The organism is Cytobacillus sp. NCCP-133, from assembly GCF_026011715.1.
Classification (GTDB): Bacteria; Bacillota; Bacilli; order Bacillales; family Cytobacillaceae; genus Cytobacillus.
On sequence record NZ_BRVM01000014.1, the window covers coordinates 1 to 57,671 of the forward strand.

General features: G+C 40.8%; 49 protein-coding genes, 4 pseudogenes and 1 riboswitch (1 of these 54 running past the window's edge). Of the genes and pseudogenes, 40 read left to right on the top strand and 13 right to left on the bottom strand.

All coding sequences use genetic code 11. The features are described 5' to 3' along the window. Positions 1-612: 612 nt before the first annotated feature. Positions 613-1,733, bottom strand: a pseudogene (locus NCCP133_RS15400) (IS3 family transposase). Between the two features lie 78 nt (positions 1,734-1,811). After that, positions 1,812-1,979, bottom strand: a pseudogene (locus NCCP133_RS15405) (IS481 family transposase); the annotation flags it as partial. 281 nt (positions 1,980-2,260) lie between these two features. On the opposite strand from NCCP133_RS15405, the gene NCCP133_RS15410 reads away from it, so the two are divergent. From NCCP133_RS15410 to NCCP133_RS15475, 14 genes and pseudogenes are all read left to right on the top strand, one after another. Next, complete coding sequence (locus NCCP133_RS15410; RefSeq protein WP_264805958.1) at positions 2,261-3,610, top strand: diaminobutyrate--2-oxoglutarate transaminase; 1,350 nt, start codon at positions 2,261-2,263, stop codon at positions 3,608-3,610. A 2-nt stretch (positions 3,611-3,612) separates the two neighbouring features. Further along, entirely contained in the window at positions 3,613-5,043 is a 1,431-nt protein-coding gene (locus NCCP133_RS15415; protein WP_264805960.1) for an MFS transporter, read from the top strand. Continuing rightward, the gene (locus tag NCCP133_RS15420) at positions 5,021-6,700 is read left to right on the top strand and encodes an IucA/IucC family protein (protein WP_264805961.1); all 1,680 of its coding nucleotides are present in this window, start codon (positions 5,021-5,023) and stop codon (positions 6,698-6,700) included. Before NCCP133_RS15415 ends, NCCP133_RS15420 begins: the two co-directional genes overlap by 23 nt. Next, positions 6,675-8,462 carry an IucA/IucC family protein gene (locus NCCP133_RS15425; RefSeq protein WP_264805962.1) on the top strand — a complete coding sequence of 596 codons (1,788 nt, stop codon included), beginning with the start codon at positions 6,675-6,677 and terminating at the stop codon, positions 8,460-8,462. Before NCCP133_RS15420 ends, NCCP133_RS15425 begins: the two co-directional genes overlap by 26 nt. After that, positions 8,449-9,252, top strand: a complete 804-nt coding sequence (locus NCCP133_RS15430) for an HpcH/HpaI aldolase family protein (RefSeq protein WP_264805963.1) — start codon at positions 8,449-8,451, stop codon at positions 9,250-9,252. Before NCCP133_RS15425 ends, NCCP133_RS15430 begins: the two co-directional genes overlap by 14 nt. Further along, on the top strand, positions 9,224-10,468 hold the full coding sequence (locus NCCP133_RS15435) for a type III PLP-dependent enzyme (RefSeq protein ID WP_264805964.1): 1,245 nt from the start codon (positions 9,224-9,226) through the stop codon (positions 10,466-10,468). Before NCCP133_RS15430 ends, NCCP133_RS15435 begins: the two co-directional genes overlap by 29 nt. Continuing rightward, positions 10,428-12,263 (top strand): IucA/IucC family protein, encoded by a 1,836-nt coding sequence (locus NCCP133_RS15440; RefSeq protein ID WP_264805965.1) that lies wholly within the window; start codon positions 10,428-10,430, stop codon positions 12,261-12,263. Before NCCP133_RS15435 ends, NCCP133_RS15440 begins: the two co-directional genes overlap by 41 nt. Further along, the gene (locus NCCP133_RS15445; protein WP_264805966.1) at positions 12,257-12,856 is read left to right on the top strand and encodes an RraA family protein; all 600 of its coding nucleotides are present in this window, start codon (positions 12,257-12,259) and stop codon (positions 12,854-12,856) included. Before NCCP133_RS15440 ends, NCCP133_RS15445 begins: the two co-directional genes overlap by 7 nt. Before the next feature lie 131 nt (positions 12,857-12,987). Continuing rightward, entirely contained in the window at positions 12,988-13,743 is a 756-nt protein-coding gene (locus NCCP133_RS15450; RefSeq protein ID WP_264805967.1) for an IucA/IucC family C-terminal-domain containing protein, read from the top strand. Positions 13,744-13,986: 243 nt separating this feature from the next. Beyond that, entirely contained in the window at positions 13,987-15,033 is a 1,047-nt protein-coding gene (locus NCCP133_RS15455; RefSeq protein WP_264805968.1) for an ABC transporter substrate-binding protein, read from the top strand. A gap of 89 nt (positions 15,034-15,122) precedes the next feature. Beyond that, a complete protein-coding gene (locus NCCP133_RS15460; protein WP_264805969.1) occupies positions 15,123-16,136 on the top strand; it encodes a FecCD family ABC transporter permease in 1,014 nt (337 codons plus the stop codon). Then, the gene (locus tag NCCP133_RS15465; protein WP_264805970.1) at positions 16,133-17,173 is read left to right on the top strand and encodes a FecCD family ABC transporter permease; all 1,041 of its coding nucleotides are present in this window, start codon (positions 16,133-16,135) and stop codon (positions 17,171-17,173) included. The genes NCCP133_RS15460 and NCCP133_RS15465 overlap by 4 nt, the downstream gene beginning before the upstream one ends. Before the next feature lie 14 nt (positions 17,174-17,187). Then, a complete protein-coding gene (locus tag NCCP133_RS15470) occupies positions 17,188-17,991 on the top strand; it encodes an ABC transporter ATP-binding protein (RefSeq protein ID WP_264805971.1) in 804 nt (267 codons plus the stop codon). A 550-nt stretch (positions 17,992-18,541) separates the two neighbouring features. Continuing rightward, positions 18,542-18,859: pseudogene (locus NCCP133_RS15475) on the top strand (aldo/keto reductase); the annotation flags it as partial. Positions 18,860-18,946: 87 nt separating this feature from the next. On the opposite strand, the gene NCCP133_RS15480 reads toward NCCP133_RS15475, so the two are convergent. Next, the gene (locus tag NCCP133_RS15480; protein WP_264805972.1) at positions 18,947-19,765 is read right to left on the bottom strand and encodes an IucA/IucC family protein; all 819 of its coding nucleotides are present in this window, start codon (positions 19,763-19,765) and stop codon (positions 18,947-18,949) included. A 264-nt stretch (positions 19,766-20,029) separates the two neighbouring features. On the opposite strand from NCCP133_RS15480, the pseudogene NCCP133_RS15485 reads away from it, so the two are divergent. Then, positions 20,030-20,779: pseudogene (locus NCCP133_RS15485) on the top strand (ABC transporter ATP-binding protein); the annotation flags it as partial. A gap of 113 nt (positions 20,780-20,892) precedes the next feature. Then, entirely contained in the window at positions 20,893-21,132 is a 240-nt protein-coding gene (locus NCCP133_RS15490) for a hypothetical protein (protein ID WP_264805973.1), read from the top strand. Positions 21,133-21,411: 279 nt separating this feature from the next. Here the strand turns inward: NCCP133_RS15490 and NCCP133_RS15495 are convergent, their stop codons facing one another. Continuing rightward, complete coding sequence (locus tag NCCP133_RS15495) at positions 21,412-22,248, bottom strand: TetR/AcrR family transcriptional regulator (protein ID WP_264805974.1); 837 nt, start codon at positions 22,246-22,248, stop codon at positions 21,412-21,414. Between the two features lie 94 nt (positions 22,249-22,342). Between NCCP133_RS15495 and NCCP133_RS15500 the strand changes: the two genes are divergently transcribed. Beyond that, positions 22,343-25,426 carry an efflux RND transporter permease subunit gene (locus NCCP133_RS15500; RefSeq protein ID WP_264805975.1) on the top strand — a complete coding sequence of 1,028 codons (3,084 nt, stop codon included), beginning with the start codon at positions 22,343-22,345 and terminating at the stop codon, positions 25,424-25,426. Between the two features lie 435 nt (positions 25,427-25,861). Here NCCP133_RS15500 and NCCP133_RS15505 read toward each other — a convergent pair whose 3' ends face one another. After that, positions 25,862-27,085, bottom strand: coding sequence for an MFS transporter (locus tag NCCP133_RS15505; RefSeq protein ID WP_264805976.1), 1,224 nt, complete (start codon positions 27,083-27,085; stop codon positions 25,862-25,864). A gap of 266 nt (positions 27,086-27,351) precedes the next feature. On the opposite strand from NCCP133_RS15505, the gene NCCP133_RS15510 reads away from it, so the two are divergent. After that, positions 27,352-27,486, top strand: coding sequence for a BA3454 family stress response protein (locus tag NCCP133_RS15510; protein WP_264805977.1), 135 nt, complete (start codon positions 27,352-27,354; stop codon positions 27,484-27,486). Positions 27,487-27,538: 52 nt separating this feature from the next. Here the strand turns inward: NCCP133_RS15510 and NCCP133_RS15515 are convergent, their stop codons facing one another. Together NCCP133_RS15515 and NCCP133_RS15520 are read right to left on the bottom strand one after the other, a co-directional pair. After that, on the bottom strand, positions 27,539-28,228 hold the full coding sequence (locus NCCP133_RS15515) for a hypothetical protein (protein ID WP_264805978.1): 690 nt from the start codon (positions 28,226-28,228) through the stop codon (positions 27,539-27,541). A gap of 452 nt (positions 28,229-28,680) precedes the next feature. Further along, positions 28,681-29,454 carry a general stress protein gene (locus NCCP133_RS15520; RefSeq protein ID WP_264805980.1) on the bottom strand — a complete coding sequence of 258 codons (774 nt, stop codon included), beginning with the start codon at positions 29,452-29,454 and terminating at the stop codon, positions 28,681-28,683. Positions 29,455-29,663: 209 nt separating this feature from the next. Here NCCP133_RS15520 and NCCP133_RS15525 point away from each other — a divergent pair, with 209 nt between their 5' ends. The 12 genes from NCCP133_RS15525 (at position 29,664) to NCCP133_RS15580 (ending at position 42,047) form a co-directional block, all read left to right on the top strand. Further along, a complete protein-coding gene (locus tag NCCP133_RS15525; RefSeq protein WP_264805981.1) occupies positions 29,664-30,854 on the top strand; it encodes an alanyl-tRNA editing protein in 1,191 nt (396 codons plus the stop codon). 147 nt (positions 30,855-31,001) lie between these two features. Beyond that, a complete protein-coding gene (locus NCCP133_RS15530) occupies positions 31,002-31,319 on the top strand; it encodes a DUF3870 domain-containing protein (RefSeq protein WP_264805982.1) in 318 nt (105 codons plus the stop codon). A 194-nt stretch (positions 31,320-31,513) separates the two neighbouring features. Next, the gene (locus tag NCCP133_RS15535; protein WP_264805983.1) at positions 31,514-32,338 is read left to right on the top strand and encodes a M55 family metallopeptidase; all 825 of its coding nucleotides are present in this window, start codon (positions 31,514-31,516) and stop codon (positions 32,336-32,338) included. A gap of 13 nt (positions 32,339-32,351) precedes the next feature. Next, entirely contained in the window at positions 32,352-33,284 is a 933-nt protein-coding gene (locus NCCP133_RS15540; RefSeq protein ID WP_264805985.1) for an ABC transporter permease, read from the top strand. Further along, on the top strand, positions 33,284-34,240 hold the full coding sequence (locus NCCP133_RS15545; RefSeq protein WP_264805986.1) for an ABC transporter permease: 957 nt from the start codon (positions 33,284-33,286) through the stop codon (positions 34,238-34,240). Before NCCP133_RS15540 ends, NCCP133_RS15545 begins: the two co-directional genes overlap by 1 nt. A 3-nt stretch (positions 34,241-34,243) precedes the next feature. Next, entirely contained in the window at positions 34,244-35,242 is a 999-nt protein-coding gene (locus NCCP133_RS15550; protein WP_264805987.1) for an ABC transporter ATP-binding protein, read from the top strand. Between the two features lie 104 nt (positions 35,243-35,346). Then, positions 35,347-36,975, top strand: a complete 1,629-nt coding sequence (locus tag NCCP133_RS15555; protein WP_264805988.1) for a peptide ABC transporter substrate-binding protein — start codon at positions 35,347-35,349, stop codon at positions 36,973-36,975. A gap of 235 nt (positions 36,976-37,210) precedes the next feature. Further along, positions 37,211-38,131, top strand: coding sequence for a S66 peptidase family protein (locus tag NCCP133_RS15560; protein ID WP_264805989.1), 921 nt, complete (start codon positions 37,211-37,213; stop codon positions 38,129-38,131). 13 nt (positions 38,132-38,144) lie between these two features. Continuing rightward, positions 38,145-39,251: a dipeptide epimerase gene (locus tag NCCP133_RS15565; protein ID WP_264805990.1), complete on the top strand. Its 1,107-nt coding sequence runs from the start codon at positions 38,145-38,147 to the stop codon at positions 39,249-39,251. Positions 39,252-39,316: 65 nt separating this feature from the next. After that, positions 39,317-40,246, top strand: coding sequence for a C40 family peptidase (locus NCCP133_RS15570; protein WP_264805991.1), 930 nt, complete (start codon positions 39,317-39,319; stop codon positions 40,244-40,246). Between the two features lie 3 nt (positions 40,247-40,249). Then, a complete protein-coding gene (locus NCCP133_RS15575) occupies positions 40,250-41,260 on the top strand; it encodes an ABC transporter ATP-binding protein (protein WP_264805992.1) in 1,011 nt (336 codons plus the stop codon). Position 41,261: 1 nt separating this feature from the next. Continuing rightward, positions 41,262-42,047, top strand: coding sequence for a serine hydrolase (locus NCCP133_RS15580; RefSeq protein ID WP_264805993.1), 786 nt, complete (start codon positions 41,262-41,264; stop codon positions 42,045-42,047). Between the two features lie 251 nt (positions 42,048-42,298). On the opposite strand, the gene NCCP133_RS15585 is transcribed toward NCCP133_RS15580, so the two are convergent. The 5 genes from NCCP133_RS15585 to NCCP133_RS15605 all read right to left on the bottom strand — a co-directional run bounded on the left by NCCP133_RS15585 (position 42,299) and on the right by NCCP133_RS15605 (position 45,829). Further along, positions 42,299-43,024: a YqcI/YcgG family protein gene (locus NCCP133_RS15585; protein ID WP_264805994.1), complete on the bottom strand. Its 726-nt coding sequence runs from the start codon at positions 43,022-43,024 to the stop codon at positions 42,299-42,301. Positions 43,025-43,157: 133 nt separating this feature from the next. Then, positions 43,158-43,586 (bottom strand): DUF4395 domain-containing protein, encoded by a 429-nt coding sequence (locus NCCP133_RS15590; protein WP_264805995.1) that lies wholly within the window; start codon positions 43,584-43,586, stop codon positions 43,158-43,160. A gap of 135 nt (positions 43,587-43,721) precedes the next feature. Then, the gene (locus NCCP133_RS15595; protein ID WP_264805996.1) at positions 43,722-44,357 is read right to left on the bottom strand and encodes a pyridoxamine 5'-phosphate oxidase family protein; all 636 of its coding nucleotides are present in this window, start codon (positions 44,355-44,357) and stop codon (positions 43,722-43,724) included. Between the two features lie 300 nt (positions 44,358-44,657). After that, positions 44,658-45,095, bottom strand: a complete 438-nt coding sequence (locus NCCP133_RS15600; RefSeq protein ID WP_264805997.1) for a Dps family protein — start codon at positions 45,093-45,095, stop codon at positions 44,658-44,660. Positions 45,096-45,247: 152 nt separating this feature from the next. Beyond that, the gene (locus NCCP133_RS15605) at positions 45,248-45,829 is read right to left on the bottom strand and encodes a YqaA family protein (protein WP_264805998.1); all 582 of its coding nucleotides are present in this window, start codon (positions 45,827-45,829) and stop codon (positions 45,248-45,250) included. Between the two features lie 203 nt (positions 45,830-46,032). On the opposite strand from NCCP133_RS15605, the gene NCCP133_RS15610 reads away from it, so the two are divergent. Next, entirely contained in the window at positions 46,033-46,917 is an 885-nt protein-coding gene (locus NCCP133_RS15610; protein WP_264805999.1) for a sulfite exporter TauE/SafE family protein, read from the top strand. A gap of 113 nt (positions 46,918-47,030) precedes the next feature. On the opposite strand, the gene NCCP133_RS15615 is transcribed toward NCCP133_RS15610, so the two are convergent. Next, entirely contained in the window at positions 47,031-48,215 is a 1,185-nt protein-coding gene (locus tag NCCP133_RS15615) for an FtsW/RodA/SpoVE family cell cycle protein (protein ID WP_264806000.1), read from the bottom strand. Between the two features lie 582 nt (positions 48,216-48,797). On the opposite strand from NCCP133_RS15615, the gene NCCP133_RS15620 reads away from it, so the two are divergent. From NCCP133_RS15620 to cobS, 9 genes are all read left to right on the top strand, one after another. Further along, positions 48,798-49,574, top strand: a complete 777-nt coding sequence (locus NCCP133_RS15620; RefSeq protein WP_264806002.1) for a hypothetical protein — start codon at positions 48,798-48,800, stop codon at positions 49,572-49,574. Positions 49,575-49,661: 87 nt separating this feature from the next. Continuing rightward, a riboswitch (cobalamin riboswitch) is annotated at positions 49,662-49,869 on the top strand. Positions 49,870-50,102: 233 nt separating this feature from the next. Continuing rightward, positions 50,103-51,071 carry an ABC transporter substrate-binding protein gene (locus NCCP133_RS15625; protein ID WP_264806003.1) on the top strand — a complete coding sequence of 323 codons (969 nt, stop codon included), beginning with the start codon at positions 50,103-50,105 and terminating at the stop codon, positions 51,069-51,071. Further along, positions 51,037-52,095, top strand: coding sequence for a FecCD family ABC transporter permease (locus tag NCCP133_RS15630; RefSeq protein WP_264806004.1), 1,059 nt, complete (start codon positions 51,037-51,039; stop codon positions 52,093-52,095). Before NCCP133_RS15625 ends, NCCP133_RS15630 begins: the two co-directional genes overlap by 35 nt. Before the next feature lie 2 nt (positions 52,096-52,097). Further along, positions 52,098-53,570 carry an adenosylcobinamide amidohydrolase gene (locus NCCP133_RS15635; RefSeq protein ID WP_264806005.1) on the top strand — a complete coding sequence of 491 codons (1,473 nt, stop codon included), beginning with the start codon at positions 52,098-52,100 and terminating at the stop codon, positions 53,568-53,570. Further along, entirely contained in the window at positions 53,567-54,532 is a 966-nt protein-coding gene (cbiB, locus tag NCCP133_RS15640; protein WP_264806006.1) for an adenosylcobinamide-phosphate synthase CbiB, read from the top strand. Before NCCP133_RS15635 ends, cbiB begins: the two co-directional genes overlap by 4 nt. Beyond that, positions 54,507-55,583: a threonine-phosphate decarboxylase CobD gene (gene cobD, locus NCCP133_RS15645; RefSeq protein WP_264806007.1), complete on the top strand. Its 1,077-nt coding sequence runs from the start codon at positions 54,507-54,509 to the stop codon at positions 55,581-55,583. The genes cbiB and cobD overlap by 26 nt, the downstream gene beginning before the upstream one ends. Next, positions 55,565-56,152 (top strand): bifunctional adenosylcobinamide kinase/adenosylcobinamide-phosphate guanylyltransferase, encoded by a 588-nt coding sequence (locus NCCP133_RS15650; RefSeq protein WP_264806009.1) that lies wholly within the window; start codon positions 55,565-55,567, stop codon positions 56,150-56,152. The genes cobD and NCCP133_RS15650 overlap by 19 nt, the downstream gene beginning before the upstream one ends. After that, on the top strand, positions 56,137-57,660 hold the full coding sequence (locus tag NCCP133_RS15655; RefSeq protein WP_264806010.1) for a cobyric acid synthase: 1,524 nt from the start codon (positions 56,137-56,139) through the stop codon (positions 57,658-57,660). The genes NCCP133_RS15650 and NCCP133_RS15655 overlap by 16 nt, the downstream gene beginning before the upstream one ends. After that, positions 57,647-57,671 carry the 5' end (the start) of an adenosylcobinamide-GDP ribazoletransferase gene (cobS, locus tag NCCP133_RS15660; protein ID WP_264806011.1) on the top strand. Its footprint extends 767 nt past the window's final position, so only the first 25 of its 792 coding nucleotides appear in the window; its start codon is at positions 57,647-57,649; its stop codon lies beyond the right edge, outside the window. Before NCCP133_RS15655 ends, cobS begins: the two co-directional genes overlap by 14 nt.

The window sequence follows — 57,671 nt, forward strand, 5'->3', positions numbered from 1 at the left end:
TATGTTTGATCTCTAGGAGATTATCGCATATAAAAAAGCGACAAACCATGTGGGCGTAGTTTGACGCTTACCTTTATACTATTAAAAGTAAATAACTTTATTATTAATGAACAGCAAAATCGAGTTCTTCCTTAGCAAAATAAACTGTATTCTTGGTCAAATTAAACGTTCCCTAACACGAGCGAAAATCGGAATCACCATCCGATTTTCCTCGTGTTTTTTGTTGGATGAAAAGAGAGAGGAAAAAGCCTGGCGAGAAAGAACGTGGTGTTAAAACAAAATAAAGTTTGCAGAATGAGAAAAAAGTCTGCATAAGAAGAATAAAGTTTGCATAAAGCCCCGTGAGTGTATCCGGTATATGGATATATAAACGGGGTTTTTTATGTGGATTTATGGCCGTATCTGTAAGGAATTCCCTTACGGGAAGAGTAACCCTTGAGTAAGTAGGGTGAAAGGGATGTCCCAATGTCTCTCTAAAGGTATACAGACCCGAAACTGATTTAATGAACGAATGCCCACACCATGTAACGTGTAAAATGCTTCAAGTGGTTTCTCTTATGAAAATAAATATAAATAAATAATAAGGGGTTGGTCTGGATTGTCAACACTAAACTAGACAGATTTTATAAGGTGTCCAAGTTTGTATTCAACTGGGCTTAAATAGCCTAAGGTTCCGTGAATACGAATGTGGTTGAACCAATGAACATAGTCATTGAATTCTCTCGTTAACTCTTCTAAACTTGTAAAATGCTTTCCTCTGACAAACTCGGTCTTGATGATTTTAAACGTTGCCTCAGCTACTGCATTATCATAGGGGCAGCCTTTCTTGCTTAAGGATCTCTTAATATCAAAAGTCTTCAGAGCTTCATCTATCAGCGTATTCTTAAACTCGCTTCCACGATCGGTATGAAAATATTCAATTTTCCTGAGGTCCTTTTTAATGGACGCAAAAGCCCGATAGACCAATGCTGCATCTTTGTTTGGTCCTGTACTGGACCCAATAATTTCACGGTTGAAGAGATCAACAAAGACACATGCGTAATGCCATTTTTGATTGACTCTTACATATGTTAAATCGCTTACAACTACTGTTAATTCTTCTTCCTGGTCAAACGCACGGTTTAATTCGTTCCTTTGAGCGGAATCGTTACAGCCTTTTGAATGTGGCTTAAACTGAGCGACTGTATAACTCGACACCAATCCTTGTTCATTCATAATTCGGCCAATACGGCGCCTGGAAACCTGATGCCCAAGCTTTTTTAGTTCCACCTTGATCTTTCTGGTTCCATAATTCTGACGGCTGTTTTGGAAAATTTCAATGTTCGTTGAGGTTAAATCGTCCTCAGCGGGCCTTTCTTTTGCTTCATAGTATTAGGTACTTCTTGAAATCTGCAGGACCTTGCACATTGCTGATATCGAGTATTTGTGTTGATTATTCTTGATCACAATTACTTTCGTCCTAGTATCAGCGCGGCTTGCTTTAAAATATCGTTCTCCATCATCAGCTGCTTATTTTCTTTCCGTAACCTCACCAGCTCTTGTTCTTCCGGAGACAGATTATCCTTTTCTTTGAATGATCCTGACTTCTGACTCTGGCTCACCCACTTATCCAATGAAGAAGGCGTGAGGTCATATTCACGAATAAGATCCTTTCTAGGCTTTCCGTTCTGATAGAGCTGCACAATCTGTTGTTTGAATTCCGGAGTAAATGTCCGGCGTTCTTTCTTAGTCATAGTAGTTTCTCCTCAAATGTATTATCTGTAGTCTACTTGACCTTAATTTTTCTGTTCAACTAAGTGTAGCCTATCCACACGGCGATGGTAATCCTCCTCAAGCCACCGCCAGAACCTTTCATTCAGTTCATCGAGCGACATGGCAGGTTCTGCCTGCAATAAAGGATAGAATCGTGTCTGAACCGTTTTGAAAAAGCGTTCAATTTTCCCTTTGCTTCTAGGATCGTACGGACGGGTGTGGGCCAAAAAATATCGGAATGTTTTGAATTATATACGGGCATTATAATCGACTAATTCTGGACAGGCAATACCGTCAACTTTAGATAATTCAAGGGTGTCAAAAACACCAATGTCTAATCTTGTTTGGGTGAAATTTCCTATTTTTATTTTAAAGATTGACTATGATAATCATTATCAATTATGATAAATGAGGTAATTGATACTGATATTCATTCTCAATGTTGAACTCTAATCAGTAATATCAATTACTGTAATATCCGTAATTAAATAAAAAGGAGTGTCTATTTATGATCAAATTTAAAATGGAGAACAAGTATTTAGAATTACAAAATCAAAAAGAATCGAATGCCAGATCCTATCCACGTTGTTTTCCGCTGGTAATCGAGAAAGCTGAAGGATTAATGATAACGGATGTGGAAGGAAAAGTATTTTATGATTGTTTAAGCGGTGCGGGAACATTGGCATTGGGGCATAATCACCAAGTTGTAATTGAAGCAATAGAAGGTGTGCTAAAGCGGCAAATTCCTTTACATACCCTTGATCTGGCAACTCCTTTGAAAATCGAATTTATACAAGAGATTATCTCCGTATTGCCTTTGGAGTTGAGGGACTCGACTAAAATACAGTTTTGTGGCCCAACCGGTGCCGATGGTGTCGAGGCAGCGATTAAATTAGTAAAAAATGCCACTAACGGGAAGTCCGTTTTAGCGTTTCAAGGGGGTTACCACGGTTCGACCCAAGCTACGATGTCTATGAGTGGAAATTTAAGCAAGAAACAACATTTGCAAAGTTTATTGCCGGATGTTCATTTTTTGCCCTTCCCTTATGAATACCGTTGCCCATTTGGGATAGGGGAAGGTAAGACTGCCAAAATTAGTGCGCAATATATTGAAAATTTATTAGACGATTGTGAAAGTGGCATTGCGTCCCCCTGCGGTATGATAGTTGAAACAGTACAAGGGGAAGGCGGGTCAATCCCAGCTGATATTGAATGGTTAAAAGAAATGAGGCGTATTACCGCAGAAAGAGGGATTCCTTTAATTATCGATGAAGTTCAAACAGGAATTGGGAGAACTGGAGAAATGTTTTCTTTTGAACATGCAGGGATCATTCCAGATGTGATTGTTTGTTCAAAAGCAATAGGCGGCAGTCTTCCAATGTCAGTTGTTATTTATAAAGAAGAACTGGATCAATGGAATCCAGGGGCCCATATTGGTACTTTCCGCGGCAATCTGTTGGGAATGGCTACAGGTCTGGCAACTTTAAGATATATAAAAGAAAAACATCTACTTGAAAATGTAAAAGCACGCAGCAGGCAATTATTTGAAAGGCTTAACGGTTTAAAAGAAAAATATAAGGAGATTGGCGATGTTCGTGGAAGAGGGTTGATGATAGGGGTTGAAATTGTAAATCCAAAAGAACCCAAAGATTGTCTGGGGCACTATCCACAATTTGAGGAACTGGCTAAAAAAGTTCAGGAGAGATGCTTTCATAATGGCATGATTCTTGAAGTAGGGGGACGCCACTCTGCAGTCATGCGTTTCTTGCCTCCATTGATCATTACAGAAAATGAAGCCGCTGAAGTTCTGGATATATTTGAGAAGTCTGTAGTTGAAGCTATTCAAATGATCAAATAACAATGAAAATGTTGATCAATTTGAAGAAGCATACTGTTTTATTTGCTATCCTTATTGGCGCCTTTTCTCTAGTATTAACGAATAGTGCCTTTAATATATTATTGCCGAATTTTGTTGAAATGTACAATATTTCAACGGTGTATGGCGGTTGGATTATCGCACTTTATCTGTTGGCAATGACGATAACAATGCCGTTGACCGCTTGTATTGTCGATCGCCTCGGCAGAAAAAAAACGTACATTTTGGGAATTGGGTTATATGGTGTGTTTTCCATTATAGGAGGCATATTTTCACAATATGTACAGACGATACTGATTGTGCGCTTTATGCATGGCGTCTCAGCTGGTTTAATGATCCCGTTATCGTTAGTTTTATTATTTGATATTTACAGTAAGGAAGTGCGCGGAAAAGTGACTGGTGCATGGGGAATGCTGTTAACCATTGCACCGGCTGTTGGCCCAACGTTTGGAGGCTTCATTATTCAGTTTGGAGAGATGAAGCATCTTTTCTGGATCAATGTTCCTTTCGCGCTGCTTTCCTTAATACTGTGCTACAGGCAAATCACCCCAGATACACCTGCACACAGAAAAACAATCCGCCTTCAAGGCATTGGATTAATGGTATTAGGTGTTGGCGGACTGAGTTTGGGCATTCAGATGGTTTCAAATCAGACATTTCCGGGATGGGCGGCAAGTGCATTGCTTATTTTAGGTGCAGTTATTTTAGTTCGTTTTATTCAATTGGAGGATAGACAAAAGGAACCTCTTATTCGTTTCAGACTGTTACAGAATCCGGTATACGCTGCCTCGGTTATTATGTCAGCAGTCCATGCTTCAGTTATGTTTGGTGTTATTTTTATATTGCCCTTGATGTTCCAAGAGGTGTTTGATTTATCACCTTCATTAACAGGTGTACTCTTTATTCCTACAGCCATTTGCACAAGTTTGTTTGTATGGATCGGAGGGAACTTAATTGATTCGGGCAAATCAATGCGTTTTATTGTTTATGGCATCGGCCTGATTGCCATTTCCATATTATTTTTTGCATTTATCCCAAAAGGAGTGCCATTAATTTTAATTTTCATCCTAATGGCAGGTAGAGGAATAGGTGTGGGTTTATCGAATATGCCCGTCACGACTATTGGGCTTAATTCACTCAAGGATGATGATCTGCACGAAGGTTCAACATTGTCCAATACAATCAAACGGTTGGCATCTTCTTTTTCAGTAATACTATTATCCGTTTATTACGATATCCGCTGGCATATGATCATTCAGTCCGGAGAAAGGCCGGAACTTGCAAAATGGATTGCGTTAAAAGAAGAATCCCTAATGCTAGGGGTTTGCATGCTATTAACATTACCGTTGGCTTCATTCTTAAATAGATCAAAAGTAAATGAAGGTGTTGAAAATGTCAGAAAAAAAACGATTTAACAGTCGCGATCAAGCAAATTTCCATACGTGCAAAACATTATTAAATTGTTACATTAGAGAGTTCTGCGGTGAAAACCCCAACTTATTTTCAGTCAATAAAGATGCTTATTCTATATATTTCCCAGTGAGTAACGCAATAATATCAGGGTCTCTTTCGTTCTATTCAGCACTGGGTGAACACGAATATGCCAATTATTATGTAAATGGAGTTGGAAAGCTTGATTATACTTATTTAATTGAACTGATTGTTAATGATATAAAGGGTAAGCATCCTGAAATAAAGGCAGAACGTTCGACTGATTTTTTCAATAAAGTTGGCAATAGCTTTCATAAACTGGCCTTATTTTTAGACCATTCCGTTGAACAACATAAATGGGATTATATAACGTCAGAGCAATCACTCTTGTATGGGCATCCGTTCCATCCCTTTCCAAAAAATACATTAGGGTTTACGGAAGATGAGGTTAAAAGGTTTTGTCCCGAACTCCGAACTTCTTTTCAGTTATGTTATTTAGCTGTCAGAAAAGATATTTTTCAAGAAGAATGGGTGTCAGAAGAAAAACGGGTTAAATTGCATGACAGTATTATAGAGCATGTACGAGAAGTACTAAAAGACAAATTGGATTCCTACGAAATTTTACCCATCCATCCTTGGCAATACGAGCATGTAAAAACAGTAAAAGATGTCTTGGATTATATAAATCAGGAGAAAATCATCCCGTTAGGTAGCTTTGGCCCTGTGGCATACCCAACATCTTCGGTTCGTACGGTGTATATTCCTGAAATGAATTGCAACATCAAGCTTTCGCTGAACATTCAAATCACAAATATGATGAGAACCAATAATAAAGAACAAATGCGCCGAACAATGGATGCCGCCAGATACATATTACATAGAAACGGATTCGGGGCGCAATCAAATACAAAAATAGCATATGAAACAGGGATATGTACATGTCAATTTGCAAGTGAAGATGTGACAAAATTATTTACAATTGTCTATCGCCCAATTGAATTCAATCTAGAAACAACCTATGTTCTATCCAGCTTAATAGAAATCCCAGTTAATTGTAAACATTCCCGACTTTACTCTCTGATAAAAAGTCAACATATAGAGTTAGGGGCCTGGCTCAAACAATATTTGGACATTTCATTATTACCTATAGTCCGTTTAGCAGAAGAGAAAGGCATTCATTTTGAGGCGCACTTACAAAACTCTTTACTAACAATAAGGAATGGTTTTCCGCACACCTTTATTATTAGAGATTTGGAAGGCGTAAGTGTAAATCAAGAAAAGGTTGAAGATGATGTTGATCCGACAGGTCCTCTTTTCTACAAAAAAGAAGAAGCCTGGGCACGGACATCCTATTATTTTATTGTTAACCATTTAGGATCTTTAATCCATGCAATGGCCAAAGATGCAAATGTGAAAGAAGAACATTTTTGGGCGATTGTACGTCATGTTCTTCTTCAAGAATATGAAAATAATTCAAATGAATTCATTCTTCATTTACTGACAACTGAAACGTTTGCTGCCAAAAAAAATATGATAAGTTGTCTTTGGGGAAATAGTGAGACACCGTCCTATATTCCGGTGGAAAATATATTGAAAAAATTAGGGAGTGAAACCTATGGCAACGCTAAGTTACTTGTATAAACACAAGGCATCATTGATGGAAGAAGTAAAAGAGAGGATTATGCGCCAGACGTTGGAGGCCTTATTTTTTGAAGATATTATAAAAGCAATTAAAAAGGGAACCGATTGGGTTTTTAACGGAAAAAGCGGTAAAGGAGATATCATCCAATATTCGTGTAAAGCAGTTGAGAAATGGTCATTCGGCCGAATAAAAATTGAAAAAAATTCTATTAAAAGAGAAGGAGAGAAATGCACAAATCTATATCTGTTTCTTGAAGAGGTTATACAAAATAACTTAACAGGTTCATATACTTCTCAATTTATTCATGAGCTACTAGAAACGTTAGTAAAGGATCATCAATCAAAGCAGTTCCAATTAGATCAAATACCAGAACAGGACCAACACTATGAAGCGTTGGAAAGTCATATGGTGGATGGTCACCCTTATCATCCAAGCTATAAATCAAGAATCGGTTTTTCTTTAGAAGATAATTTTGCTTATGGACCGGAATTCAATCAGGAAGTTTTAATATACTGGGTTGCAGTAAATCAACAACTAATAGATGTCAATACTTTAAAAAAGATGTCATTTGAAGAAATCATAAAACATCATATAAAAAATGAAGATAAACTCAGGTTTTTACAGGTGCTTAAAGAAAAAGGCAGCGAAGAAAAGAATTATGTTTTCTTGCCAGTACACCCTTGGCAACTGAAAAACAAAATTCAATCTCTCTTTGTTCAACAATTAATGGATAAAGATATTGTAATCTTGGGAACAGCAAACAGTACTTATAGAGCACAGCAATCGATCCGTTCTTTATCTCGTCGCGAAAAAACAGAAGCACCCTATATAAAATTCCCTTTAAGTATAACAAATACTTCCACCAGTCGTATTTTAGCCCATCATACAACTCAGAATGCCCCGTTAATAAGTGATTGGCTAAACAAAATCATAGAAGATGACTCGTTATTAAAAAAGGAAAAATTTCAGATTTTAAGAGAAGTAATGGGAATATCTTTTCGATACGATCAGCTAAATTCAATTCAATACGGTATGACTTATGGAACTCTCGGCGCTATATTCAGAGAAAACGTTTCGACATATCTTGAAGATAATGAAGAAGCTTGGCCGCTAAATGCTCTATCGCATATTCAAAAGAACGGAAAACTATTTATCCAAGCTGCGATAGATCAATATGGGGTTGAAGCTTGGAGTGAAGCGCTTATTAAAGTTGTGACAATCCCAATTATACATCTATTGTTCGCTCACGGGATCGCGCTGGAATCCCACGCCCAAAATATTATCCTGGTCATTGAAAACCAATTCCCGAAAAGAATCATTATTAAAGATTTGCATGATGGCGTTCGCTACACTCCTGATCAACTTTTAAAACCGGATTGGGCACCAAAATTAAATCCGGAGCCGGAAAGTCACAGGAAGTTTAATAGATATTCGTTCATTCAGGCCAAAGATTCAGCAGAAGTAAGAGACTATACCTATGATGCATTTTTCTTTATCTGCATGACAGAAATTTGTTTTGCTTTTGAAAAATCCGGCTTGAGTGAGAAAGATTTTTGGCGTACATGTGTAAAAACGATAGCAGCCTATCAAAATGCTCACCCTGAATTTGCAGAACGGTTTAAAATGTTTGATTTATTTTCTGAGGATGCATTGATCGAAGAAATGACTAAGCGCCGTATTTACGGTGACGGCCAGTTGTATTTCCGTAAAGCAAAAAATCCTTTGCTGCTGGCGTGGACTGAAATAAATGAAAAAAAATAAACTTAAAGAAAAGATTAAAAAAAAGCAGCCTGTTTTTGGAATGTTTGCATCTATCCCACATCCCATTATGGTTGAACTAATTGGCCATGCGGAGTTTGATTTTGTCATTATAGATTACGAACATACATCAACGAATATGGAAACAATTGAAGAAATGGTCCGTGCTGCGGAGTTAGTGGGAATTACACCGCTTGTCCGTATTTCGAAAGTCGATCGGATCGAAATCTTGAAAGTGCTTGATTGTGGAGCTCAAGGAATCGTAATACCTAGTGTTACCCAAAAGGAACAAATAGAAAAGGCAATTAACTATGCTTTCTATCATCCAATTGGTATGAGAAGTCTTAATAGCGGTAGGCCGGGACTTTTTGCAAAATATTCTTTAAGGGATTATATCTCCAAGGCAAATGAAGAGATCATGATCGTGCCAATGATTGAAAGCCTGGAAGGAATTCAGGGAAGTGAATCTATTTTATCATTGCCGCAAGTTAGCTTCGTTCTGGAAGGAGCGGCTGACCTTTCTCAATCACTTGCTGTGCCATGGGAGACAGATCATCTGGAAGTTCAAAACCATCTAGAAAAATTATATGAAGTCTCAAAGCATTGTAACGTACCTTACGCAATTGTCTCCCGACATCCTAATAACCATAGAAAGTGGTTGGAAAAAGGGGTACATATTTTTGTATTGGGGGATGAAAGAGGTACAGCATTTCGGGCATATATGGAAAAATTGAATGAATACCGAAGTTTAATTGGAGGTCAGAATGAATTCTATAAAAAAATTAATAAATGAGGTGCATAATCAGACGAAAGATCCAATATGTGCTTATATTTATGACTTGGAAGGGATTCGAAGCCATGTAAGTAATATGTTAAGCACACTGCCCAGGCAGACACATTTATTTTATGCGATTAAAGCGAATCCGGATAAGAGAATTATAGAAGTATTATTGCCATTAGTGAAAGGGTTTGAAGTAGCATCAATAGGTGAGTTGAACAAAGTAAGAGAGGTTTCCAAGACGGTTCCTGTTTTATTTGGGGGACCCGGCAAGAAAGATTACGAACTTGAAAGCGCAATGAGTGAAAATGTTTCATATCTGCATGCAGAAAGTCTTTTGGAACTGAAGAAATTAATTGTACTGGCGAAAAAAAGCAAAAAACATATTCATGTCTTATTACGGATTAATTTAAGAACAAATTCTTTACCCAAAACTAACATATCGATGGGAGGTCGACCAAGTCAGTTTGGAATGGATGAAGAGTTAATTGGGGAAGCGCTATCCATTTTAAGAGAGAAAGAAAATACCCACGTTCATTTCAAGGGTTTTCACTTCCACTCTTTATCAAATAACCTGAAAGCGGAATTGCACGTAGAAATGATTCATCATTATATTCAAAAAGTGGAACGATGGAAGCACCAATATGGATTAGATGTAAAAGTGATCAATGCCGGAGGAGGTTTTGGGGTTTCCTATAATGAAACAACTGGATTTGACTGGAATCTTTTTACCTCCTTGCTCTCCAATAGTGAAAAAGTACAAAGTCTGGGGGATACGGAATTGTTCTTTGAACCTGGCAGGTTTGTCGTTGCTGACCATGGTTATTATGCTGCGGAAGTAGTTGATATAAAAATGTCAGTCGGGCAGTGCTTCGCTGTTATAAGGGGAGGAACCCATCATAATAGATTGCCTGCATCTTGGGGGCATAATCATCCGTTTTCTGTTATGCATCTTGAAAGATGGTCTTATCCTTTTCAAAGGCCGGAAGTCAAAGATTCGAACGTTACGATTGTAGGTGAGTTGTGCACCCCAAAGGATCGACTCCATGAAAATGTCATGGTGAAAAGTTTACGGGTTGGGGATGTCATCTTGTTCAAAAAGTCAGGTGCCTATTGCTGGACGATTTCTCACCACGACTTTTTAGGTCATCCTCATCCTGAATTTTATTACATAACAGAAGGGGACTGTCATGGAAAAAGCAATGATTCAAAAACAAAGTATTACAGCTGAGCAAATCATAACTCAAGATTTAATGAATGCATTTATTGCAGAGCAATTTTTTTTGATCGATAAACAGACGACAAAAATGCTGGAAGAGGCACCAACTGGTATCCAACAACTTTATCCCGCATTTAAACAAACCTTGGTTTATATTGATAACTTATGTTTTCTGCTTGAAAAAAGCTATAGACAGGGATATCAGTGGGTATCTGGTTCTTCTATTTACAAGAAGGAGGACCAAGATTGGGTAGAGATCACTTCAACAATTGAACTTAGTGAATGCGTACTGGAATATTCGTTGTCAAAAGAAGCGTATGAACATCCCGGTGTAAAGGATTTTCTGAAAGGGTTAAAAGTATCTATAGAGCAATTAAATCTTAGCCTAAAACGGGTAGATGATTTCAAAACGATTAAGCCGAAATCAGCTTACGATTGGTTTGTAAAAGGAGAGATGATTGCATCATTACGCGATCGCCCATTTCATCCGTTATCCAAAGCTAAAATAGGTTTTACACCAATTGATTATCAACAATATATGGCTGAATTCAGGAGAAAGACAACTCTATGCTGGGTGGCAATATGTAATGATTCAGTCGTAAAAGGGGGCCCGGAAAATGGACTTGAAAGCTTTGATATTCTAAAAGACGAGGAAAAAGCGATTATTGAAAAGGAGTTAATGATCAAGGGAATTTCCAAAGATGAATATACGATTATCCCAGTTCATCCTTGGCAGCTTAACAATATAATCATCCCGAATTTTAATCAGGAATTAAAAGACAAAACAATTGTTATTCTGGATGCAAAAGTTGGTGATTTCCTAGCCACATCTTCTGTCCGCTCATTAACATCTCCCCATGAGTCAACAAAAATGCTGAAATTGCCAATTAGTGTTATGTCTTTGGGCGCTTCCAGATACTTACCAGTCGTAAAATTGTTGAACGGCATAGCTGGAGAGAAAATGTTTCGGCAAGCCTTAGCTTGTGACGAGACTCTTACTGACAGAGTATTCTTATGTGAAGAAAAAAATTGGTGGGGATATTTACCACAATCAATGGGGCTTTTTGTTGATCATCCGCGCCATTTAGCTACCCAAATAAGAGTTTATCCTCAAGAAATTATGAAAAATGGGTATAAAATAGTCCCTATGTCTTCATTGGGCGTAGATCTACAGGACCAACATTTTTTAAGTGAATTAGTAGAAAAGAATTTATCAAATAAAGATGTCGTCGATATTTACTCGGAGCTCACAGGGATGTTTTATGATATTACTATGAGGTTGTTTAAAGTCGGAATTGTACCGGAAATTCACGGCCAAAATTGTTGTGTGGTTCTAAAAAATAAAAAAATAGCGGGACTGTTATTTAGAGATCATGATTCAGTACGCCTGTATCAACCATATTTAGATAAACATCAAATTAAAGATCCTAAGTACCATATAAGACCTGGTTATTCAAACAGCTTGTACAACGAAACAGTTGAAAAATTAATTTTTTATATCCAATCCCTTGGCACACAAGTGAATTTGGCGGCAATAATGGAATCTTTATCAAAAATCTATCATATTCCAGAAGAAACATTTTGGAAAATTACAGAAATTAAATTACGAGAAGCATTACAAACAATTGACATTCCTGAGAAGGATAGAGAAGTAATCCACTATGCACTTTTCGAAAGAAAACAATGGCCAGTAAAGCTGATCATCCGTCCTTTACTTGAATCGGATGGTGTACCAGGGGCGATGCCATCTGGAAAGGGGATAGGATATAATCCATTTTATGAATTAGCAAGGGGGTCAAAATGTTAACCATTAAAGAAAGGATTCAGAGATACACAACGGATGAAATGGCGAAATTTAAAACAATAAGTACTTCCACAATAGGGCACTTTACCGACTTTGGTTTTATATCCAATTTTAAATGTACAGTGCCTGTCACAAAAGTGCATGGGGAAGTCATTACCGTAAAATTATCAAGTGGAGATGGTTACCCGCTAAATATAGCCCTTCAACATGCCAAAGAAGGGGAAATTTTAGTTATTGATACTTCTGGGAATAAAACACATGCATGCTGGGGAGAATTCAGAGCGAGAAAAGCAGTTGAAATTGGATTATCTGCCGTTATAATTGACGGGGCAGTAGCAGATGTTGAATATTTAAGGCATTGCCGGATTCCTGTATTTTATGAAACAATTTCACCAAAGACGACAAGAAATTTAAAGCTCGAGGGTGAAGTCAACACTCCGGTAAGTGTTGGAGGAGTCGTTTTTGAATCGGGTGACTATATTATCGCTGATCAAGACGGGATTTACAAATTTAACCACCTAAATTATAAAATGTTAATGGAACGTGCAATTGACAAAGAAAAAAAAGAGAAGTCAAGAAGATTGGGGATTTCTTAAAGATTAATTTGGAGCATATGTATTCCCACCAAACTTTTGGTGGGAATGTACGTATAAGGTTTTTTACTGCCGAAGTTTTAGCAGTTGCTAATTATTCATCATAATCGAAAAAATTTATTAGGATGATAAACATGAACAATACGGTGAGCAATAAACTCAGGACCTTTAATATACATTTAGAGAATGAGAAAGCAAAAGATATCGATATGTCGGAACTTTTAAATGAAAAAACATGTAGAATATTTTTACAGAGGTTGATGAAAGAGATAAAGGCACCAAATTTATCAGTCGCTGCTTCGATGTTTTCCAAAAGGTATGCCTATCTTGTGGTTGCTTCAAACTTATATAGTATGGTCGAATACAACAGTGCACTAAAATTACCCATTAAAGCATGTGCGTTGAGCAAAGAACGGGAATTATGCATTCAATCGAAAGATTGGCCCTGGGACGAAGGATCTGATTCAGTGAGGGAACAATGGCGTGAAAATGTATTACACTCTCTTTTTTCTGAGCATATTACGCCCATCTTTAATATTCTGCAAAAAACTTCCCGTCTTTCATCAGCAATTTTGTGGGAAAACGTAGCCATTCGAATCAACTCCATCTATCGGAAATTATTATCAAAAGATATGGAGATGGTTAAAATTGAGCGTTTGAACAGTGACTTTGAATTCTTAAAGGATGCACAAGGGGACCTTTTTAATTTAAAAGAAAATCCGATTAGACAATTTTTGAAGATTGGATTTGAATTTGAGCAAAATTCTTCGCGAAGAACTTGCTGTATGTATTATCAGCTGGAAGAAGACATTGAAGGAATAGGTTATTGCGGAATTTGCCCGATGAAAAGCAAACTCAAAAGAACCGGTAAATATATAGAAGAATGTTAATATTTAATTTTGAAACTCTATTGATTGAAATCCCTAAATAATTTATCATTATAAATGATAACGATTATTAATATCAATTGAGGTAAGTACTTGCCATATAAATCCCCCTTTTATATTGCATGTGCTCCATCTTTAATAAAGGGAGGAAAAGCTTATTCAGTAGGTCTTTAGATTACTAGATTAGGAATTTATAAAAACATAAAATGATAATAATTATCATTTTCAACCAAAGGAGGAAAATGTATGTCTGGAATTACATATTCATTTGAAAAAAAATACTCATTTTCATTGCTTGCAATCATTTTATCACTTGTAATGTTTCTGGCTGGGTGCGGAAGTCAATCATCAGGGGGAACTTCGAAAGATAATAAAGAGGCGGAACAAACAGAACAAAAAGAAGCAGCTGCCCCAGAATCTGAAGGTTCCCGTGAAATCACTCATGCAATGGGAACAACAACCATTAAGGGAACACCAAAAAGAATTGTAACCCTATACCAAGGAGCTACCGATGTTGCAGTTGCTTTTGGAGTGAAGCCGGTAGGTGCGGTGGAGTCCTGGGTGGAACAGCCGGTTTATGAATATCTGAGAGCCGATTTGGAAGGGGTTCAAAATGTCGGTTTGGAGACACAGCCAAACTTGGAAGAAATTGCTAAATTAAAACCTGATTTGATTATCGCTTCAAAACTGCGTCATGAAAAAATTTATGATCAATTATCTCAAATTGCCCCAACAGTCACACATGAGACGGTTTTTAAATTTAAGGAAACGGTAGATTTAATGGGGAATGCCTTAAATAAAGAAAAAGCAGCAAATAAACTTGTTTCTGATTGGGACGGCAGGGTTGCTGATTTCAAAGAAAAAATTACTGCCAAAATGGGAGATAAGTGGCCGGTTGAGGTCTCCATACTTAATTTCAGGGAAGACCACTCCCGTATTTATATTACAGGCTTCGCGGGGGACATTTTAAGTGAACTGGGATTTGAACGTCCTGAATTTCAGCAACAAGAAGCTGAAAAAGGTACTGTAGTACTAAAGCTGACAGACAAAGAAAGTATTCCCAATATGAATGCCGATGTTTTCTTTGTTTTCAATTTTGATGATACTAGCGGCGATGCTGTTAAAAAATCTTTTGAGGAATGGACGAATCATCCATTGTGGAAAGATCTTGATGCTGCGAAAAATAATCAAGTCTATATGGTAAATGAGATTTCCTGGAATAATGGTGGGGGCATCATTGCTGCCAATAACATGCTGGATGATCTTTATACGCATTTCGAGTTGGAGAAATAAATATTCAAAGATTTAGGCAGAATAGGAAGGATTTTTAATCCTCCTATTCTTGTCGTTTATAAACTAATTCATGAAAGAAGAGGGAGGAAATGACGCATCTATTTCCCTATAACTACTTAAAAATTTTAGGTTTAATTCTCGGTTTTTGTCTTTTTGCCATCTCTTTTATTTTAAGCGTTGCTTTGGGCCAGACACCAATTCCTTTTAAAACTACGATTGATGCCTTGCTGAATTTCGACCCATCTTCAACAGAACATGTAATCATAACAACGACACGAATTTCAAGAGCTGTTATTGCAACCGTAATCGGAGCAAGTCTCGCCATAGCTGGGGCATTTATGCAGGCATTAACGAGAAACCCGCTGGCTTCCCCGAGTATTTTTGGGATCAACGCCGGTGCACTGTTCTTTATCGTTTTAGCAGTTTCTTTTTTTTCAGTTTCCTCCTTGATACATCTTATGTGGATGGGTTTTTTGGGGGCGGCAGTTGCAGCAATTTTAGTGTATTTTCTTGGTTCGTTGGGACGGGATGGGTTGTCACCAATAAAAATTGTTCTGGCGGGTGCTGCCATTTCAGCCTTATTTGTATCTTTTACTCAGGGGTTACTGGTCCTTGATGAACAAAATCTGGAAGGAGTACTTTTTTGGCTGTCCGGCTCTGTTGCTGGCAGGACACTGGATATGCTGAAACCAATCTTACCTTTCATGGCAGGCGCAGGAATCTTGGCTTTCTTATTGGGGCATGCAGTTAATATTTTGTCCTCTGGAGAAGACATTGCGAAAGGTCTGGGGCAACGAACCATTTTAGTTAAAATATTAATGGCATGTGTTGTTGTCATCTTGGCTGGCGGTTCTGTTGCAGTTGGCGGTTCCATTGGTTTTATTGGTCTGATTATCCCTCATATTGTTCGTTCGTTAGTTGGTATTGACTATCGGTGGATTGTTCCCTATAGTGCATTATTTGGGGCCAGTTTATTATTGTTGGCTGATGTGGCGGCAAGGTTTGTTATTATGCCCCAAGAAATGCCTATCGGAGTGATGACCGCATTTATTGGCACCCCATTTTTTATTTATATTGCACGCAGGGGGTTTAATAAGGAATGAACAAGTATTTCTCAGTTAGGAATAAATCAGGTAAAGTATCTTTCCATTTAGAAAAAAAAATGATTGTCATGTTATTATCATTATTTTGTGTATCACTATTGTTATTTATCACGGGATTATCCGTTGGCAGTACGATGATTAACCCTATTACAGTCCTATTGCATTTACTGGGGGTGGAAAGTCCAGAACATCAATTTATCATTGAAACTCTTAGACTTCCTCGAGCGATTCTTTCTTTACTTGTCGGCATGGCACTTGGGGTATCCGGTTTAATTTTACAGGGAATCATACGGAATCCGTTGGCTTCTCCTGATATTATAGGAATAACGGGCGGGGCTTCAGCTGCGGCAGTTTTGTTTATTACATACTTTTCGGGTTCAGTCAGTATTAATTTAATCCCTTTTGTAGCCATTTTGGGGGCAGGAACCGTCTCGCTTGTCATCTATATTTTAGCCTGGAAGAAAGGGGTAACACCGATTCGGCTAGTGCTGATAGGAATAGGAATGTCAGCGGCAATGGGTGCTTTAACGACAATGATGATTGTTCTTAATCGCACTTATACTACAGGCCAAGCTTATATTTGGCTAACAGGAAGTGTTTATGGTGCAAATTGGGAAAATGTGTATTCCATGCTGCCGTGGGTGCTGATTTTTGTTCCTCTTGCTCTTCTTTTTTCGCCAGAGGTGAATGTTCAGGAACTGGGAGATCAAGTTGCCTTGGGTTTGGGATCAAGAGTTCAGCTTAACCGATTAGCTTTGCTTATTATTTCAGTGGCTTTGGCAGGTTCCGCTGTGGCATATGGCGGAGGAATCGGTTTTGTCGGTTTAATTGCGCCCCATATTGCAAGAAAACTTGTTGGCCGATCTTTTGGAGGGTTAATACCAATGTCTGCTTTAATAGGTGGATTAATCGTTATTTTAGCGGATGTGGTGGCTAGAACTGTATTTCTTCCACTTGATCTTCCGGCAGGGGTTTTTGTATCTGGAATAGGTGCACCATTTTTTATATATTTACTTTACAGAAATCGGAATATGTAAAGGAGCTAAGACTTATGAACGTGTTAGAAGCAAGGTCTCTGACCTTGAAATATGGTGAAGCAACAATAATTGATGATCTTGATTTGATAATTCCCACAGGAAAAATCACGGTATTCGTTGGAGCCAATGGTTGCGGGAAATCCACTTTATTGCGTTCACTAGCCCGTCTTATAAAACCCAAATCAGGTCAGGTGTTACTAGGGGGTGATGTTGTAGGAGATTTATCTACTAAAGAGGTGGCTAAACGTCTTGGCATTTTACCACAGGGTCCAGTTGCTCCTGAAGGTCTTACAGTTTTTCAACTTGTTAAACAAGGAAGGTATCCTTATCAAAGTTGGCTAAGACAATGGTCTTTTGAAGATGAAAAAGTGGTGGATCAAGCACTTCGGGTTACCGGAATGAAAGAATTTTCTGATAGGTCAGTTGACGCCTTATCTGGCGGACAGAGGCAAAGAGCATGGATTGCGATGACATTGGCTCAAAAGACGGATATTATTTTATTAGATGAACCCACAACCTATTTGGATATGACACATCAAGTTGAAATTTTAAACCTTTTATTTGAATTGAATGAACTGGAAAAGCGAACAGTTGTTATGGTTTTACATGATTTGAATTTGGCGTGTCGATATGCGCATCAAATTGTAGCAATTAGTAATAAAAAGGTTTATTTACAGGGGAAACCGGAGGATGTAATAACATCTGAAATGGTAAAAGATGTTTTTCAAATGGATTGCATCATTACAAAAGACCCGTTGTTTGGTACTCCTTTATGTATTCCACACGGCAAAGGCAGACGAGTTTTAGTAAAGGAGTAAAGAAGAGAAATATATTATAATTATAATATGGGTAGTTTTTTCGAACAGCGTAAATCAAAAGAGAGGTTTGCGCTATTTTAAATTTATTGTAGCCATTTCTTCTATGAGGGTCCCACCAACAAAACGCGGAAAACTGATCAACTCGAATTTGGAAGCACAATAGGCAGTAGCATTGGGCAACCTTTTTTTCGGCTACCGAAGAGACATTAATAATGTATCCTGAATTTTACAGTTTCATAGAAAGGAAGACAGCAATCTGAGAAGGTAAACCATATAATATTCATTGCTCTGTTTGACCTTTGGGACATGGATACCAATTAGCATGCCAAAAGAAATCTCAAACTCTTGTACCCGAAAGACGTTGGAAGATTTTTATTTCATAAGGTGCACAATATCCTCGGTTTGTGGGGAATAAAGCTGTTATTTATCATCGAGGGAGAATATTCATAATGATTTTTACAAAGTAGAATGGATATATCTCCCTTTTTTAAAAATTTTGTAAAAATATCAATCTCATTTAAAAATATCAATTAAGAAAGAGAGAGAAAAAATGGAATATCGGACACTTGGAAAAACAGGATTAAAGGTTTTTGAAATTGGTTTTGGTGGATGGGCAATCGGAGGGGACGCTTGGGGTTCGGTAGAAGATCAGAAGTCTATTCCAGCGATGAATCATGCCTTTAATTTAGGTGTTAATTTCTTTGATACAGCCGATGTCTATGGTGCTGGGCATAGTGAAACATTGGTAAAGCAAATTATAAAAGATAAATGAGATCAAATTATTCTTTCAACAAAAGGCGGATTAATGGATCATACCCGGAAACCGGAACCAATATATGACCGTCCTGAAAAAGTAATTCAGGCATTTTGTAATGTATCCCTCTGTCAAGACACGAAATCCAGATATTTAAGATAAACTACTTCTCCTTTCGTTTTGGTTTTTTGATCGCCTTTCTTAAATTGTGGTTAACCTGAGCTCACCACCCTGGACCGCGTTTGAGTCCGTGGTAAGTTCTCGGTCGGCGGATGGGATAAAAAATGCCTTTACGGCACCATCCGCAGGAATAAATACCTTTTCATTAATAAGGGGATCATTTGTTAAAATGTCAGTTAGAATTTTACTCATAAGTGGCCCGTTATGAATGGTTTGTTCGGATAATGTTCGAACCTCACCAGTCAAATGGACATTTGTTGTTAATTTATAATGTGGTTTAAAGCCCTTCATATCCATAGGAAATAGCGTTCTAAAAGACATTCCCGCATAGTAAAAGCATTTGTCATAAGGAATCTTAATTAGTTCCATGCTATTTATTTCCGATGAAAACATGGTTGGTACTATATTTTCTGCTTGCCAAGGGTGAACAGGAAGAATGTAATAATTTTTAGTTTTTTTCCCCAATTCTATTAATGTTTTTTCAAATGTTGTTTTCAGATCAGGTTCGTATGAAAAAAGTAACTCATTCCAATTTCTATTTAAAATACTCCTACTCGCCAACGTTTTATATAAGGCAACAAAGGAGAGTTTAACTGGGTTTTGGAATTCAGATGAATATTTATAATTTTCATAGGCTGAGAGGCCTTTCCTCATCTTTGCGCCCGGATGGCAGGGGTGACCCTCAATAACGGATTGCTCCATAATTACATAGGAATCCTGATGATTTTCTGCTGCCTCTAAAAAGGAAACAGGATTCAGTGATTTTTTAAAATCTTTATACGCATAAGCAAGTGCTAAATTAGCGGAACTGTTGGAAAGGTCGTTCTTGAACGAATCCAATGCTTCTTGACCTTGATTCCAACCCTCTTTTGATATATTTCAAGGACCTTCACAGGATGTGTAATCTCCATTTGAATCCCTTTCTCGGGTACAAGTGCAAATGGACTTGCTACTTCCACCCTTCCAGATGCAAACCTTTGAATGATAGGTACAATGATAAAAGTCCCTTGATTGTTGAAAGGAAGAATAGTAAGCTCTATGAATCTTTCGTAGACATTATACATGCTTAGGATATGAGTCCATTTCTGTTGTTAGGATTTAATAATCACCATTCCAGAAGGGAAAATAACGGTATTGATTGGCGGTAACGGGAGTGGAAAATCTACCATTCTCCGTTCGCTGGCCAGACTACTGAAGCCACAAAAAGGAACAGTATACTTGGATGGTAAAAAAATTGACCGTGAACCTACGAGGGAAGTTGCAAAAAAGCTTGCAATATTACCACAGGGTCCACAGGCACCGGAAGGTTTGACAGTTAAGGAGTTGTGTTACTATGGTCGTCATCCGCATAAAGGGCTTTTATCAAAAAATACAAAAATTGACCATGAAATGGTTGATTGGGCACTTGATGCTACCCGTATGCATGACTTTGCGGAAAGGCCACTCGACGCTTTATCAGGAGGACAACGACAAAGGGCATGGATCGCAATGGCACTCTGTCAAGGAACAGACTTACTCCTATTGGATGAGCTAACAACTTATCTTGACTTGGCCCACCAAATTGAAGTACTGCAGTTGTTAAGGGAATTAAACGGTGAATACGGCCGAACCATCTTAATGGTACTCCATGATCTTAACCAGGCTGCACGCTATGCTGACTATTTAATAAGTATTTCGAATGGAAAAATATACAGAGAAGGGACTCCAAAGGATATTTTTACAGAAAAAATGATTAATGAAGTATTTGGACTAGAATGCCGTATTATTGAAGACCCTGTGGAAGGATCACCAATGTGTGTTCCGATTGGCCTGAGCGGAGAAAAAAAGAAGAAAAAGATTATTTCCATTTCTTAAAGGACAATATTGGGGGCGAGGAGATTAAAATGGACGCTTTTAATGCAATAGGAAATTGAAGAAGTAATGGAACAGTGAAAGCTGATCCGGTAGATAAAGAATGAATTAATAAAATGTTACAAGCTGCGGCATGGGCACCCAACCCAAAAGCAGGCCTGTCCGCTGCCAACCTTGCAAAGGCGATAGCAGCAGCCTTATTGTTTGATTACGAGGGTGACGAGGAAGCAGTAAAACTGCAGGATATGATTAAAGAAAATGGAGTGTTGTATGTACTTCAAGAAGTCTGTGGTCTCTCTGAATCAAGCGACCTGGCAAATGAAATCATAAACCAGTATCAGGCATTGAAAAAGTAACCTTTTATTATAAAAAGCCTCAGGCTTTCGAGTGATTCTCGGAAGCCTGAGGCTTTTTTATAATATCAGAATTTAGATCCCTTTGAACCTAGAGAATTGTCTAGCGCAAGCAGCCTACCCTCTGAGGTCACAAGCTTGAGGCCCCCGGGATGGGGTCATGCAGACGTTGTCACAGGACGCAGCGTTCTTAATCTGCGTTCCTTCGTGGGCAAGACGCCCTGCGCGCTTTTCTTAGGGTCTGATAGCTTGCCTCTGAAGCATTAGAAGAATTCTAACAGGCTAAAAATGATAATACTTTCGAAGTGAATAAGCAATCAATCTGCAATGCGGAAGGCTTTTGATATTTGCGATCAATCCTTTTATGATAGCAGGGCTCAGGCTGGGTTCCAGGACATCCTGCTTAAGCAGGATCAGGGAATCTTTTTCAATCGACTCTTCTAATTCCCGTATTTTTTGATCCATGATTTCTATCATTTTCCCGGTGGTTATCTCTTTATTTACCGGCTCGCTGAACATTTCGTAGAGCTCGTCCGTGATAAAGGGAATGGTTGATTGCTTTGCCATTAGATTCGTTTTTTCCGCAAGTGATCGGCCCAGAAGGTTCAGATCCAGAGGCACATTGAAAAATAAAAATAAATGAGAGTATATATGCATGAAGCCTTTAATGCAATAGATTAAATCGTATTTTGTATGCTGGACAGTCTCTCCATATAACTGATCTAACATCGATAGGGTGATGTTATCGATTAATTGGTCAAAGTGGCGCCCTTTTGATATTAATTCTTGGTTAAACGTATGCGCTTGTTCTTTAATGAAGATTTTGGCAAAGTCTGAATGCTTCTGAAAAGAGTGGAAAGTGGTGTAAAAAAACTTTCTTAAAAGCTCTTCACCCGTATTATTGGGATCTTTGACTATATGGTCAAGATCTGAAATGAATTGCATCATAAAATGATCAATCAATGCCATGATCAATTCATCTTTTGATTTGAATGATAAGTAAAAAGCTCCTTTGGAAATGCCGGAGTGCTCGGTGATCTGCTGAACAGAGGTAGCTTCAAACCCTTGCTTGGCAAAGAGTTCTAAAGCGCTTTCCATAATTAATTGCTTCTTGCTCATGTAAGAATGTCACTCCTTTATGATTGACAAATGACCACCTGGTCATTATTATATGTAATTGAGTCTAATAAGTCAATTTAGGGTAGGTGCACAAGTGAAAGGGTTAGTGAATTTTGTCCTGCAGAATAAACTTGCGGTCTGGCTGTTAACAATTATTATCACGGTATCTGGCATTTATTCAGGTACACGGATGAATATGGAGACTATTCCGGATGTCTCAATTCCTTACTTAATGGTAATGGACGTATATCCGGGGGCAACTCCTGAAAAAGTGATGGAAGATGTGTCCATCCCAATCGAAAAGGCCGTCGAAGGTCTTGAAGACGTTAAATCTGTTTACTCAAATTCCTATTCTAACATGTCGAATATCCAAGTGGAATATGAATATGGTATTGATATGGACGAAGCCAAGCGTGCTCTTCAATCGGCTCTGGATGCAGTGGAGCTGCCGGAAGGAGCACAGGAACCGACCATTACGGCCATCAGCATGAACATGATGCCGGTTGCTGCGCTGAGTGTAAGCAGCAAATCAGAGGATATCGTTGAGTTAACTTCAACGGTAGGAGATATCATACTGCCAAAACTTGAAAAAATTGATGGTGTAGCATCAGCGACCATCACGGGCCAGCATGTGGAAGAAGTGCAGCTCACATACAACGAAGAAAAATTGGCTGAGCTTGAGCTCACCGAAGATAAAGTAAAGGAAATGATTCAGGCAAGCAACATGGCTGTATCATTGGGACTTTACGAATTTGAAGAAGGTGAACAGGCTGTCGCAGTGGACGGCAAGTTCATGACCGAGGATGAATTAAAGAATATGCTCATCCCGGTAACACCAACCGCACAAAACCAGTCACCTTTTGTAAAGCTGAGTGACATTGCCGAGATTGATACGGTCGGCAGAGTGCAATCTGTATCCCGTACAAATGGTGATGATGCCATTGCCATTCAAATCGTCAAAGAACAGCAGGCTAACACGGTTGAAGTGGTCAATAATGTCAAAGAATTAATCAAGGAAGAAAAGGAAAAGATTGATGGCCTTGTCATAGATCTTTCACTTGACCAGGGTAAGCCGATTGAAGAATCCGTTTCAACTATGATTGAAAAGGCTGTGTTCGGCGGGCTGATCGCAGTCTTGATTATTTTGCTGTTCCTGCGTGATTTTAAATCAACGATCATCTCGATCGTATCAATTCCAGTTTCGATTTTTATGGCGCTCCTATTGCTTCACTGGATGGATATTACGCTGAACATCATGACATTGGGAGCCGTTACGGTTGCCATTGGCCGTGTTATTGATGACTCAATTGTAGTCGTTGAAAATATTTACCGCCGCCTTCATCTGAAGGAAGAAAAACTGACAGGGCGCGCACTTATTCGAGAAGCTACGATTGAAATGTTCAAGCCAATCCTCTCCTCGACATTGGTAACCGTTGCTGTATTCGCACCGCTCATTTTTGTCGGAGGAATGGTTGGCGAGCTGTTTACGCCATTCGCTTTGACCATGACTTTCGCGCTTGGTGCTTCACTTCTTGTAGCTATTACAATCGTTCCAGCGCTGTCTCACTTCTTGTTTAGGAAGAAACTGTACAGTGAAAAAACGGAAGGCAGCCATAAAGAAGCTGGAAAACTATCAAAATGGTATAAAGGCATTCTTGAGAAATCTCTTAATCATAAGATTATTACATCCATCATTGCGGTAGTATTGCTGGCGGGCAGTTTAGCGCTGACACCAATGATCGGATTCAGCTTTATGGGCAGTGAAGAAGAGAAAGTGATGTATCTAACATACACACCTGAAGCTGGAGAACTTAAAGATGAAACTTTAAAGAACGTGGAAGCAGTAGAAGAAGAGATGCTGAAGCGTGATGATATTGACATCGTTCAAATATCTGTAACCGAAGAAGCGGATCAAATGGCTGCCATGATGGGCGGAGGAGCAGGCGGAGCCTTAATGTACCTGATCTTTGACCCTGAAATGGATAATTTTCCTGAAGTCCGTGAAGAAATTGAAGATTATGTGTTTAATATCGGACAATCAGGTGAATGGAAGAGCCAGAACTTCTCATCTATGTCCGGTTCAACCAATGAAGTCAGTTACACATTCTACAGTGAAGATTTAGATAAACTGAATGACGCTGTCAAAATGGTAGAAGACGTAATGAAGGAAAATGAAGAATTGGAGGACGTTTCTTCAAGTGCAGAAGGCGCCTATGTTGAATATACCTTCAATGTGGAGCAGGATAAACTGCTGCAGTACGGTCTGACAGCCGGACAAATTGTCATGATGCTGAATCCGTCAAACACCAAGGATGTTCTGACAACGATTGAAAAAGACGGTGAGATGCTTGAAGTCATTGTCCAGCAGGAGCAGGCGGAACAGCCGAAATCCATTGATGATATCCTGGCAACACAGGTGCCGACAGCAATGGGTACAGTTATGCTTCTTTCCGAGCTTGTTACAGTAAAAGAAGGTACAACGCATAATACGCTTGCCCGCAGTAAAGGCGAGTACTACGCAACCGTGTCAGGTACGGTCAAAGGCGAAGACATCTCAAAGGCTACTTCTAAAACAGATGAAGCGATAGATGAACTGGATCTGCCTAAGGGTGTAACAGTCGGAGCTGCGGGCGTTCAGGCAGACATGACTGAGACGTTCACACAGCTTGGCACTGCGATGCTTGCAGCCATCGCGATTGTGTACTTCATTCTGGTCGTTACATTCCGTGAAGGAGTGGCGCCATTTGCGATTCTCTTCTCCCTTCCATTTGCCGTGATTGGTTCTTTCATTGGCTTATTAATTGCCGGCGAAACTATTTCTGTATCGGTCATGATGGGACTATTAATGCTAATTGGGATTGTCGTAACCAATGCCATCGTTCTGGTGGACCGGATCATCCATATGGAACGTGATGGTCTGGTCATGAGGGAAGCGGTGCTGGAAGCGGGAGCAACCCGCCTTCGTCCGATCCTGATGACGGCCATTGCGACAATTGGCGCTTTAATTCCGCTGGCGATCGGTTCTGGCGGGGGCGGGTTAATCTCCAAAGGCCTTGCGATAACGGTTATTGGCGGTTTAACAAGTTCGACGTTATTAACGCTTATCATTGTACCGATCGTTTACGAAGTATTATCTAAGGTATTTAAGAAAAACCGCAGAGAAATCGAAGAAAACTAAAGAAGGAGCCCTGCAGAATATGTAAAGCCTGCAGGGCTTTTTCTTTTTTAAACGGTATCACTTTATAATTCAATAATTGTTTAGCTCCAAAAGGGGATTTTTCTTCAGATTTGTGAGGGGGATCGGTCAGATTTTTTCTTTTTCTGCTGCTTTTCGGTGCACATATTGGTTTGATTTGGACTTTTCAGTGGATATGCGGTGCCGATCAGTGTCAGATTCTACTAAACTCAGCGTCTGGAGGAGGATATCGGTCAAATTTTCCTAATAATCGGTCACTTCCCCAGAGATATCGGTCAAATTTTCCTTTTATCGGTCACTTCCCCCTTTATATCGGTCAGATTTTTAATATATCGGTCACTTCGCGTTACATCAACTTTCCAGCAAAATCATGGTGGAAACGTGACTTAAGCCCTGGCCGAAAAGGCTTCTTCATTTTTATATGCCCCTAATAAACTCCCTCTTTTCTTTTACAAGATCCACCCTTGCAAACAGAAGTGCATACATAAAAGTAAAAATAAGATACGCTAAGCCAATAATCAGGCTAAGAGTCCTCGGGTCAAAAATCTCCAGCAGGAATCCTGCTGCACCCATGGAGATAGCCAGGGAAAGGTTTGAAACCATCTGCATTAAACCAAAAAAGGTTCCCTGTCTTGATCGGGGTATGAATTTCATCATGACCGTGTCCAGGCAGATGTTGCCAAGGCCGCCTGCAAAGGTGATCAGCACAACAGTGAAAAGTGCTGTATAAAAGCTTGGTGCGAGGCTTAATAAAATATGGCCAGTGCCTTCTAAAGCGATAAAGATGATTGCGAGTACAAGGATGCCTTTCTTGATCATATGAGAAAAGAATGAACTTAGAATAAGCCCAATCCCCAGTGCTCCATACATAAATCCAACGCCCAATTCTCCCATATCAAAAACCTCCAGCCCATAAATGCTTACAAGAATATTGTCAATACCATTGGCGAGCGGCATGGTCAGCATCATGACAAAAAAGGCAATCAGTGCAGAAGAGCCAAGTATAAGTCTCGCTGGCGAAATGGCAGCGGATGTTTTCGTTCTTTTTCTATTTTCCTCAGAGACAGCCGGGAAAACCATCCTGGAGATTAGATATGCTGATAACAGGAAGGTAAGGCTGTTAATCATGAAAGCGGCATTGTTACCTAGAAAGTAGGCGAGAATTCCGCCTGTGCTTGATCCAATAATGAGGACGGCCCCGATCATGACTTGTTCAATCGCGTTTACAAATATGAGCCTATCTGACTTTACAAGGGCAGGTATCGCAGACATCCTGGCTGGTGAGTAGATGGCTTCTCCCGTTGCGATTAGGAGTGCACTTGCGTAAACAATCCATAAATCCCCTGCCTCCCTTACGAAAAGCAGCCCCATGACAGCAGGCACTCTCAACAAGTCTACTGCCACGAGAATGGCCTTTTTGGAAAAACGGTCTGCCAGCATTCCGCCTATTGGAGCAATGAAGAAAAAAGGTGCCATGCGAATGGCGAATAACAGGCCAATAGCTACTCCGGAACCTGTCACGTGGTATAGCAGGGCAAGCAGCGCAACCTGAGTAAATCGATTTCCAATTCCATTAATGACACCCGCCCAAAAGAGCTTTTGATAATTTTTTTCCTGTTTCCATACAGTCCAATTTGTCATTTATCTGCACCTCTGCTTATTCTAATTCGATATATATCAAATTTGTAAACAAAAAATAACTTAAATTAATTAGATAAATGTCTAATTAGATTATATTCAAATTAGATAGTTGCTGCAATCCTTAATTTTCAATTTTTTTGTTGATTGAAAGAGGGGCTAGAACGCCCGCAGCAGCATAAGAAATCCGCAAACTGATTAACTAGAAGTTTTAAAATGTTTTTTTGTTGGTATTTAAATAGTAAAACATCAAGAGAGGATTATGAGAGATGAAAGAAATTACGGTAACAATTGATTATGAAGGACAAAAATATCAGACTAATATCCTTACAAATAAAGAAGCCGGCGATAAGGAAATCTTAAAGAAGGCAGAAGATCAGATTCGAAAACAGTGGAATAATTAATAATAAAAATTCACCCCCTTAATCCGTTAAGATAAGGGGGTGAACGATTGGACTAGTAAAATTTTTGATTTAGTTTTTGCTGCAATAATTCGATTTTATTTGGCAGGGCAAATAAGTACTCTATTAAACTTTCGAGGAGCTCCATCAGCAGAGAAGCCATTTCCTGATCAATATCCTTTTCAAGATCAAGCATCTGGTAAAAAGCGCTGCCTGGCTGTGCCAGCTGGCTTAAAGACTGCAGAGGCCTTGCTAAATCAACATGCTTTGGCAATTGTTCAAATTGCTTTGAAAGGTTTTGCCCTTTGACCTCTTCGCCGAGAAAGTTTTTTAGAATACTCTCAAGCACCCGTTTGGACATAACTGCAGTAGCAACTGTGTCTTTGGAATAGCTGACATTTAAAGCTGATCGATAGGCTCTGGTCAGATCGCCGGGCACTTCCTTTATTTTCGCCAGCTGAGTCAGAAGCTCTTTCGCTGAATTGGGGTCATATATATATAGCACCGTCTCGTCGCTGGATTGGTCAGCTTGATTAAGAATCATAATAAAAACGGATTCTTTTTTACAGGCAGAACAATTTGCATGGGATAGAATGCTGGACTTGCTTGTATGATTATAATTTGCCTTTATCGTAAAAAGGCTCGGCTTACTGCATTTTGGACACTCACATTGGACACTTGATGGTAACTTCCTATAACCAAATTGACTATGAGAAATAATTTGTGCAGGCAACACTCTTCTCATCATCATTTCCCCCCGCTAGATTCTAATTTCCATTCCATTACAATTAAGTATAACTTTGAAAATTAATAAGACAAAGCAGAAAAATATGGAATTTTCCCTCAATTTATTTAGCAAAGGATGATGGAATAAGTATATTGGGTATGACATAGATATTAAAAAGTGCATTCATTAACAATAAACTGGAGCTAAAGTTAACCATATTATTTTTAATGAGGTAAAGAATGAAGAATTGATATCCTCGTTCATTTTCGGATATAGGACGGAAATAGAGGATGCCTATTCGGGATACGATCGTGGAGTAAAGCCGTATCGGAATGTGGAGATTCGTTTGGAAACCTGCTGGAGATCTATTCACATGCTATATGACTTATTCACTTGGGGCTTTTCTAATGGCAGTATTGATTTAAATGTTAAAAGGAGCCAGTCCCATCACGGGAATAGCTCCTTTTTCTTTAGCCTTTATAAGGGTTATTGCGGTTTTCCCTTACATTATCAAAGTCATATGCATCTCTCTGGCGGACATCGGCTTCATCGGTATAGCCGGAAACAGTCCGATCTGTGTAGTCATCTGCAGTTGTATCACCAAGGTTTTCGCTTAACGGCCGATTTGAGTCAAGATTGTCATCTGTCCAAACACTGCTGCTGTTTCGAGTATTATCCTTGAAAGCGTTTGTTCCGCGATCAAGCTCGCCAGGATTTAAAGGGTCAACATTTGTATAGGTTGTCCGACCTCCGTCAAGTGCAGTACGGTCAGTGTCGGCATAGCCGGAATCAAAATCAGCTGACTTGGTTTCAGGATCTACTAGCACAAGGATTTTCCCTGACTTCACATCCGCTTCATAACGATGTGCTTCCTCTTCCGGAATGCCCATGCCAATAAGAGCCCCGGCAATTCCGCCTGCCCCTGCTCCAACTGCGGCACCTGTTAATGTAGCGGCGATCGGCCCTGCAGCGACAATTGGGCCAATTCCCGGGATCGCCAATGCACCCACGCCTGCAAGCAGCCCTGTTAAGCCTCCTAGAATCCCGCCTGTTGCAGCTCCGGTTGCTAGGCCTTCTTCTGTTTTTGTACCTGTTTCTTCTGTCACCGCGTCAACATCTTCCTGGTTTTTGCTGATCACAGAAATATCTTCGGGACGATATCCTTCAGCTCTTAATTTCTCAACTGCCAGAATCGCTTCCTGCTCTGTATCATATGCGCCTGCAATATGCTTGCTTGTTGCCATTGTTATTCCTCCTCCTTTTTTAAAATGCTTATCTATTGGTATACATACCTTTTATAGGACTTCAATAAACCGGGTGGGTAAAATTACTAATATTTTACCCTTGACTCAAGCCTCTGCTTGACCTGAATGACCTGAATGGTTAGGTTTAAAATAGATAAATCATAGGAAGGTTGATTAGCTTGAGGAAATTATATTATGAGGATCCTTACATGCGTTCATTTAAAACGGAGATGCTGAAACAAGAAACGGATGAACGGAATAGGGTTTTTGCAGTACTTAAAAAAACAGCTTTTTACCCGGCTGGAGGCGGACAGCCTCATGACCTTGGGACTCTTAATGGATTAAAAGTAGTGGATGTCGAGGAAGTGGAAGGGGAAATCCGTCATTATTTAGAAAAGGAATTGGAAGCTCACGGTCCGGAGATATCAGGTGAAATAGATTGGGGCAGGCGTTTTGACCATATGCAGCAGCATGCCGGACAGCATATTTTATCAGCTGCCTTCGAAGAGCTATTCGGCTATAAGACAGTCAGTTTTCATATAGGCAAAGAGGCATTAACCATTGACTTGGAAATCAGCGAGTTGCCAGAACGGCATGCAGAGGAAGCGGAGGGGCTGGCTAATGCCATCATTCTTGAGAATCGGCCGATTGAGACCAGGTGGGTGGCTGCGGAGGAAGCTGCCCGATTTCCACTGCGCAAGCAGTTAGCTGTCAGCGACGCCATACGCCTTGTTATTATTCCTGAGTTTGATTATAACGGATGCGGCGGAACACACCCATCCTCAACCGGACAGGTTGCCGGGATTAAAATATTGGATTGGGAACGGCAAAAGAAAAAAGTACGAGTGCAATTTATCTGCGGCAGCCGAGTGCTTAAACAGCTTCAGCAAAAACACAGGTTTACAAAAGAGCTAAGTCAGCTTCTTAATGCGCCTGAACAGGATCTGTACATTGCGGGAAAACGTTTAATTGATAATGGGAAAGAACTGGAGAAAGAACTGGATGCAGCAAAAGATGCCCTTTTATTTTATGAAGCAAAGGAAATGGCAAGCAGCCCAGCAATAGCAGAATCCGGGAAGGTCATTAGCGGAGTTTATCAGGAGCGTTCGATCCAAGAATTGCAAAAGCTAGCGCGTCTGATTTCTTCCCAAACAGAAGATGCAGCGATTATTTTAATAAATGAAATGGAAAATAAATTGCAATTTGTTTGTGCGAGGGGGTCGCTTTCTGAGATTAATATGAAGGACTTGTCCGCTGAACTTTTAAAGGCGATTAATGGCAAAGGCGGCGGCAACCCTCAATTTGCCCAAGGTGGCGGAGACAAGCGCATGAGTGGAGAAGAGTTAATGCAGCAAGCTTTGGAACTTGCAGGGGAAAAGTTGATTAGGGATTTAAATTGATAAAATATTTAGAAAAGTGTTGAAAAATGATTGTCAGACAGCTCCTGTTGTATTACAATTTTAGTATGGGCCATGCATTATAATGAATGTTTATGTTTAACCCCATAAACACCTCATATAATATCCGGTTCTGCAGGAGGCAAGTTCATGTACAGGCAAAATACCGTCTATATCATCGGAGACAGCAAGACATCATTGAACAATCCTATTATGCAAAAATATAATGGTTTCTTTGTTGCACTTGTGATCGATAGGGAAACAGATCAAATTGTTGATGCAGAATGTTCATCAACAATTAATTTAACCTCATTATTTATTAAATCTATATTTGTTGGCAAATCTATATTAGAAGTAGACAAGGTGATGGAAGAAATAGAAAGCCGCTACTTCGGTTCCTCACAAAAAGCCTTAATGGTTGCTTTTAAAAATGCCCATATTAAATACACACAAATTATGAATAAATAAAGCTGCTTTTTCTGTTTTCCGCAGATGAAATCCAGCTATCAGAGAAGAACTACTTTTCTCCGATAGCTGGATTTTTTGTAGACGAAACAGGAAATCAAGCAAATTGGAAAATCGATGACAGAGTTTACAGAAAATATTAAATAATCTATAATATAGAAAAATACTATAATAATATAATATTTGGGGGATTTTGTATGAAGCTTTATTTATCTGTTGATATGGAAGGAATCACAGGGCTAGCTGACCATACCCATGTTGATTCCTCGAAACATAATTATGAACGCGGCAGAGTGATCATGACGGACGAAGCAAATCATGTTGTTACAGCTGCTTTCGAAGAAGGCTGCAGCGAGGTTGTTGTAAATGACAGTCACTCCAAAATGAATAATCTCCTTATTGAAAGGATGCATCCTGAAACCCAGCTGATTACTGGTGATGTAAAGCCGTATTCCATGGTTCAAGGGCTGGATTCGAGCTTTGCTGGTGCAATGTTTGCAGGCTATCATGCAAGAGCTTCCATGAAAGGGGTTATGTCCCACTCTATGATATTTGGTGTGAGGCATATGTACATAAATGACAAGGCTATTGGTGAGATGGGTTTTAATGCCTATGTGGCAGGCTATCATAGAGTTCCGGTCTTAATGGTGGCTGGAGATGACCAGGCGGCATTGGAAGCCATGGAATTGATCCCAAATGTCACAACGGCTGTTGTGAAAGAAACGATGTCCCGTTCTGCTGTAAAATCCCTGACGCCTGCAAAGGCAGGGCAGCTTTTAAGAGAAAAAGCCGCCGAGGCTCTTAAAAAGAAAGATCTCGTAGAACCGCTAGTTCCTCCGGAAAATCCTGTATTAAGAATCGAGTTTGCCAATTACGGCCAGGCCGAATGGGCGTCGTTAATGCCGGGAGCGGAGATAGAAGAGAACACAACCATTGTCCGCTATCAGGCAAAAGACATTCTAGAAGCCTATCAGGCAATGCTTGTCATGACTGAGCTGGCTATGAGAACTACATTCTGTTAGGAAGTGTTAATAAATGACTGGATACATAATTAAACGCCTTATCGCTATGATTGTAACACTCTGGTTCATTATCACACTTACTTTCTTCTTAATGCATTCCATACCTGGATCACCTTTTAACGAAGAACGAAACACTAGTGAAGCGGTCCAGCGTAACATGGAGAAATTCTACCATTTAGATGAGCCGCTCTATGTACAATATGGGATGTATTTAAAGTCTGTTGTTACGTTTGATTTTGGTCCTTCTATTAAAAAATCCTCCCAGACAGTTAATGAAATGCTCGGGCGCGGATTTCCCGTCTCGTTTGAATTGGGCATAGTCACGCTGATCGTGGCTGTTTTTTCCGGCATCGCCCTGGGAATCATCGCAGCTCTCCGGCATAACGGATTTATTGATTATTTGGCAATGACCATTGCCGTTCTGGGAATATCCGTACCAAACTTTGTTCTTGCAACTTTATTGATTCAGCAGCTGGCAGTTAATCTGGCTATTCTGCCGGTTGCCACCTGGTCAAGCCCGAAGCATATGATTATGCCGACTTTGGCGCTTGCAACAGGGCCTATGGCGATTATTGCCCGCTTAACACGCTCAAGCATGCTGGAAGTGCTGACCCAGGATTACATAAAAACAGCCAAAGCAAAGGGTTTATCTCCTGTAAAAATCGTTTTTAAGCACGCATTAAGGAATGCGCTGCTTCCGGTTGTAACAGTTTTGGGATCCCTGGCAGCAAGTATTTTGACAGGTACATTTGTCATTGAAAAAATATTTGCTATTCCTGGGATGGGGAAGTATTTCGTTGAGAGCATAAATACCCGCGATTATCCGGTCATAATGGGTACAACCGTTTTTTACAGCACCATCTTAATCATTATGTTGTTTCTTGTTGACATCGCGTACGGAATTTTAGATCCGAGAATTAAGCTTCATAAAAAGGAGGCGAGCTAATGGAACTGCGCAAACAGCATGAAAGCCACAATCTTGCACCCGAAATTCCGGATGATTGGTTTGTGCCTAAGATCAGGGATCAGGATGAAGCAGAAGCAGTTGTAAGGCCAAGCCTCTCCTATTGGCAGGATGCCTGGCGCCGGCTTTTGAAAAATAAGCTCGCTATGGCAGGGTTGTTTTTTCTCATCGCTTTAGCTTTTATGGCCATTTTCGGTCCTGTCATTTCACCGCATAGTGTATCTGAGCAATCTCTGGCCAATCAGAATCTGCCCCCATCTTCAACCTATTGGTTTGGAACAGATGAGCTGGGCCGTGATGTATTCGCCAGAACCTGGTATGGTGCAAGAATTTCATTATTCGTCGGGATTGTAGCGGCGATGATTGATTTTGCAATCGGAGTTATATATGGAGGTATTGCCGGCTATAAAGGCGGCCGAACAGATAATGCCATGATGAGGGTTGTTGAGGTTCTTTATGGTCTCCCTTACCTGCTTGTTGTCATATTAATTAGTGTTGTAATGGGACCAGGGTTATTTACAATCATATTTGCCCTCTCTGTGACGGGCTGGGTGGGCATGGCCCGCATTGTCCGCGGACAGGTTCTGCAAATAAAGAACTATGAATTTGTATTGGCGTCCAAGACATTCGGAACAAAGACTTCCCGGATTATTAAGAAAAACCTGCTGCCAAACACTATGGGTCCGATCATCGTACAAATGACCCTTACAGTGCCGTCAGCTATCTTTGCAGAAGCGTTTCTTAGCTTCCTTGGTCTAGGCATTCAGCCGCCTTTTGCGAGCTGGGGTTCAATGGCGAATGATGGTTTGTCTACGATTCTATCAGGCCATTGGTGGCGCCTGTTCTTCCCGGCCTTTTTCATCTCCCTGACAATGTTTTCATTTAACGTGCTTGGAGATGGATTGCAGGATGCCCTCGATCCGAAGTTAAGGAGGTAAAGCATGGAAAAAGTACTGGAAATTAAAGACTTGCATGTCACATTTACAACTTACGGAGGCGAGGTCAAGGCGGTAAGGGGAGTCTCATTTGACCTTTTCAAAGGGGAAACGCTGGCAATTGTCGGTGAATCCGGCTGCGGGAAAAGTGTGACTTCCCAAAGCATTATGCGCCTGATTCCTTCTCCTCCAGGCAGAATAGCAGCTGGGGAAGTTTTATTCAAAGGTCAAGATCTGACCAAATTAAAAGAATCTGAAATGAGGAATATTCGTGGTGCAGATATTTCGATGATTTTTCAGGATCCTATGACAGCTTTAAATCCAACGATTACGGTCGGTGAGCAAATTATCGAAGGAATCATGCAGCATGAAACGATTACAAGGCAGGATGCTCGTAAAAAAGCTCTGGAAATGCTTGATTTGGTCGGAATCCCTAATCCTGTTGAACGATTGAAGCATTATCCCCACCAGTTCAGCGGAGGAATGAGGCAGCGTATCGTAATTGCTATGGCCCTTGTCTGTGAGCCAGAAGTGCTGATAGCAGATGAACCGACTACAGCTTTGGATGTTACCATCCAGGCACAAATATTAGATTTATTTAAAGATATCCAAACGAAAACGGGTGTATCGATTATTATCATTACCCATGACTTAGGGGTTGTTGCTCAAGTAGCAGACCGCATTGCAGTTATGTATGCAGGAAAAATAGTGGAAGCAGGGGAAAGAAGGGAAATCTTCTATAATCCTCAGCATCCTTATACAAAGGGTTTGTTAAATTCAGTTCCACGGCTTGATTTGGATGGTGCCGACCTGGTGCCAATAGGAGGATCACCGCCAGACTTATTCTCGCCGCCGGCAGGGTGCCCATTTGCGGCGCGCTGTGCCTTTGCAATGGAAGTATGTGACCGTGTTTTTCCGTATAAAACTCATATTAGCAGGGATCATCATGTTGATTGCTGGCTCCAGGATGAACGGGCTCAGAAAATGCTTGCAGGCATCAAATAGGTTCTTCCTTTCACGGTACTTGATTAGGTGCTTTGAAAGTTCATTCAGCTGCCAGTTGCAGTTGAACATAGAAAGAAAATAATTTTAATAGAGGGGGAAAAAGAATGAAAAAGTTTTTATCTCTGCTGTTATCGGCTGTGCTGCTATTTGTCATGTCAGCTTGCACGGCCAATGAAAATGCCGGCAGTGAAACTGACAGCAAGGACGACGGCAAGAAAGAGGAAGAAAGCACTGAGAAAGTTCTTTATTTGAACAATGGCCAGGAGCCGACTTCGTTTGACCCTCCAATCGGATTTGACTCTGTTTCATGGAGCGCGTTAAACAACTTGATGGAAGGTTTGACTCGTCTAGGAAAAGAACATGAACCTGAAGCAGCAATCGCTGAAAAGTGGGATGTTTCAGAGGATGGAAAAACGTATACATTCCATATTCGTGAAGATGCAAAATGGTCAAATGGCGATGCTGTAACAGCAGGGGATTTCGAATTTGCCTGGAAACGCCTTTTAAATCCTGATACTGGTTCTTCAGCAGCTTTCCTCGGCTACTTCATTGAAGGCGGAGAAGCCTATAACAATGGTGAAGGATCAGCAGATGATGTAAAAGTAAAAGCTGTTGATGAAAAGACATTTGAAGTAACTTTAACTAGCCCGCAAGCTTACTTCTTAAGTGTTATCACAAACCCTGCGTTTTTTCCGATTAACGAAAAAGTAGCAGCGGAAAACCCTAAGTGGTTTGCTGAAGCAGAATCTTTTGTTGGAAACGGTCCTTTCAACTTAACAGAATGGGAGCATGATAGCCATTTTGTTATGGAGAAAAATGATCAGTACTGGGATGCTGATAATGTAAAACTTGATAAGGTTCACTGGGCAATCATTGATGATACGAATACAGAATACCAAATGTACCAAACTGGCGAGCTTGATGTATCTGACGTTCCTGCAGAGCTAAGCGAACAGCTTTTAGGGGAGGCAAATGTTGAAGACCAGGCTGGTGATTATTTCTACCGATTTAATGTAAATATGGAACCATTCCAAAACCTAAATATTCGGAAAGCATTTGCAATGGCTGTAGATCAGCAGCAAATTGTTGAATATGTAACTAAGAATGGCGAAAAGCCGGCATATGGCTTTGTTTCTTACGGATTTACTGATCCTTCCGGAAACGATTTCCGCGAAACAGCAGGCGATCTTGTTAAAACAAATGCAGAGGAAGCAAAAGCCCTTCTTCAAAAAGGCATGGAAGAAGAAGGCTATGAGACACTGCCTGAAGTAACTTTAACTTACAGCACAAGCGACTCACACAAAAAAATTGCTGAAGCACTACAGCAAATGTTCAAAGAAAACCTTGGTGTTGATGTAAAGCTTGCCAACATGGAATGGAATGTATTCGCAGAAGAACAAAAAGCGCTTAAATTCCAGTTATCACGAAGCTCTTTCCTTGCTGACTATGCTGATCCAATCAACTTCCTTGAAAACTTCCAGACAGGTCATTCCATGAACCGCACTGGATGGGAGAGCGAAAAGTATGATCAGTTAATTAAAGACGCGAAAAATGAGGCAGATGAAGCAAAACGTTTTGAACTAATGTACGAGGCTGAAAAGCTTTTATTTGAAGAAATGCCGATTATCCCTATCCATTTCTACAACCAAGTTTATCTTACAAATGACGCAGTTTCAGGTATTGTCCGCCATCCGGTAGGATACATGGAACTTAAATGGGCAGATAAGAAGTAGTATTTTCTTCAGTTGATTTGAAAGTAACAGGGAAAAAGGGGTGTTCGTTCGAACATCCCTTTTTTTAAGAAGATTACTTTTTCTGAATCGATTTTCTTAATTATTTCCCGAAAAATAATTGATTTTCCCGAAATTTAGCATATATCCTCGAAAAAGAAATCATTTTCTAAATCAAAATCTTAACCATTCGAGCATATACTGCTAAATACCCAAATAAAAAAGAGGATGTGACAGCATGGCAATCAAACCTCACCGCCTTCAAAAGGGAGATGCGATTGGAATCATTGCACCGGCAAGCCCTCCAAATCAGGAAAACTTAAAGAGATCATTGTCATTTTTGGAAGATCTTGGGTTAAAGGTGAAGATGGGTAACCATGTATATGACCAATATGGCTACTTAGCCGGAAAAGATGAAGATCGGCTGGCTGATTTACATAAGATGTTTCTTGATAAGGAAGTCAAAGCTATTATTTGTGCCGGCGGCGGCTATGGCACAGGCAGAATTGCTTCAAGAATTGACTACGGCATTATAAAAGATAACCCGAAAATATTCTGGGGCTACAGTGATATAACTTTTCTGCATATCGCAATAGGTCAGCAGGCAGGACTTGTAACATATCACGGGCCGATGCTTGCATCAGATATTGGCAAAGAAAATGCTGACCCTATTTCCAAGCGGTATTTCAGCCAGTTATTTCAGCCGGAGAAGCTTGATTATCCAGAAGGAATCTCAAATCTGAAGACGATGGTGAATGGAAGTGCAGCAGGGGTTTTAACCGGAGGGAATCTTTCCCTTTTGGCAAGCACCATAGGAACGGAATTTGAAATCGATACAAAAGATAAGCTTGTGTTAATTGAAGATATAAACGAAGAGCCCCGTGCAGTGGACCGCATGCTGAACCAGCTTCATATGGCAGGGAAACTGGAGGATGCAGCAGGCTTTATCATAGGGGATTTTAACAATTGTATCCCGCAAAGAGAGCGGTCCTTAGTGCTGGAGGATGTGCTGGACACTTATATAACAAGGGTGAATAAGCCGGCTGTAAAAGGCTTCAATATTGGCCATTGTTCCCCGCATATTTCCGTTCCCCTTGGCGTAAGGGCAGAGCTGGATGCAACAAATAAAAAGCTGACGATCGAAAGCGGCATTGAGTAAAAGGGTGGTATAGATGAAGATTGACAAAATGGAGACATATAGAGTTGCGGTACCACTAAAAAAACCATTTAGAACTGCTTTGCGAACAGTTGAAACTGCAGAAACAATTGTCGTAAAAGTAACTTGCGAAAATGGGATTATCGGCTGGGGAGAGGCACCGCCAACTGTGGTGATCACAGGTGATAGCCTTTCAAGCATTGAATCGGCTATCCACAATGTTTTAAAACCTCTATTGGTAAATAAAAGTCTTATAAACTATGAAGGCATCTTCCAAGGAATCCAGTCAGCCTTAGTAGGGAATTCAAGTGCAAAGGCAGCGGTTGATATGGCATTGTACGATTGCATTTCCCAACAATGTAAACTGCCTCTTTACCAATTTTTAGGCGGTCATAAAAACGAAGTTGAAACGGATTATACTGTAAGTGTCAATGGACCTGAGGAAATGGGAGAAGATGCCGTTTCCTATGTGCAGCAAGGGTTTGATGTGCTAAAAGTAAAAGTTGGCAAGGATGATATTTTGACAGATATTGAGAGGATCCGGGAAGTGCGGAATCGAGTGGGCTCTAAAGTTAAGATCCGATTGGATGCCAACCAGGGCTGGAAGGCAAAGGAAGCTGTTTATGCCATCCGTAAAATGGAATCAATGGATTTGAATATTGAGCTTGTCGAACAGCCTGTGAAAGCATGGGATATTGAAGGTCTTAAGCAGGTTACGGATGCGGTGGATACCCCAATAATGGCTGACGAAAGTGTCTTTACGCCTAAGCATGCTTTTGAAGTGATCAAGACGAGAAGTGCGGATTTGATTAACATCAAGCTTATGAAGTCAGGCGGTATCTATCAGGCTCAAATTATTAATCAGCTTGCTGAAGTCTGCGGGGTAGAGTGCATGGTCGGCAGCATGATTGAAACACGGATTGGCATTACGGCTGCTGCACATTTTGCAGCCAGCAAAAAGAATATTACCCGCTTTGATTTTGATGCGCCATTAATGATGGCGAAGGAAGTCGTAGATGGCGGCATCCGTTATTCAGGGCGAAAAATAATTCTTCCATCTGATCCTGGACTTGGGATCAGAGATGTCTTGTTCACGGAAAACAAACAGGAACTGACATCTTGAACAGTTCACTCTATTTAATCAAAGAATAAGGAAGCTTTAAATTTTAATGAAAGGAGGAGATCATTTTGGCAGCACAAGAAAAATGGCTTGTTTCAGTGCCGGTAGCAACATTGTGGACAACAAGCAATTCCTCAAGGGAGATAGACAGAGAGGCAGTGGGTAATCCAGTGGATTTGGATTCCTGGCTTGCAAAGCTGTCCTATGAGTCCCGCTTGGAGCTTTGTGATGCAAATTTGGTGCAGTCCCAGATTCTCTATGGGGAAGAAGTTATTCTATTAGAAGAGAAAGAGGACTGGGTACATGTCATTGTCCCGGACCAATCTTCTTCAAAAAACGTAAGGGGATATCCCGGGTGGATCCCTAAACCACAGCTTATACAACACACAGATTGGAAGCTGCATAACAGTAAGGTCGCTATTGTACAGAAGAAAAAGGCTCAACTCTGCTCTGATGCGCTGAAGCCTGAACTGGTATTAAGCTACCAGACGATGCTTCCAGTTATAAGTGAAGATGCAGAATGGATTCAAGTGCAGACCCCTTCAGGAGAAGGGAGGCTGAAAGCGGAAGATGTGAGTGTATATGAATCTGCTAAGAGCATTCCCAAAGGGAGCGGAAAAAGCATTGTTGCAGCTGGTGAACAATTTTTAGGCTTGGCGTATTTATGGGGCGGAATGAGCAGCTATGGCTATGACTGTTCAGGGTTCAGCTATTCGATGTGCAAAGCAAATGGTTATATCATTCCCCGTGATGCCTATGATCAGGCAGAATCAGGGAATCCAGTCGAGATTGATGCCATTGAACCAGGGGACTTATTATTTTTTGCCTACGAAGAAGGAAAAGGCAAGCTTCATCATGTAGGCATCTATTACGGTGATGAAAAATTGCTTCATTCTCCTAATACCGGTAAAACGATCGAAATGATCGATTTGAAAGATACCATCTATGAAAAAGAATTGTGTGCAGCTAGACGTTACTGGCAAGAGACGGGGGAATAAAGGATGTCAAAAGAAGATCTTTTAAAGGTTAACAACCTAAAAAAACATTTTTTCATGGGTAAAGGACAAATACTGAAGGCTGTTGATGATGTTTCCTTTCATATCCAAAAAGGAGAAACATTCGGGATTGTCGGCGAATCCGGCTGCGGAAAATCAACTGCGGGGCGCACGATTATTGGGTTATATGATCGTACAGAAGGAGAGGTCATATATGACGGAAAAAACGTCCATAACATGACTGAAAAAGAAAGGTTTGCTTTTCACAGAAAAATGCAGATGATCTTCCAGGATCCGTATGCTTCCTTGAATCCAAGGTCAACCGTTCAGGAGATTATCTCGGAGCCAATGGAGGTTCATGGATTATATCCCAATAAGAAAGAGCGCCTGGAGCGCGTTTATCAGCTATTGGAAGACGTGGGGCTTAACCGTGATCATGCCAACCGTTATCCGCATGAGTTCAGCGGCGGACAGAGGCAGCGGATTGGAATAGCCCGTGCTCTGGCGCTTGATCCAGAATTTATTATCGCAGATGAACCGATCTCCGCACTGGATGTATCTGTACAAGCTCAGGTGGTGAACTTGCTAAGGGGGCTTCAAAAGAAAAAAGGTCTGACCTATTTATTTATCGCCCATAATCTATCAATGGTTAAACATATCAGCGACAGGATCGGCGTTATGTATCTGGGGAATTTAGTGGAATTAACAACAAGCGAAAGTTTATATAAAAACCCTCTTCACCCCTACACACAGGCGTTACTGTCTGCAATTCCCATTCCTGATCCTGATGTGGAGGACCAAAGGGGAAGAATCATATTGGAGGGGGAACTTCCAAGTCCAATGAATCCGCCAAGCGGCTGTGTATTCCGGACGCGCTGTCCGTATGCAATGGAGGCTTGCGCAACCATGAAACCTGAATGGCAGGAGATCGAGAAAGAACATTTTGTCGCATGCCATTTATATAATGAAAAGGTCACAGGCGATCATAACCGGCCGCAAGTAGCCGCGGCCAAATAAAATGAACTTTACAGATCTCAAAGCAGAAGTTCTTGACTTGGCCAGATGCTGTGAAGGCCGCGCTGCCGTATACATCCAAACAGAGGATGGCGTAATTGAAACAAATGCCGATGACAGCTATTCTTCTGCAAGCTTAATTAAGGTGCCTATTTTATTTGCGGGGCTGACCCAGGCAGAGAAGGGGCTGCTTCAGCTTGAAGAAGAAGTGATAGTAAAGGATGATAGCCGGGTTGGCGGATCCGGGGTATTGCAGGCCATGACCAAAGGCTTAAAGGTCAAGATGCTGGATTTAATGACTCTTATGATCATTGTGTCTGATAATACAGCGGCTAATCTCATCATTGAAATTCTTGGAAAAGAGAAAATCAATCAGCTCATAAAAGGTTTTGGGCTTGATAAGACAGAGCTAACCCGAAGGATGATGGATTTTGAAGCGTTAAGAAACGGTATAGACAACAAAACGACTGCCAGGGATATGGTAAAGAGCTTAAAGGCATTGGCAGAGCATACGATTCTATCAGGAAAATATACAGAATTGGCCCTGCGCATATTGGAAGAGCAGCAGTATAAAAACAAACTGGCAAACACCATGGACACGGAAAGAGTCAAAGTTGCCAGCAAAACAGGCGAGCTTCCTGGAATAGAGCATGATTGCGCCATTTTTACCAGTAATGGAAAAACAGTCTACGCAGCTGTGCTTGTGGACCAGCTCCAAAATCAGGCAGCCGGAAAAGAAGTACTGTCCTCAATCGGCAGCCGAATTTATCGGTTTATCGTTCATGAATAAGGAACCGTTTAATGAGAGCGGTTCCTTATTCATTCGTCATATTTGAATTCATGCTCCTTTTTCTGCTTATTCTAATCCTTCTTCGATTTCCTTCACCATTTCAGCTACAGTTGTTTAGACAAGTTTTTTTGAAGGAAAGCCTCATTTGAGATTTTCCCTAATCCGATCCAGAACCCCGAGACAGATGTAGCGCAAGCAGCCTACCTCCTCGAGGTCACAAGCTTGTCGGGGGTGGACAAGGCGCCTTGCGCTTATTTATGATGAAAAGGGCATTTCCCTTCGATTGGTTTAACATCATCACCAATAAAGTATTGCTTCCACTCCCGGTGTTCAGGATCCCCGTAGTGGCTGATATTTGGATGAGTAGGGAGGCCGTCCCATTTCTCCACGCGCTCTCTAACCTTGTCTCGTGACATAATGCCGCCTTTAGATGTTCCCTCGAGCCCTTCGAAGATTCTGCGCGGCTGAAAGCCAAGCACCAGGCTGATGCCTAGATCCCTTGTTTTTCTCTGCTTATAGGCTGGTGCATTTCCAAACACAAAGAATGGCTCATCAGCAAATGAAAATGCCCATAAGTGATGGTCTGGATCTGTAGGATAATCCTTCGGCCATGGCTTTGTATCCACCTTATGCAAATATTGAAGGATATTCCAGAAATACTCTCTGTAATGTTCAAGCGATTCTTCTTCTTTTTCTGGCTCGACAAATACAAACAAGCCATGGCGAATCAATTTAGGTGCGTCAAAAAGTTCGATAAAAGATTCCAGAGCCTTTGGCAGGTTTGACCAATCTTCCTGTGTAATGTACGCATACCGCAGTTCTCCCCGCAATTCTGCGGTCATCCCGAAATAACATGGAAAGGTTTTATTTGTAACGGTATTATGAAATGTTTTATATTCTTTTATAACCCACTCCGGTACAATTCCAGGGTTAGTCATATCTTCTTTTGTTAATAGAAACTTACTGGCAGTTTTCATTACTATACCCATTCCTCTCACTTCGCTCGAGGCACTTTCACCTCAAAATGATTTATTTATGAAATATGTACCCCTTAAAAAGTCCTTTGAAACAAATAGGCCAACAAAGAAATAAGCAGCCAAAATGGCTGCTTTATACTCTGTCCAGGAATTTCCGGTACTTATATTGGTTTAGCTGGTAGCGGATAAAACAGCCTATGCAAAATCCAAGAATGGCAATAAATGCAGATAATGCAACCATAGCCGCAAAAATATATCCGGCAATGGTCCATTCCAGCAGGAAGCTAATTAGACCAAATGCCAGGCAGACAACTGCGATAACCTGGTTAAATTGCTGCTGATTCCAGTCTTCCGGAATGTATTCTGAAGAATTTTTTCTGAGGAAAAGTCTAGCTGTATGCATAATGGGATTGTAGCCGAACAATAGGCCCATTACACCTGCAAGCAGGGGAATGGCGAGTATCCATGCTTCTCCGGTAAACCAGGAAGCTAAAACACTCAATACGATCGACCATTGATTGGTTCTAACGAGCGGACGGGGAATAGAAACCGGTTTAGTCATTTTTTCCGACTTTTCTCATTGGTTTTATAGGTATTATTAGTTTACTTAAATGGCACAGTTTTGGGAAGAGAAAAAGCCTGGAAAATCAAAAAAAGCACGTCTTCTGATCTGGTTCTGAATTTAACCAAGTATGCTTTAATAGAGCCTCTTCGCATAGCTTTCCTGAAGAGCGGATTCAATCTTTTTACTATCCAGGTCAGGCAAATTGACATGGTCCGCAAGAATTTGGGATGGCTTAGGCAACTCTTTTTTATCCAGCCACTCGAAAGAATTCCAAAGCTTAGACCGCTTGAGAGCTTTGGCGCAATGAATATAGCATTCTTCTACCTCAACAGCTATGCCCAGAATTGGAATCTTGCTGTGTGCTGTCATTTTTTTTAGAATGTCAGTGTCTCTTATAATTTTGGCACGACCGTTGATCCTTAGAGTTTCCTCCAATCCAGGGATTATAAATAGAAGACCAATATGAGGATTAGATAAAATGTTGAGCAGTGAATCCATTCTTTTATTGCCCGGACGTTCAGGAATAACGAAAGACTGTTCATCCAAAATATGTACAAATCCGGGGGCATCGCCGCGCGGAGAAGTATCGCAGCTCCCGGAACTGTCAGCAGTTGAAAGAAACACGATCGGGGATTTACCAATAAATTCCCGGCAATGGCGGTCCAGCTTATAGATGACTTTATTGGCTGCTGTTCTGCTTGGGGTGCCCAGCAGGAAACGAAGCTCATCCTCAGAACCAATGACGTCTTTAAACACAGTATCTCTCAAAAAATCACTCCTCCATATCTATTTATTCAAGTTATTCAAGAAAAAGGAGGATTTCCCCTCCTTATGTACTAAAATGACTGTTTGAAACCTTCTTAAAAGAAAGCTCAGGAATGCTAATTCTAATAGAGTACTTTAAATATGCCATTATGGAGACTCCCTTCTGAGATGCTAGGAGTGACATCTGCTCAATCTTACCATCTAAGAACGGCAGCTGGAAAAGTTATTGCTTCAAAAAAGCATCATTTACGGGCAAAAAAAAGAGCCAGCGGTACTTCCCACTGACTCTTTTTATTTCATTTATTATTCTCCTAAGTAGGCATTTAGCATCCAAATGTGCGTATCAAGTTTTTCCATAAGCCCGATTGCGAAGTCAGCTGTTACTTGATCTTCATGTTCCTCAGCAAGCTGGGCTATAGAAGTTAATTGTTCCTTTAGATGTTTGTAGTCTGCAGACAGGCTGGCAACCATGTCTTCAGCCTTTACTTCTCCATCGGACTCTTCCAGGGTACATAGGCTTAAAAATTCCTTTAAACTTGATGCAGGAGTGCCGCCAATTGCAAGCAGACGTTCTGCAGCTTCATCTACAACTTCTGCAGCTTCATTATATAACCCCTCAAATTTTTCATGAAGGGCAAAGAAAAACGGCCCTTTTACAAACCAGTGATAACGGTGCAATTTAGTATATAGGACACTCCAGTTTGCGATTTGAACATTTAATGCTGAATATAATTGTTCCATTTGAAAATCCCCCTTTAATTAGCTTGTAATATCATTATAACAAATATTAAATTAAAATCAATATTTATTTATAATAATTATAATTAATATTTTTATTTGTGTAATGGGAGTAATGCACAAAGAAAAAATCCCGGTTTAAAACCGGGATTGAGTTACGCAGCTTTATTTCTTTTTTTCACCATGATATAAACAAAAAATACAACTAGAATGATTAGCCCTCCTGCCAGTGTTAGAAGGCTGAAATTTTCTTCAATGAATGTTTTCGCCTGCACACCCATCACCATAATAATAGCAGCTTCCAGAAAGAAGCGTGCTCCTCGGCCGATGATAGACCAAATGACTAAAACCCTTAAACGGATGTTAGATATTCCAGCGAAAATCGTAAAGACTTTATAAGGGATCGGAGTAAAAGCGGAAATTAAAATCGCCATCGCCCCGTACTTTGTAAAATAGTTTTCTACCTTTTGAATTCTTTCTTCAGAAATAATAAACCTTAATACAGGACGGCCTAGTTTCTTTCCGATAAACCAGCCGAGAATGGCACCGAGTACGGAAGCAACTGTAGTAATAAAAGCGTACCAGAGCACACTTTCAGGGTTCGAAATTCCCATTGGGATCAGCAGTACATCGGGCGGAATCGGAAAGAACGAAGAATCGGCAAAAGAGACGAAAAACAATCCAAAGATTCCATACTCCATCAGCCATTCTTCAATTGCATGAATCATTTCAGACATTTATGATAATCTCCTTTATAACTTCCATAATCACATATGTGAAGTATACCACTTTTTATGCCAGCCCGTCATGCTGAAAAAATAGGCCCTGTTGGGGGAAGTTCGTGAACTTTCAAAAGTAAAGATCCCAACTTATAAACCCTGCTAAGTATGGTAAAGTGATATAGTATCAATAAAAAAGAACATAATAGTGAGGATTTCACATGGAATATATTTTATTTAGTATTTTAGGGGCACTGATCAGTGTGTTCTCCGGTTTCTTTGGAGTAGGAGGGGGATTTATATTAACCCCAACGCTAATGCTGTTTGGATTTTCTCCAGTAGAAGCTATTACAACAAGTTTATTATTTTCAATTGGAACCTCCATCTCGGGTATTACCGCTCATATCAAGATGAAGAATATTCTGCTAAAGCAAGGGTTAATCCTTGGACTAAGCGGAATGGCAGCTACACAGGCGGCACATCCTTTTGTGTTGTTTCTTGAAAAAAGAGGATGGGATGATTGGGCCGTTCCAATGTTTTATATCGTCCTTCTGTCTTACTTTGCCCTCACTATGCTGAAAAGGGGAAAGAAACCTAGATCAGGTGCTGATCATCCTGCTGAACAGTCTCATTCACTCATTAAGATGATTTCAATCGGTTTTTTTGCCGGATTTGTGTCAACCACTTTAGGGGTAGGCGGCGGATTTATTATGGTTCCCCTTTCGGTAGCACTTTTGGGCTTACTGCCAAAAAAAGCTGTGGGTACAAGCTTATTTGCCATTCTATTGATCGTGTCGGCCGGTTTTCTATCTTATGCTTCCACGATTACCATTGATTATTGGACGGGCTTTTCTTTAGTTGCTGGCGGCCTAGTTGGATCCCAATTTGGAGCGAAGCTCACATCATATTTTGAAAACGAAGAGATTACGTATATGCTTGGCGCTCTTTATATGGCGACAGTTGCAAGTGTAATACTCAAATTAGTGAACTTGAATTATGCTGGCCTTGTCTTAATGACTATTTTCGTAGGGGGCTTTTTAGTAAGGAGTATTGTAAAAATGAAGCTGGCGAACGCCCGGAATAACGCAAAAAAGGAGAGACCGTAATGGCCTCTCCTTTTGTTTCAGGATCAGAAGGGATCTCTTTGAGCTCCGATAACTGTCCAGCTTTAGCGCCTTGCCCTGCAGGGAAATAAACAAGCTATTATACTCTGCAGGAGTTATTTTGCAACATAATTTGAACCTGTCGAAAACATATACGTTTTATGGTGATAGCGCATGCTGAATATCAGTCCCATGGCCAGCATGTTCCCCATCAGTGAACTCCCCCCATAGCTGATGAAAGGCAGCGGAATGCCGGTAATCGGCAGAACCTGGATGGTCATCCCAATGTTTTGAAAAACATGGAAGGTAATCATGCTGATAATGCCGACGCAAATATAAGTATTAAAAGGGTCGATTGTATCCAGCGCTGTTTTAGTCAAGTGATAGATAAGAAGAAAGAACAAGCTGATCACAATACTGGCACCGAAAAAACCGTACTCTTCTCCAATAACACTAAAGATAAAATCAGTATGGGCATCCGGAACATAGACTTGCCTGTCACTAAAGCCTTTTCCAGAGATTAAGCCGGATCCAATTGCAAGCATAGAGTTATAGAGCTGCATGCCAGCTCCTTGCTTATGGTTGACAGGGTCCAGCCAGGAGTAGATTCTGCTGAATTGGTAGGGATCCACTCCAAGATATTTCTCCAAAATTTCAGGTGCTGCGATCACAAGGTAGAGGATAGTTCCAGCAAAGGCTCCCAGAAAACCATAAATGGGCACAAGGATTTTCCACGATATCCCTGACACAAGAGTCATGCCTGTTAAAATAGCAACAATGACTAGAGCTGTGCCCAGGTCCTCAATGATAATTAATCCTAATGGAAGCGAAGTCACTGCCCCAAGCTTAATGAGAAGAAGCAAATCAGAACCAAGGGTCTTGGTTACATACTTAAAATGATGATCGGAAATGATTTTGCTCAAAGCTATAATCACGAAGACTTTTACAAACTCTGAGGGCTGAATGGAACCCAGCCCTGGAACCACATACCAAAGAGTTGCCCCTTTGCGCTCCGGTGCAATGCTTTCAGGTGCAATAAATAATCCCAGCAATAAAAGAATTCCAAAACCATATAAAAGCCATGAAAGTTTTCTAATTTGCTCACTATCAAAATACACAACTACGGCAATAATGATTAGGCCAACTACATAGTTTACGATTTGTTTAATTACAAAGTTCCCGGCATATTGCTCGGAGGATTGTCCGCTGTATATAGCGATGCAGCTAATAAGGAAGAAGAGCAGCAATAAAAAGCATAACGTCCAATCAAATCGGTCTGAAGGTTTTTTTGTTTGATCCATCCCTATACACCTGGTTTCTTTTCCTTTTTTCCATTTTTATTGCATTCTAACGGGCAGTAAGACTACCGCTTCAACACCCAGAGGAATCGAATGAGGTAATGGCACTTAAAATGTCCGTAAAGGCCCTAAAGAAGAACAAAGACTAAGAACGCCACGTCCTGTGGCAGTGTCTTTGTGCCCCGCTTCCTTTGGGCTTTAATAATCAATCAGTGGGATAAAAACCCCCCACTGATTGAAGTTTCACTTTATCCTAACAAAGATAGATACCCCTTACAATGGCTGTTTCAGTGTAGTCCTATACCTTTAGACGAAATGAGGAGTGAGATAGTTTCCGGCTTTTAATAATTTGAAGGCATAAAAAATAGTTTGATATAAAGAGGGTATATGGAAATAAAATGGAACTATTTATAATATTTTTCTAAACAGGAAAGAAATCTTTACATATTTTTGCTACAATAAGAGAGGAAAAAACAGTCAGGTTCAAGCAGGCAGTTTCGCAGACAGAAGCTGTCTTTTTCGATAAATAGCCGCTGTGAGCGTTTGCTATAGATATTACTCTGTAACGGTTCGGAGGTTTCGTCATTGAAAAAAAGAAATCATGCTATTCGTGAACTCATCTATGTCCATCTTAATGAACAGGATCAGTATGTTTTAACATATGGAATTGAGTTTGCCGAGTTTGTACAAACCCTTGCAGATTCAATTAATAATTTGCTGCTTCTGAAGCACCGCTATGAGCATGGAGATTTCAATATGCATACGATGTTCGATTTTGTAACCAGAGATAAGCTCGGAAAGCTTGTTGGAGAAGATGTATATAGCTATGGCGATTTCTGCTGGATTGATTTTGAGGAAGAAGAGGCTGTAAATGAACTTCCGGGCCAGACGATCGCTGAGATTCTTTATCTTGGTCATGTTAAAGAGCACTTAAAGCCTCCTTTTTACAATTATTTAAGTAATCGGTATGTGTACCTTGCCCATGATGACGGCTGGTTTAACCGTACCTATTACCGGGATTTGAATGATTTCTACCGGATGCTGGGGGAAGTGATCCCTGGGAAAATGGGGCAAATGAAAGTGGGAAAAACGCTGCTCGGCATGAAAAAGAAGAAAACATATCCCCCCATCACAAGAGATGTCCTTCTATCATTAAAACCTTTAATGAAGGAAGGGGCAGTGCTGTCCATAAAGGATATTGACCAAAATCGGACACGGATTGAAATTCCGATTTGGATTATCGGTGATTTTGCACATATGGATGATATGTATGACGAATATGTAACCATGTCTAAGGAGCCTTGTGAAGCAAAGATTGTATTCGATAAGAAGACTAGGGAGTGGAAGATTTACTCCCGATAGGATTCTGAACTTTTTTACAACATTCAGCAAATTTCTCTTACATTTCTAGCGGGATGGTGTATAATCGGATATAGAAAAATTTTATATGCATAAAAGAACAGGTGTCTTCTTAAAGAGAGTAAAGCCACATCATTTCGTTATTCTTTGAAGACTTAATAGGGAAGCTGGTGAAAATCCAGCGCGGTCCCGCCACTGTAAATGGGAGCTGTCTGCAAGTCCACTGTACATTTGTATGGGAAGGCGCAGAATGGCAATGACCATGAGCCAGGAGACCTGCCTGATTCGAAAGCACCCTTAAACCTACGAGGATAGGGAGGTGTTTGGTCCGGCCATCTATTCTTGCTACATAACCCAGAGAATTATGACCATACAAACATCTCCTTGCCGTTCGAGGAGATGTTTTTTATTTATTTTGGGTGCCGGGCTTGTCTCTAGCGCTGCCCCCTCTCAATATCGGCAGCGGCAGGGCGCTTAGGTCTTCCTGGCATCACCAGGATTTTGTCAGAAAGTATTGGAGGATTGATGAGAATGAAAAAGTTTTATTCATTGTTATTAGCTATGCTGCTTGCTGCAGGAGTACTGGCTGGCTGTGGAGAGAGTGCAGAGCAGTCTAAGCAGAAAGCTGAGGAAGGGCAGAAGGCTAGTGAAGAGGAGTCTGCATTTCCTGTAACGATAAAAGATGCTCTTGATAATGAGGTTGTGATTGAATCAAAGCCTGAAAGAATCGTTTCTATGATTCCAAGCAACACAGAAATTGCCTTTGGGCTAGGGCTGGGACAGGAAGTGGTAGGAGTCTCCGATTTTGATAACTACCCGGCCGAAGCCGCTGAGAAAGAAAAGATTGGGGGCATGGAATTTAATGTGGAGAAAATTATCTCCTTAAACCCAGATCTTGTCCTTGCACATGCTTCAAGCGCACATAATTCGGAAGCAGGTCTACAGCAATTAAGGGACGCGGGTGTGACAGTCCTTGTTGTCAATGATGCGAAAAGCTTTGAGCAGGTTTTTGAATCTATTGAAATGATTGGAATTGCCGCTGGAGTAAAAGAAGATGCAGAACAGCTTGTTGCGGACATGAAGAGCAAATTAGATGAAATTAAAACAAAAGCGCAAAGGATTAAAGAAGATGATCGCCAATCGGTATTTGTTGAAGTTTCGCCTGCTCCTGAAATCTATACGGCGGGAAAAGATACATTTATGGATGAAATGTTAAGTGCGATCAATGCAGAAAATATCATTACCGAAGAAGGATGGCCAAAAATGGATCCGGAAGCAATTATCGAAAGAAATCCGGATGTAATCATCACAACCCATGGTTATTACACTGAGGATGCTGTTGGCAATATAATAAGCCGGGATGGCTGGCAGGACATAAGCGCAGTGAAGAATAAGCAAGTTGCTGATGTGGATTCCGATATGGTTACACGCTCTGGCCCGCGTATTATTGAAGGAGTCGAGGAACTTGCAAAAGCAGTATATCCGGACGTATTTAAATAATAAATTCTTAGCTTATATTACAGCAGCAGCTTTTTTGCTTTGTGCCGCGCTATTGGGGATCTCAATTGGAACAGTATCTGTTTCCCCCATCACGATTATCAAAGTGATAGCTGCTGAGCTTCTTCCGTTTATTTCATTAGAAAATACAGACACTATGCATTCAAATATCATTATGAATATTCGGCTGCCGCGCGTATTGCTGGCTGGCCTGGTAGGGGCGTCTCTTGCAATTGCGGGAGCCGCCTTTCAAGGTTTATTAAGAAATCCTCTGGCGGATCCATATACAATTGGAGTGTCTTCGGGGGCTTCGCTCGGTGCTGTTTTAACTTTGTTTCTGGGTTTATCTATTCCTTTCGCAGGGATGTTTACCTTGCCATTATTCAGTATCCTTTTTTCATTCTTAACTATTTTTGCCGTTTTGCTATTTGCGAGAAATATTGAACGATCCATGAAAGTGGAAACGATTATTTTAACAGGCATTATCTTCAGTTCCTTTCTTGGCGCCCTTATCTCTCTTATGATTGCCCTGACTGGAGAAGAGCTTAGGCAGATTATTGGATGGCTTCTTGGCAGTGTATCGATGAGGGGATGGGCGTATATTAAAATTATCATCCCGTTCTTTGGGATAGGTGCTATCCTTCTTTTGGTGAACAGCAAGGAGCTTAATGCTATGTCATTTGGAGAGGAAAAGGCCCAGCATATTGGAGTGGATGTTCAGAAAAGAAAGATGATGATCCTAATAGCGGGCTCCATCTTAACGGGTGCTGCTGTAGCTGTTTCGGGGACAATAGGATTTGTAGGACTTGTGATTCCTCACCTGACCAGGCTCTTATGGGGTCCTGATCATAGGCATCTGTTGCCTTTATCCATTTTAATGGGAGCAGGCTTCCTGATCATTGCCGATCTGGTATCCCGGACAATCATTGCACCTACCGAGCTTCCAATCGGTGTAATTACAGCGATAATTGGTGCACCTGCATTTGCCTTTATTTTGATGAAGAGACGGACAGAAAGAAGTGGATAATCATGCTAAGTGTTCAGCAAGTCACTGGCGGGTATGCCGGTGCACCGGTTGTAAAAAATATAAGTTTTGAAGTGAAAAAAGGAGAGCTTTTCGGGATATTGGGGCCGAACGGAAGCGGAAAAACAACGATTCTGAAGATGCTGAGCGGCATTTTGCCCCATAAATCAGGAGATATTGTAATCAAAGGTAAGACCCTTTCAAAGTATACACCGAAAGAGCTTGCAAAAATTATTGCCGTTTTGCCCCAGCACTCCTCTCAAGCATTTTCTTATACCGTAAAAGAAACAGTTTCCCTTGGCCGGTATGCCCATCAAAAAGGCTGGTTTCAGAGCTGGAGCAATAAAGATGAGGAAGCGGTCAATCGGGTTATGGAACAAACGGGCATCTCCCAGTTTCAGGATGATGATATCCAGCAATTATCCGGCGGTGAAAGGCAGAGGGTGTTTTTAGCTCAGGCCCTTGCACAGGAGCCTGAAATATTATTGCTTGATGAGCCGACAAACCATCTGGATTTGTCCTATCAAAAAGAGCTGCTTGACCTCCTTTCTGTATGGTCAAAAGACTGCGGGCTTACGGTTATTTCCATTTTTCATGATTTGAACTTGGCCGGCTTGTACTGTGATCGTCTATTGCTGCTGGAGAATGGTGAAGTCAATATCGACCACGTTCCCAATGAAGTGTTAAAAGAAGGCCGGATTCGTGAGGTTTACAGAACAAAAATTGAAAAGCTTCCGCATCCCAGAGTCCCGGCCCCTCAGATGGTTTTGGTGCCCGAACGCGCTCAGGCAAAAAGCCGGCAATTGAAGCGTATCGATCAAGACAGTTTTGAGATAAGGGAAGGCTTAATCATCCTTCGTTCACCATTTCCGCTGAAAACCATGTCATCAGGAGTAACAGGATCTGGCACCGGATGGAATCGGATATTTCTAAATCGGCATGTGAGCAAGAATTATGATTGCAGTGACCATAGAGCAGAGATGGCTGAATTTGTTCAGGAAATTGGTTTTGAACCCGGTGAAACCGTAGGGATGATGACAGCCGTATATGTAGAGGATCATAGCAGCAAATTTTTTGAGGAAGAAACATTCTCTGTCTATGTAGTGGTGACAGCAGGCGTTGGCAATGCTGTTGATGCCTCGAAAAGTGAAGAGCATTCTTATCATCTGACTCCAGGTACAATCAATACATGGATTTTCGTTAATGGCAACTTGACAGAAGAAGCCTTTATTCAATGCATTATGACAGCAACAGAGGCAAAAACAAGAGCCTTATACGATCAGAAGGTAAAGGATACTGTCACAGGGACGATTGCGACTGGGACCTCGACAGACAGTATTTTGATTGCGGCCACACAGAAGGGGGAAAACCTTGAGTACGCTGGGACCATTACGCCGCTTGGCAAGGTGATTGGGAAAGGTGTTTACGAATGTACTGTTGAGGCGATAAAAAATTCGCAAAGAAGGATAAAGAAATGATTTTATATCATTTGATCGCTCTCACAGTTGCCTGCATGATAGATAAGCTTATAGGGGATCCGCCAAACTGGCCGCATCCGGTCAGGTGGATGGGAGCCCTGATACATAAACTTGAAAAAATCCTTAACAGAGGCCGTTTCAGAAAATTAAAAGGAATCATCATGCTGTCAGTTATCGTGCTGGTGATAGGAGGCTTATCCTTTTTAATCATCCGAATCTTCTATGGAATTCATCCGATCGCCGGCATCCTTGCAGAAGGAATTCTTATCTTCACAGCGATTGCTCAAAAGAGTTTAAAAGACGCAGCACTGGAGGTCTATGAACCTCTGGCAAAAGGAGATATAGAAAAGGCAAGATTAAAGCTTTCGCACATTGTTGGCAGGGATACAGAGGGGCTGGATGAACCAGGCATTGTTCGGGCTGCCGTGGAGACAGTAGCTGAAAACACAAGCGATGGCATTACAGCTCCATTACTTTGGGCAGTGGTAGGCGGTGCTCCGCTGGCTCTTATCTACCGGGCCATTAATACGTGCGATTCGATGGTTGGTCATATGAATGATAGATTTATAGATTTTGGATGGGCATCAGCAAAGGTGGATGATAGCGCGAACTGGATCCCCAGCCGGCTGACATCGATTTGCATCATGCTCACTCAAAGGCCTGAGCACACTTCAGCTGGAGAAGCCTGGGTCATATTGCTAAGGGATGCAAAGAAGCATCCAAGTCCTAACAGCGGCTGGGGGGAAGCTGCTGTGGCCGCTCTTCTTGGCATTCAGCTGGGGGGAATCAATTTTTATAAAGGCGTCATCTCCGACAGGGCAACAATGGGAAATTCAATGGTGCTTCTTGGCAAAGAACATATTTTAAAAAGCATATCGATTATGAGAAGGGCTGTTTTCCTATTTTTACTCTTATTATGGACAGGAGGGATGCTCCTTGAAATGGCCCTCACACGGCTCTAATCCCCGATATTTATATGAAGCTATGAATAAGGAAATGCCTGCAGAACGGGTAGACTTCAGTGCGAATATAAATCCGCTTGGCCCTCCTCAGGAGTTAAAAGTAAGGTGGAATAATCTTTTTGAGTATATTACAGATTATCCGGATCCACATGCTTCTCACTTAAAACATATATTGGCTGCCCGGGAGGGAATAAAGGAAACGCAAATCCTAGTCGGGAATGGCGGAGCAGAGCTGATTACACTAATCGGCAGGATGTTAGCCGGGAAAAAGGTGCTGATTATTCAGCCGGCCTTTTCGGAATATGAAGAGGCTTGCAGGGTAAATGGATGCATGGTTGCCTATCATCAGCTGGATCCTGAGACCTGGGAATTGGATATGGAAGCGTTATCTTTAAAACTAAGGGAAGCTGACGCCCTGTTTTTCTGTAATCCAAACAATCCAACCGGTGTTTTTTACCCATCAGCGATTGTAAAGGAACTGATAGAAAGATGCCGTGTGTATAATTGTATGCTTGTTATGGATGAAGCTTTTTATGACTTCGTTGAAGAATACCAATCTATTATTCCTATAATAAACAGCCACTTGCATGTTATGGTGCTGCGCTCTATGACAAAAATGTTTTCAATTCCAGGACTGCGTCTGGGGTATTTGCTCGCAAACGAGTCTTTAATAGAAAGTGTATCTACTCTAAAACCTCACTGGAGTGTAAATGCTCTCGCTTTAAAAGCAGGAGAGTGGTGCCTTGAAAGTGAAAAGCATGTCCAATTAACGAAGAAATTGATTAAACAGGAAAGAGAAAGGCTGGCTCATTTTTATCGGAAGCTGGAATTTGCTGTCTCCCCTTCTTCCGTGAATTTTTATTTGTTAAAAGATACAAAAATAGATAATCAGCTCCCTCTTTTTCAATTTTTGCTTGAAAAGGGAATAATCCCTAGGCACACGATGAATTTTCCCGGTTTGGAAGGAGAGTGGCTTCGTTTTGCGATTAAAGGTCCGAATGATAATGAGAAGCTGATGGAGGCGATAAAGGAATGGCGAAAGGTTCGCTAATGTTTATTTCTGGGGGAGTTCGCAGCGGAAAAAGCTCTTTCGCTGAAAAAGCTGCTGCTGATCTGGCAAAACAGACTGGCGGAAAACTTCATTATATTGCTGCAGGAAAAGCGTGCGACTCTGAAATGGAAGCCAGAATTCTGAGGCATAAGGAAGACCGGAAAAAAAACGGCATAAGCTGGACAACTTGGGAGCAGCCTGTACGGCTTGCAGAGCTTTCCGGCGTTTTTGGCGATAAGGATATCGTTTTGTTCGACTGTTTGACAACTCTCCTGAATAATGAGCTTTTTTCGGCCGAAAACCTATGGAGGAAACAGGATTTTCAGGAGAAAGTGTCATCTGATATTCTGCATGCCATTAATGAAATCCGTAAGAGGTGCAAAACCATCATAGTTGTCAGCAATGAAGTATTGAATGAACCGATTGGCGGAAATGAGCTGGTGTTTATATATGGGAAAATCCTGGGCTGTCTTCATCAAAAAATGGTCGAAATCGCGAATCAGGCCTATCTCATTGAATCAGGCATTCCCATTCAAATGAAAGGAGAACCGGCATGCAAGGAATTATGATTCAAGGAACTTCATCAGATGTAGGGAAAAGTTTGATTGCTACGGCTTTTTGTCGGGCATTCTCCAATGAAGGTCTTCGGGCAGCTCCCTTTAAATCACAAAATATGTCCAACAATTCATATGTAACAAAGGATGGATGTGAAATCGGCAGGGCCCAGGGCATTCAGGCTGAGGCGGCAAGGGCGGATGCATCTGTCTGGATGAATCCCATTCTTCTTAAGCCTCAATCCGAACAGCATGCGGAAGTCATCCTGCTGGGGAAAGCAATTGATTCTCTATCAGGAAAAAGCTATCGTGAAACTTTTTATGAAAAAGGATTGAAGACGATTGAGGAGGCTCTGCAGCTGCTCGAAGCTCATTTTGAATTGCTCGTGATAGAGGGAGCCGGAAGCCCTGTTGAGATTAATTTAAAAGATAGAGAACTAGTTAATATGAAAGTCGCTGAAATGGCGGATGTACCTGTGATTCTGGTCGCCGATATTGACAGGGGCGGAGTTTTTGCAAGTATTATCGGCACGTTAGAGCTTTTCACAGAAGAGGAAAGAAAACGGGTTGCTGGAATTATCATTAATAAATTTCGCGGGGATATTGGCCTGTTTGAAGATGGCGTTAAATGGATTGAGGAAAAGACGGGTATACCAGTTCTCGGGATTCTCCCTTATTTGAATGACCATATGATTGATGGAGAGGATTCTCTTTCCATTCAGCCTTTCGCCAGAAAAACGGGTGATGGCATCCTGGATATCGCTGTGCTCAGGCCTCCATATATTTCAAACTTCAGTGACATAGATCCTTTTTATTATGAAGAGGATGTGAGCATTAGGTGGGTGAGGCATCTATCGGAGATTGGCACCCCGGATGCTGTTGTTATTCCTGGCACAAAGAGCACGATCCACGATTTACGCTATTTTAAAGAAAAAGGGCTGGCTGATTGGCTTGTGTGGTATGCGGAAGAGGGAGGATATATCACTGGTATTTGCGGCGGCTATCAGATGCTTGGCCGGAATTTAATTGATATGGCGGGTACTGATACAGGATCTCCAGTTGAAAAGGAAAAAGGCTTAAACTTGATCCCTGCGGATACCTATTTCCATGAAAAGAAGAAGACCCTTCAGGTGAAGGGAAGGCTGCATCCAAGCATAGAGCTAGGCATGAGGGAAAGTCTAGATGGATATGAGATTCACTTAGGTGAGACACTTCTTGAAAATGAATGTTCAGGAAAACGCCTGCTGCTCCTTGAGAACGGAGAAGAAGAGGGGTTTTATGGAAGGGAAGGCAAGCTCATTGGGACTTATATGCATCACATCTTCCATAATGATGAATGGCGGGGTGGGTGGCTGAATTCATTGCGCAAACAAAAGGGCTATCCATGTAAGGATCCAGTGCCTATTAAAGCATTGAAGGATGAAAAGTACAATGAACTGGCAGAACACCTGCAGAAGCACTTTGACTGGGAAAAATTAAAGGAAATCATCTTTAATTGGAGAAAACAAAATGAAATGGCTTAGAGGATTATTGA

Coding starts and splice junctions, on each gene's coding strand:
- NCCP133_RS15410 (WP_264805958.1), top strand. CDS start 2,261: ATGATCAAATTTAAAATGGAGAACAAGTATTTAGAATTACAAAATCAA.
- NCCP133_RS15415 (WP_264805960.1), top strand. CDS start 3,613: ATGAAAATGTTGATCAATTTGAAGAAGCATACTGTTTTATTTGCTATC.
- NCCP133_RS15420 (WP_264805961.1), top strand. CDS start 5,021: ATGTCAGAAAAAAAACGATTTAACAGTCGCGATCAAGCAAATTTCCAT.
- NCCP133_RS15425 (WP_264805962.1), top strand. CDS start 6,675: ATGGCAACGCTAAGTTACTTGTATAAACACAAGGCATCATTGATGGAA.
- NCCP133_RS15430 (WP_264805963.1), top strand. CDS start 8,449: ATGAAAAAAAATAAACTTAAAGAAAAGATTAAAAAAAAGCAGCCTGTT.
- NCCP133_RS15435 (WP_264805964.1), top strand. CDS start 9,224: ATGAATTCTATAAAAAAATTAATAAATGAGGTGCATAATCAGACGAAA.
- NCCP133_RS15440 (WP_264805965.1), top strand. CDS start 10,428: ATGGAAAAAGCAATGATTCAAAAACAAAGTATTACAGCTGAGCAAATC.
- NCCP133_RS15445 (WP_264805966.1), top strand. CDS start 12,257: ATGTTAACCATTAAAGAAAGGATTCAGAGATACACAACGGATGAAATG.
- NCCP133_RS15450 (WP_264805967.1), top strand. CDS start 12,988: ATGAACAATACGGTGAGCAATAAACTCAGGACCTTTAATATACATTTA.
- NCCP133_RS15455 (WP_264805968.1), top strand. CDS start 13,987: ATGTCTGGAATTACATATTCATTTGAAAAAAAATACTCATTTTCATTG.
- NCCP133_RS15460 (WP_264805969.1), top strand. CDS start 15,123: ATGACGCATCTATTTCCCTATAACTACTTAAAAATTTTAGGTTTAATT.
- NCCP133_RS15465 (WP_264805970.1), top strand. CDS start 16,133: ATGAACAAGTATTTCTCAGTTAGGAATAAATCAGGTAAAGTATCTTTC.
- NCCP133_RS15470 (WP_264805971.1), top strand. CDS start 17,188: ATGAACGTGTTAGAAGCAAGGTCTCTGACCTTGAAATATGGTGAAGCA.
- NCCP133_RS15490 (WP_264805973.1), top strand. CDS start 20,893: ATGTTACAAGCTGCGGCATGGGCACCCAACCCAAAAGCAGGCCTGTCC.
- NCCP133_RS15495 (WP_264805974.1), bottom strand. CDS start 22,248: ATGAGCAAGAAGCAATTAATTATGGAAAGCGCTTTAGAACTCTTTGCC.
- NCCP133_RS15505 (WP_264805976.1), bottom strand. CDS start 27,085: ATGACAAATTGGACTGTATGGAAACAGGAAAAAAATTATCAAAAGCTC.
- NCCP133_RS15510 (WP_264805977.1), top strand. CDS start 27,352: ATGAAAGAAATTACGGTAACAATTGATTATGAAGGACAAAAATATCAG.
- NCCP133_RS15515 (WP_264805978.1), bottom strand. CDS start 28,228: ATGAGAAGAGTGTTGCCTGCACAAATTATTTCTCATAGTCAATTTGGT.
- NCCP133_RS15520 (WP_264805980.1), bottom strand. CDS start 29,454: ATGGCAACAAGCAAGCATATTGCAGGCGCATATGATACAGAGCAGGAA.
- NCCP133_RS15525 (WP_264805981.1), top strand. CDS start 29,664: ATGCGTTCATTTAAAACGGAGATGCTGAAACAAGAAACGGATGAACGG.
- NCCP133_RS15530 (WP_264805982.1), top strand. CDS start 31,002: ATGTACAGGCAAAATACCGTCTATATCATCGGAGACAGCAAGACATCA.
- NCCP133_RS15535 (WP_264805983.1), top strand. CDS start 31,514: ATGAAGCTTTATTTATCTGTTGATATGGAAGGAATCACAGGGCTAGCT.
- NCCP133_RS15540 (WP_264805985.1), top strand. CDS start 32,352: ATGACTGGATACATAATTAAACGCCTTATCGCTATGATTGTAACACTC.
- NCCP133_RS15545 (WP_264805986.1), top strand. CDS start 33,284: ATGGAACTGCGCAAACAGCATGAAAGCCACAATCTTGCACCCGAAATT.
- NCCP133_RS15550 (WP_264805987.1), top strand. CDS start 34,244: ATGGAAAAAGTACTGGAAATTAAAGACTTGCATGTCACATTTACAACT.
- NCCP133_RS15555 (WP_264805988.1), top strand. CDS start 35,347: ATGAAAAAGTTTTTATCTCTGCTGTTATCGGCTGTGCTGCTATTTGTC.
- NCCP133_RS15560 (WP_264805989.1), top strand. CDS start 37,211: ATGGCAATCAAACCTCACCGCCTTCAAAAGGGAGATGCGATTGGAATC.
- NCCP133_RS15565 (WP_264805990.1), top strand. CDS start 38,145: ATGAAGATTGACAAAATGGAGACATATAGAGTTGCGGTACCACTAAAA.
- NCCP133_RS15575 (WP_264805992.1), top strand. CDS start 40,250: ATGTCAAAAGAAGATCTTTTAAAGGTTAACAACCTAAAAAAACATTTT.
- NCCP133_RS15580 (WP_264805993.1), top strand. CDS start 41,262: ATGAACTTTACAGATCTCAAAGCAGAAGTTCTTGACTTGGCCAGATGC.
- NCCP133_RS15585 (WP_264805994.1), bottom strand. CDS start 43,024: ATGAAAACTGCCAGTAAGTTTCTATTAACAAAAGAAGATATGACTAAC.
- NCCP133_RS15590 (WP_264805995.1), bottom strand. CDS start 43,586: ATGACTAAACCGGTTTCTATTCCCCGTCCGCTCGTTAGAACCAATCAA.
- NCCP133_RS15600 (WP_264805997.1), bottom strand. CDS start 45,095: ATGGAACAATTATATTCAGCATTAAATGTTCAAATCGCAAACTGGAGT.
- NCCP133_RS15605 (WP_264805998.1), bottom strand. CDS start 45,829: ATGTCTGAAATGATTCATGCAATTGAAGAATGGCTGATGGAGTATGGA.
- NCCP133_RS15610 (WP_264805999.1), top strand. CDS start 46,033: ATGGAATATATTTTATTTAGTATTTTAGGGGCACTGATCAGTGTGTTC.
- NCCP133_RS15615 (WP_264806000.1), bottom strand. CDS start 48,215: ATGGATCAAACAAAAAAACCTTCAGACCGATTTGATTGGACGTTATGC.
- NCCP133_RS15625 (WP_264806003.1), top strand. CDS start 50,103: ATGAAAAAGTTTTATTCATTGTTATTAGCTATGCTGCTTGCTGCAGGA.
- NCCP133_RS15635 (WP_264806005.1), top strand. CDS start 52,098: ATGCTAAGTGTTCAGCAAGTCACTGGCGGGTATGCCGGTGCACCGGTT.
- cbiB (WP_264806006.1), top strand. CDS start 53,567: ATGATTTTATATCATTTGATCGCTCTCACAGTTGCCTGCATGATAGAT.
- NCCP133_RS15650 (WP_264806009.1), top strand. CDS start 55,565: ATGGCGAAAGGTTCGCTAATGTTTATTTCTGGGGGAGTTCGCAGCGGA.
- NCCP133_RS15655 (WP_264806010.1), top strand. CDS start 56,137: ATGCAAGGAATTATGATTCAAGGAACTTCATCAGATGTAGGGAAAAGT.